At 68.2% G+C, this 57,671-nt stretch carries 47 protein-coding genes (2 of these 47 cut by a window edge); 20 read left to right on the plus strand and 27 right to left on the minus strand.

The genetic code is table 11. The features are described 5' to 3' along the window. The 3 genes in view from ACV22W_RS01685 to ACV22W_RS01695 are tightly spaced (at most 58 nt apart) and all read right to left on the minus strand, a layout consistent with a single transcriptional unit that may run on beyond the window. Window positions 1–798 carry the 5' portion of an oligosaccharide repeat unit polymerase gene (locus ACV22W_RS01685; RefSeq protein WP_448017445.1) on the minus strand. Its footprint begins 579 nt before the window's first position, so 798 of the gene's 1,377 nt are visible here — the first part of the coding sequence; it begins with the start codon at window positions 796–798; its stop codon lies beyond the left edge, outside the window. Continuing rightward, entirely contained in the window at window positions 795–3,068 is a 2,274-nt protein-coding gene (locus tag ACV22W_RS01690; RefSeq protein ID WP_448017446.1) for a polysaccharide biosynthesis tyrosine autokinase, read from the minus strand. The genes ACV22W_RS01685 and ACV22W_RS01690 overlap by 4 nt, the downstream gene beginning before the upstream one ends. A gap of 58 nt (window positions 3,069–3,126) precedes the next feature. Next, the gene (locus ACV22W_RS01695; protein ID WP_448017447.1) at window positions 3,127–4,353 is read right to left on the minus strand and encodes a polysaccharide biosynthesis/export family protein; all 1,227 of its coding nucleotides are present in this window, start codon (window positions 4,351–4,353) and stop codon (window positions 3,127–3,129) included. A 127-nt stretch (window positions 4,354–4,480) separates the two neighbouring features. Between ACV22W_RS01695 and ACV22W_RS01700 the strand changes: the two genes are divergently transcribed. Further along, on the plus strand, window positions 4,481–4,900 hold the full coding sequence (locus ACV22W_RS01700; protein WP_448017448.1) for a hypothetical protein: 420 nt from the start codon (window positions 4,481–4,483) through the stop codon (window positions 4,898–4,900). 162 nt (window positions 4,901–5,062) lie between these two features. Here ACV22W_RS01700 and ACV22W_RS01705 read toward each other — a convergent pair whose 3' ends face one another. Further along, window positions 5,063–6,919 (minus strand): serine aminopeptidase domain-containing protein, encoded by a 1,857-nt coding sequence (locus tag ACV22W_RS01705; RefSeq protein WP_448017449.1) that lies wholly within the window; start codon window positions 6,917–6,919, stop codon window positions 5,063–5,065. Window positions 6,920–7,491: 572 nt separating this feature from the next. On the opposite strand from ACV22W_RS01705, the gene ACV22W_RS01710 reads away from it, so the two are divergent. From ACV22W_RS01710 to ACV22W_RS01725, 4 genes are all read left to right on the plus strand, one after another. After that, complete coding sequence (locus ACV22W_RS01710) at window positions 7,492–8,751, plus strand: oligosaccharide flippase family protein (protein ID WP_448017450.1); 1,260 nt, start codon at window positions 7,492–7,494, stop codon at window positions 8,749–8,751. 499 nt (window positions 8,752–9,250) lie between these two features. Further along, window positions 9,251–11,452 carry a glycoside hydrolase family 3 C-terminal domain-containing protein gene (locus ACV22W_RS01715; RefSeq protein WP_448017451.1) on the plus strand — a complete coding sequence of 734 codons (2,202 nt, stop codon included), beginning with the start codon at window positions 9,251–9,253 and terminating at the stop codon, window positions 11,450–11,452. Between the two features lie 453 nt (window positions 11,453–11,905). Continuing rightward, the gene (locus ACV22W_RS01720) at window positions 11,906–12,493 is read left to right on the plus strand and encodes an IMPACT family protein (RefSeq protein ID WP_448017452.1); all 588 of its coding nucleotides are present in this window, start codon (window positions 11,906–11,908) and stop codon (window positions 12,491–12,493) included. A gap of 192 nt (window positions 12,494–12,685) precedes the next feature. Beyond that, entirely contained in the window at window positions 12,686–12,973 is a 288-nt protein-coding gene (locus ACV22W_RS01725; protein ID WP_448017453.1) for an H-NS histone family protein, read from the plus strand. 55 nt (window positions 12,974–13,028) lie between these two features. Here ACV22W_RS01725 and ppk2 read toward each other — a convergent pair whose 3' ends face one another. Together ppk2 and ggt are read right to left on the minus strand one after the other, a co-directional pair. Further along, complete coding sequence (gene ppk2 / locus ACV22W_RS01730) at window positions 13,029–13,979, minus strand: polyphosphate kinase 2 (RefSeq protein WP_448017454.1); 951 nt, start codon at window positions 13,977–13,979, stop codon at window positions 13,029–13,031. A 244-nt stretch (window positions 13,980–14,223) separates the two neighbouring features. Then, entirely contained in the window at window positions 14,224–15,945 is a 1,722-nt protein-coding gene (ggt, locus tag ACV22W_RS01735) for a gamma-glutamyltransferase (protein ID WP_448017455.1), read from the minus strand. A gap of 400 nt (window positions 15,946–16,345) precedes the next feature. Here ggt and ACV22W_RS01740 point away from each other — a divergent pair, with 400 nt between their 5' ends. The 3 genes from ACV22W_RS01740 (at window position 16,346) to ACV22W_RS01750 (ending at window position 23,050) form a co-directional block, all read left to right on the plus strand. Next, the gene (locus tag ACV22W_RS01740) at window positions 16,346–16,870 is read left to right on the plus strand and encodes a metal-dependent hydrolase (RefSeq protein ID WP_448017456.1); all 525 of its coding nucleotides are present in this window, start codon (window positions 16,346–16,348) and stop codon (window positions 16,868–16,870) included. A 277-nt stretch (window positions 16,871–17,147) separates the two neighbouring features. Beyond that, window positions 17,148–21,644 carry a DEAD/DEAH box helicase gene (locus ACV22W_RS01745; RefSeq protein ID WP_448017457.1) on the plus strand — a complete coding sequence of 1,499 codons (4,497 nt, stop codon included), beginning with the start codon at window positions 17,148–17,150 and terminating at the stop codon, window positions 21,642–21,644. Window positions 21,645–21,775: 131 nt separating this feature from the next. Beyond that, window positions 21,776–23,050: an APC family permease gene (locus ACV22W_RS01750; RefSeq protein WP_448017458.1), complete on the plus strand. Its 1,275-nt coding sequence runs from the start codon at window positions 21,776–21,778 to the stop codon at window positions 23,048–23,050. 81 nt (window positions 23,051–23,131) lie between these two features. On the opposite strand, the gene ACV22W_RS01755 is transcribed toward ACV22W_RS01750, so the two are convergent. The 4 genes from ACV22W_RS01755 to ACV22W_RS01770 form a co-directional block, all read right to left on the minus strand. Beyond that, a complete protein-coding gene (locus tag ACV22W_RS01755) occupies window positions 23,132–23,428 on the minus strand; it encodes an XRE family transcriptional regulator (RefSeq protein ID WP_059466239.1) in 297 nt (98 codons plus the stop codon). Window positions 23,429–23,498: 70 nt separating this feature from the next. Continuing rightward, a complete protein-coding gene (locus ACV22W_RS01760) occupies window positions 23,499–23,858 on the minus strand; it encodes a type II toxin-antitoxin system RelE/ParE family toxin (protein WP_448017459.1) in 360 nt (119 codons plus the stop codon). A 134-nt stretch (window positions 23,859–23,992) separates the two neighbouring features. After that, complete coding sequence (gene pcaQ, locus ACV22W_RS01765) at window positions 23,993–24,979, minus strand: pca operon transcription factor PcaQ (protein ID WP_448017460.1); 987 nt, start codon at window positions 24,977–24,979, stop codon at window positions 23,993–23,995. Between the two features lie 77 nt (window positions 24,980–25,056). Then, on the minus strand, window positions 25,057–25,794 hold the full coding sequence (locus ACV22W_RS01770) for a helix-turn-helix domain-containing protein (RefSeq protein ID WP_448017461.1): 738 nt from the start codon (window positions 25,792–25,794) through the stop codon (window positions 25,057–25,059). Between the two features lie 120 nt (window positions 25,795–25,914). Between ACV22W_RS01770 and ACV22W_RS01775 the strand changes: the two genes are divergently transcribed. The 3 genes from ACV22W_RS01775 (at window position 25,915) to pcaG (ending at window position 28,074) form a co-directional block, all read left to right on the plus strand. Then, window positions 25,915–26,478 (plus strand): YiiX/YebB-like N1pC/P60 family cysteine hydrolase, encoded by a 564-nt coding sequence (locus ACV22W_RS01775; protein ID WP_448017462.1) that lies wholly within the window; start codon window positions 25,915–25,917, stop codon window positions 26,476–26,478. Between the two features lie 291 nt (window positions 26,479–26,769). Continuing rightward, window positions 26,770–27,477: a protocatechuate 3,4-dioxygenase subunit beta gene (gene pcaH, locus ACV22W_RS01780; protein WP_059525082.1), complete on the plus strand. Its 708-nt coding sequence runs from the start codon at window positions 26,770–26,772 to the stop codon at window positions 27,475–27,477. 3 nt (window positions 27,478–27,480) lie between these two features. After that, window positions 27,481–28,074 (plus strand): protocatechuate 3,4-dioxygenase subunit alpha, encoded by a 594-nt coding sequence (gene pcaG / locus ACV22W_RS01785; RefSeq protein WP_448017463.1) that lies wholly within the window; start codon window positions 27,481–27,483, stop codon window positions 28,072–28,074. Window positions 28,075–28,535: 461 nt separating this feature from the next. Here pcaG and ACV22W_RS01790 read toward each other — a convergent pair whose 3' ends face one another. From ACV22W_RS01790 to ACV22W_RS01830, 9 genes are all read right to left on the minus strand, one after another. Beyond that, window positions 28,536–29,315 (minus strand): AraC family transcriptional regulator, encoded by a 780-nt coding sequence (locus ACV22W_RS01790; RefSeq protein ID WP_448017464.1) that lies wholly within the window; start codon window positions 29,313–29,315, stop codon window positions 28,536–28,538. Between the two features lie 227 nt (window positions 29,316–29,542). Beyond that, complete coding sequence (locus ACV22W_RS01795) at window positions 29,543–30,370, minus strand: M55 family metallopeptidase (RefSeq protein WP_448017465.1); 828 nt, start codon at window positions 30,368–30,370, stop codon at window positions 29,543–29,545. Next, entirely contained in the window at window positions 30,367–31,443 is a 1,077-nt protein-coding gene (locus tag ACV22W_RS01800) for a DmpA family aminopeptidase (protein ID WP_448017466.1), read from the minus strand. The genes ACV22W_RS01795 and ACV22W_RS01800 overlap by 4 nt, the downstream gene beginning before the upstream one ends. Continuing rightward, the gene (gsiD, locus tag ACV22W_RS01805) at window positions 31,443–32,336 is read right to left on the minus strand and encodes a glutathione ABC transporter permease GsiD (protein WP_448017467.1); all 894 of its coding nucleotides are present in this window, start codon (window positions 32,334–32,336) and stop codon (window positions 31,443–31,445) included. Before gsiD ends, ACV22W_RS01800 begins: the two co-directional genes overlap by 1 nt. Before the next feature lie 13 nt (window positions 32,337–32,349). After that, a complete protein-coding gene (gene gsiC / locus ACV22W_RS01810; protein WP_448017468.1) occupies window positions 32,350–33,270 on the minus strand; it encodes a glutathione ABC transporter permease GsiC in 921 nt (306 codons plus the stop codon). A 67-nt stretch (window positions 33,271–33,337) separates the two neighbouring features. Continuing rightward, window positions 33,338–34,900 carry a glutathione ABC transporter substrate-binding protein GsiB gene (gene gsiB / locus ACV22W_RS01815; RefSeq protein ID WP_175907242.1) on the minus strand — a complete coding sequence of 521 codons (1,563 nt, stop codon included), beginning with the start codon at window positions 34,898–34,900 and terminating at the stop codon, window positions 33,338–33,340. Between the two features lie 129 nt (window positions 34,901–35,029). Further along, a complete protein-coding gene (locus ACV22W_RS01820) occupies window positions 35,030–36,952 on the minus strand; it encodes a dipeptide ABC transporter ATP-binding protein (protein WP_448017469.1) in 1,923 nt (640 codons plus the stop codon). 27 nt (window positions 36,953–36,979) lie between these two features. After that, window positions 36,980–37,966, minus strand: a complete 987-nt coding sequence (locus ACV22W_RS01825; protein ID WP_448017470.1) for an isoaspartyl peptidase/L-asparaginase family protein — start codon at window positions 37,964–37,966, stop codon at window positions 36,980–36,982. Then, entirely contained in the window at window positions 37,963–38,919 is a 957-nt protein-coding gene (locus ACV22W_RS01830; protein ID WP_448017471.1) for a MurR/RpiR family transcriptional regulator, read from the minus strand. The genes ACV22W_RS01825 and ACV22W_RS01830 overlap by 4 nt, the downstream gene beginning before the upstream one ends. A 445-nt stretch (window positions 38,920–39,364) precedes the next feature. On the opposite strand from ACV22W_RS01830, the gene ACV22W_RS01835 reads away from it, so the two are divergent. From ACV22W_RS01835 to ACV22W_RS01855, 5 genes are all read left to right on the plus strand, one after another. Further along, complete coding sequence (locus ACV22W_RS01835) at window positions 39,365–40,636, plus strand: MFS transporter (protein WP_448017472.1); 1,272 nt, start codon at window positions 39,365–39,367, stop codon at window positions 40,634–40,636. A gap of 27 nt (window positions 40,637–40,663) precedes the next feature. Beyond that, window positions 40,664–43,084 (plus strand): TIM-barrel domain-containing protein, encoded by a 2,421-nt coding sequence (locus tag ACV22W_RS01840; protein ID WP_448017473.1) that lies wholly within the window; start codon window positions 40,664–40,666, stop codon window positions 43,082–43,084. A 119-nt stretch (window positions 43,085–43,203) separates the two neighbouring features. After that, window positions 43,204–44,391, plus strand: a complete 1,188-nt coding sequence (locus ACV22W_RS01845; protein ID WP_448017474.1) for a porin — start codon at window positions 43,204–43,206, stop codon at window positions 44,389–44,391. A 283-nt stretch (window positions 44,392–44,674) separates the two neighbouring features. Next, window positions 44,675–46,696 carry a BCCT family transporter gene (locus ACV22W_RS01850; RefSeq protein WP_448017475.1) on the plus strand — a complete coding sequence of 674 codons (2,022 nt, stop codon included), beginning with the start codon at window positions 44,675–44,677 and terminating at the stop codon, window positions 46,694–46,696. 58 nt (window positions 46,697–46,754) lie between these two features. Then, window positions 46,755–47,066: a hypothetical protein gene (locus ACV22W_RS01855; protein ID WP_448017476.1), complete on the plus strand. Its 312-nt coding sequence runs from the start codon at window positions 46,755–46,757 to the stop codon at window positions 47,064–47,066. A gap of 90 nt (window positions 47,067–47,156) precedes the next feature. On the opposite strand, the gene ACV22W_RS01860 is transcribed toward ACV22W_RS01855, so the two are convergent. Continuing rightward, a complete protein-coding gene (locus ACV22W_RS01860) occupies window positions 47,157–48,005 on the minus strand; it encodes a class I SAM-dependent methyltransferase (RefSeq protein ID WP_448017477.1) in 849 nt (282 codons plus the stop codon). A gap of 179 nt (window positions 48,006–48,184) precedes the next feature. On the opposite strand from ACV22W_RS01860, the gene ACV22W_RS01865 reads away from it, so the two are divergent. The 3 genes from ACV22W_RS01865 to ACV22W_RS01875 all read left to right on the plus strand — a co-directional run bounded on the left by ACV22W_RS01865 (window position 48,185) and on the right by ACV22W_RS01875 (window position 51,521). After that, window positions 48,185–49,648, plus strand: a complete 1,464-nt coding sequence (locus tag ACV22W_RS01865; protein WP_448017478.1) for a metallophosphoesterase family protein — start codon at window positions 48,185–48,187, stop codon at window positions 49,646–49,648. Window positions 49,649–49,704: 56 nt separating this feature from the next. Then, window positions 49,705–51,147: a cytochrome-c peroxidase gene (locus ACV22W_RS01870; RefSeq protein ID WP_448018103.1), complete on the plus strand. Its 1,443-nt coding sequence runs from the start codon at window positions 49,705–49,707 to the stop codon at window positions 51,145–51,147. Between the two features lie 98 nt (window positions 51,148–51,245). Then, window positions 51,246–51,521, plus strand: coding sequence for a hypothetical protein (locus ACV22W_RS01875; RefSeq protein WP_448017479.1), 276 nt, complete (start codon window positions 51,246–51,248; stop codon window positions 51,519–51,521). 195 nt (window positions 51,522–51,716) lie between these two features. Here ACV22W_RS01875 and ACV22W_RS01880 read toward each other — a convergent pair whose 3' ends face one another. The 7 genes from ACV22W_RS01880 to ACV22W_RS01910 all read right to left on the minus strand — a co-directional run bounded on the left by ACV22W_RS01880 (window position 51,717) and on the right by ACV22W_RS01910 (window position 56,731). Beyond that, window positions 51,717–52,139 carry a DUF6691 family protein gene (locus ACV22W_RS01880; RefSeq protein WP_448017480.1) on the minus strand — a complete coding sequence of 141 codons (423 nt, stop codon included), beginning with the start codon at window positions 52,137–52,139 and terminating at the stop codon, window positions 51,717–51,719. A gap of 1 nt (window position 52,140) precedes the next feature. Next, complete coding sequence (locus ACV22W_RS01885) at window positions 52,141–52,575, minus strand: YeeE/YedE family protein (protein ID WP_448017481.1); 435 nt, start codon at window positions 52,573–52,575, stop codon at window positions 52,141–52,143. Then, entirely contained in the window at window positions 52,565–52,915 is a 351-nt protein-coding gene (locus tag ACV22W_RS01890; protein ID WP_448017482.1) for an ArsR/SmtB family transcription factor, read from the minus strand. The genes ACV22W_RS01885 and ACV22W_RS01890 overlap by 11 nt, the downstream gene beginning before the upstream one ends. Before the next feature lie 264 nt (window positions 52,916–53,179). Next, window positions 53,180–54,448, minus strand: coding sequence for an FAD-dependent oxidoreductase (locus tag ACV22W_RS01895; protein ID WP_448017483.1), 1,269 nt, complete (start codon window positions 54,446–54,448; stop codon window positions 53,180–53,182). Continuing rightward, window positions 54,445–54,678, minus strand: a complete 234-nt coding sequence (locus tag ACV22W_RS01900) for a 2Fe-2S iron-sulfur cluster-binding protein (protein WP_448017484.1) — start codon at window positions 54,676–54,678, stop codon at window positions 54,445–54,447. The genes ACV22W_RS01895 and ACV22W_RS01900 overlap by 4 nt, the downstream gene beginning before the upstream one ends. Beyond that, complete coding sequence (locus ACV22W_RS01905; protein WP_448017485.1) at window positions 54,675–55,802, minus strand: NAD(P)/FAD-dependent oxidoreductase; 1,128 nt, start codon at window positions 55,800–55,802, stop codon at window positions 54,675–54,677. Before ACV22W_RS01905 ends, ACV22W_RS01900 begins: the two co-directional genes overlap by 4 nt. Next, entirely contained in the window at window positions 55,799–56,731 is a 933-nt protein-coding gene (locus ACV22W_RS01910; protein ID WP_448018104.1) for a 4-hydroxyproline epimerase, read from the minus strand. Before ACV22W_RS01910 ends, ACV22W_RS01905 begins: the two co-directional genes overlap by 4 nt. A 605-nt stretch (window positions 56,732–57,336) precedes the next feature. Here ACV22W_RS01910 and ACV22W_RS01915 point away from each other — a divergent pair. Then, on the plus strand, window positions 57,337–57,671 hold the start of the coding sequence (locus ACV22W_RS01915; RefSeq protein ID WP_059525015.1) for an APC family permease. The gene runs 1,291 nt beyond the window's last position; only the first 335 of its 1,626 coding nucleotides appear in the window; its start codon is at window positions 57,337–57,339; the stop codon falls past the right edge of the window.

Consider the following 57,671-nt stretch of genomic DNA (forward strand, 5'->3'; position numbering starts at 1 on the left):
GATGTTGACGTAATAGGCCTCCCACGACCGGTTGTACTCGTTCGCGATGAACAGGCCGAACAGCAGCGGGATCGCCGCATACGGGCCGAACGTCAACAACCGCGAATACCTGCCGCCGAGGCGGAATCGCACGACCATGAGCGCAAGCGGCATCACCATTTCGATCAGCGCGAGCCGCTCCGCGAAGATGAAGCTGCGCAGCAGCGTCAGTACCGCGAGCACCGCGAAGTAGATCTTGTAGCGATTCAGTCCCGTTACCGGTTTCCTGAACACATAGAAATACAGAACAACGTACGGTGCGGTCGCCTGCGTAAACGTGCTGAGGCCCGTGATGCGCCCTTTCAGATCGAGCATGTCGTATGCATTCGCTTCACCGCGGACGAACGCGACCAGCAGTGCAGGATGCGTGACGATGCCGCTCAGCAACAAGGCATAGCCGAACAGCGCAAGCGCGAACACGAAATCGAGCACGTGGGGCGACAGCTCGACCTCGGCGGGCGGCGGGCCGCGTCGCGTCCGCACTTCGGTCGTCGCGAGCCATGACGCCGCCATCACCACCATCAGGAACAGCGCGCCGACGAACGCGTAGTAGCCGTCGAAGTAGATCCGCGCAATCGACTTCTGGTCACCCAGCAGGCTGAGCGACAGCAATCCGTACAACGGCAGGATGAACAACAGCACGAGGCGCGTCGGATCTTCCCACCAATAGCCCGTATAACCGCCCACGCCACCGCGCACGCGCGCCATCCTGCGCATCGTCGCCGGGCGCTGTCGCGGCCCGCCCCCTTCCCGGTTCATGACGCCCGTTCCACCCGTTGCCGAGGCGCGATCACCCCGGCATATCCGGAGGCGGCCTGATGCGTGTTCGTATCCGTATAGCCGTAGTCATACCGTCCCGGCGCGCCCTTGTAATCGTTCAGGACCACACCGCGCACGTCGATATGCGCGTGTTCGAGCCGTCGCGCGCTTTCGTCGAGTTCGGCGAGCGTCGTCACGCCGCTGCGCGCGACGAGGAACACGGTTCCCGCGAGGCGGCCGAGCACCAGCGCATCGGCCACCGGCAGCAACGGCGGCCCGTCGATCACGACCATGTCGTAGTGCGATGCGACCTGCTCGATCAGTTCGGCGAGTGCCGGCTGCAGCAGCAGTTCGCCCGGATCGGGCACGACGCTGCCCATCGCGATGAAATCGAGCCCCGGCACGACGCCGCGCTTGATCGCCTCGTCGAGCCGGTGGGTGCCTGCCACCACGTCCGACAGGCCCGGTGCGCGGCTATAGCGGAACCGCTCGTGCAGCGATCCCTTGCGCAGGTCGGCATCGATCAGCAGGACTCGTCGCTTCGCCGCGCCGACGAGCGATGCGATATTCGCGGCGACGAACGACTTGCCGACGCCCGTCGTCGGCCCGGAGATCAGCACGACAGGATTCGACGCGCCCGGCATCGACAGTTGCAGCGCCGCGCGGAAATTGCGCAGGCTTTCGAGCGCCGCGTCCTGCACGGCACCCGGCGGAACCGGCGCGCGCGCGCCGCGCCGTCCGGCCTTCGGACGCAATTCCGCTTGCGCCGCGGCCGGGCTGTGCGGCACGGTCGCGAACACGGGCAGCCCCGTCGTCCATTCGATTTCCTCGGCATCGCCGATCGTGCCGAATATGCGCTGCCGGACAACCACGATCGCCGCGCCTGTCAGCAGGCCCACCATCAGCAGGGCGATCACGGCGACCCCGCGATGCGGACCGATCGGCTGCTCGGCGACCTTCGCCGTATCGACGATCCGCACGGTGCCGGTCTTGCTGGCCCGCGCAAGGATCATCTGCTGGCGCGTATTCAGGAGGTTCGTGTATAGCGCGGTGTCGACGGCCACATCGCGCTGCAGCTGCAGCACGCCCTGTTCGACGGTTGGCAACTGCCGGATCTGCTTGCGCGTCGTGTCGAGCGAACGCCGTGCGTCGGAGAGCTGGGCATCGACGGCCACCACGGCCGGATGCTTCGGCATGAAGCGCGTCAGCAATTCCTCGCGCCGCTGCTGCAGCGTCTGCACGCGCGTCTCGATGTCGACCGACTGCTGGCGCAACGCCAGCGCTTCGTCGCTCGTATTGACCGTCCCGTGCGAGGCCCGGAATGCGTTGAAGCGGCTTTCCGCCTTTTCGAGCTGCGCCTTGAGCTGCGGCAACTGGGCGTCCATGAAGCGAATCAGCTTGTCGGCCGCCTCGGACTTGCGCTGCGTGTTCTGCGCCAGGTACGCGTCGCCGATTGCGTTCAGCACACGGCTGTCGTGTACGGGATCGGTCCCGTCGAGCGTCACGCCGACCATGTTCGACTGCTTGCCGCGCTCCGAGATCAGCGCGTTCTTCTGCAGCCAGGCCGTCGCTTCCTCGTCGCTGTAGCGCGTCAGGTCGAAGCGTGCGCCGGGCTTGCCGGCCACGCCGCGCACGAAGATGTCGAGCGGCCCCTGCGACGTCTCGACATGCAGCGGCTGCCCGATGCGCCCCTGCCATGCCGGGCCGCTTCGGCCGAACCAGCCGGTACGCTGCAGCGTGTAGGCGCCGTCGTCCCCGAGGGTCAGTGCGAACCGCTTGCCGAGCAGGCGCTTGGGCACGTCGAAGGTCGGCACGTCGATGCGCTCGGTGCCGTACACATAGCCGCCCGGCAACGGCGACGACACCCCGTCGGCAGCGTTCACGAGCCGCCAGCCGATCAGCGGCAGGTAATGCGGCCGTGCATCGACGGCCAGATTGGTGCTGTCGATCGCGCGATCGAGCACCGCGCGGGATTTCAGCACTTCGATCTCGGTCGACGCGTCCGTCTTCAGGTCGAACACCGACGACGGATCGCCTGTGGGCGACGTCGATTTCGAGTCGGTCGGACTTTGCTCCACCTGGAACAGGATGTCGGTCCGGTAGACGGGGGCCGCACACAGCGCATACACGGCGCCGATGAGCGCGCCCGCGAGCGCCGTGCAAAGGATCAGGCGCCGGCCGCCGTACAGCATGCTCCAGTAGCGGCGCACCGGATAGGACGGCCGCAGGGCGGGCCCGCCGTGCGGGTCGGGCAGGGTCGAAGAAGTCATACGGCATCAGTCCCGTAGGCGCGACGCGCGGTCGCGATGACGAAATGGGTCACGAGGGTCACGGCGAAATCGCCTTGGCCGTCAGCGCGCCCTGCGCGGACGACGGAATCAACAGGTTGACGACGCGGCTCCAGCGCACCAGCGACGACGCATCGACGAACACGACGTCGCGACGCTCGAGCGGAAACTGGTCGGCCAGCGCGAACGACGCGGGCGAACTGCCGTCGAGGTGGTACACCCGCGGACGGTTGTCCGGGCCGCGCCGCACGACGAACACCTGGCGCGCGTCCGACGTGTACTGGCTCGCGCCGCCCGTGTCGCCGAGCGCTTCGCCGAGGCTCATCCGGCCGTCGGTCAGCGTCAGCGTCGCAGGCCGCGACACCTCGCCCAGCACGAACACCTTCGCGTCGCTCGCCGCGCGCACACGCACGAGATCGCCGTCGCGCAGCAGGATGTTCGACGGGTTCACGCCTGCGGCGATCAGCGCGGGCAGGCTCACGTTTACGGTCCTGTCGCCGCGCGTGACCGAGACCTGCGAGCGGTCGGCCGTCGGGGTGAAGCCGCCCGCGCGGTCGATCGCCTCGGGCAGCGTCATCGGCATGTCGTTGACGATCTGCAGACCCGGCGTGCGCACCTCGCCATCGAGATAGACACGCTTGCTGCGATAGGTCTGCACGCGCAGCGCGATCTGCGGCCTGCGCACGTATTCGCCGAGCCGCTTCGTCAGCAGCGCGCGCGCCTGCGCCTCGGTCAACCCCGCCACGTGCACGAGGCCGGCGTACGCGAACTGCACGTTGCCGTTGGCGTCGACCGTGTAGCCGGTTGCAACCGAACTGGCGCCGACACCGTCGCCGCCCCCCGTCGTCTGCGTCGTCGGCAGATTCAACTCGGGGTGATCCCACACGACGATGCCGAGCACGTCGCCGGGGCCGATCGCGTACGGCTTCGGCTTGCCGAACAGTTGACGGATTTCCGCGTCGACATCGGCCGGCCGGCCCGCGTGCTGCTGCGCGACGAATGCCGGCGTGATTTCGATCAACTCCTCGCTCGACACGTTCTGCACGCCGTCGAGGCCGCCCGAGCCCGACGCATCGGCGCTCACGCGCGCGTTCGCGTCACGGTCGGCAGGCGCGCGGTACGTCATGCCCGGCGACAGCACGCATGCGCTCAGCGCGCACGCGGCCGCCACGATCGCCATGCGCGACAGCCACGGTGCGCGACGGGTGCCGCCCGGGCATGGCCGTGGCGTGCCTGGCGTCGATTCGGGTTGCGTGGTGATTGACATCGTGCCCTTCCAAAACTGTGTGGTAACCCGCCGAACGCGGCGAATTCCGGCATTACGCTTGCCGGCGCGGCTCGCATCGCGGTGCCGCACCTCCCTCTACACCGCACGTCATTCCGTACGAATCGTCATGAACTGCTCTTCGTCGCTTTCGTCACTCGTCTGCATCGTCTCGGTCGGCTTTGCCTGCGCCGTCAATGCGCAGACGTTGCCCGCCGTCCCGGCCGACGCGCCGGCGCTCGCATCGTCGGCGGTACTTCCGCCGGCACCGCTGCAACGTTCGGCGCAAGCCGCCGCGACAAACGATGCCGCCGATCCCGCGGCAACCGCTTCCGGGGTCGCGACGCCCGCCTTCGCGCGTCCCGCCGCCAGCGCCGCCGTCCAGCCCGACACGCGCGCCCGTCGCATGCTCCGCCGGCCGCTCGTGCCCGGGCGGCCGCATCGCTCGCACGTGGCCGTTGCACCCGCCGACGACGTATTGCACAGCGACAGGTTGTACGAGTCGCCCTACGCGAAGTCGCCCTATGAGCAACCGGGTGTTCCTGACTGACGCATCCCGGCCGGTCATGTCGCGACGTGACCGGCGATGCGCCGATACGGGATTGGACACCACGGCGAACGGCGCGTCTGTGAGGGACCCCACCGAACGCCGATCTTCATATGTAACGGGGATCGCACCCCGAAGCGCCCGATGCGCACGACGCGGCGCGCATCAAGACCGGCCGACCGACACGCTCGCGTACGATCGCGCGGCCGCTTCGGGTGTGGCCGGATCGGCGACGCGCGCGACCGGCCGGGCCGAGTCGCGGCCCAACGCCTGCATGCACAGGTCGATCACGATGTCCGTCCCCACCGCGCCATACACCGCATGGTCGACCTGCGACTCGAGGTGCAGACGCACGTGACGCGAGCGCCGGAACGCACGCTCGATTGCACCGAAGTGACGCCGGACATCGTCGATGCCGGGATCGAGCGCGCCGTACACCAGCGTCGTCCACACGTCGCGCCGCGCAAGCTCGTGCATTACGCCGCGTGGCGTGCCGATGCCCGGCTTCCAGCCGACGCGCGCGGCGAGTTCCTTTGCCGGCACGCTGACCCGCGCGATCGCATTCGCGGCCACGGCCCGCACGATCGGCCGCAGGTCGCGCCGTTCCCGCACGAGACGCTTCCACTTCTGCCAGTCGCGCACCGACAGCCAGTAGCCGCGCACCGAATTGTTCCGCTGCTTCTGCACCACCTCGAGCGAGAGCCCGGCCGGCCATACGAAGCGAGCGAGATTGATCGCGATCACGCCGCCGAGCGACGGCGTCTTCACGGCCGCATGCAACGCGGCATAGGCGCCGGAACAAATGCCGGCTGCGGCGACCTCCGGGTGACCGAGCGCGCGCAGCCAGTCCGCGGCAGCGGCCACGTCGTCGCTCGACTGCGCCGAATACACGACGCACGACTGATCGTCCAGCGCAGCGGGCCCGCTATCGCCGACGCCCTGCACGTCGATCCGCAACGTCGTCACGCCGGCGCGTGCCAGCGTGCGCGCGAGGCGCACGCTGAAGCGCCCTTCGCCACTGCGCGGATTCGTCGACGTGTTCGCGATCACGACCGCCGGACCCACCGGATTCGTCGGCCGCGTGTCGGCGGGACGGCACAGCACGCCGACCAGCCGGTCCGGACCGACCGCGACGACCTGCTCGGTCATGTCGTGCAAGTCGAGCGCGACGGCCGATTCGCCATTCCACGCCGGATCCGCTCGCGACGGTGCCTCGACGCCAGTCGCCATACCCGGCGCGCGTTCGGCGATCCAGTTCGCGAGTGTGTCGATCGCCACGAGCGGCAAGCGCGAGCGCGTGCCGTCCAGCATCGTCGTCGGCCATTCGCAGAATGGATCGCTCACCACGTCCACACCGCGCTCGAGCAACGCTTCACGCAATGCGGGCCCGTCGCCCTGATCGGGCTGGATCAGCAACATCGCGCCGGGCAACGTCGGCGCGTCGCGCACGACGTCGCACAGATCGACCGCCTTCAGCGCATCGACGAAATCGGCGGGAAAGCGGTGCCCCAGCACGTTCATGCACGGTTCGTCGCGATGCGCGACGCGGATGGCGGGCGACGTGGTATCGAGCCACTGGCGATGCACGAACGACAGCTCGCGCAGGTAGGCGCGGCCGCGCACCACGGGCGCCAGCGCCACCAGTGCGTCGACACGCGGCGCCGGGCGCGGGCCGAAACCCGCGGCGGCCAGCATCGCGAACAGCGCGCCCGCGCGAATCCCGACGAGCGTCAGCGTGGTGACGCCGGCCTGATCGCGCAACAGGTCGATCGCATCGTGAATGCTGGCGATGCTCGCGGCATGTCGACCGGCATCGCGATCGTCGCCCGCCGAGTCGCCGGTGCACGGATAGCTGAATCGCAATACCGTGACGCCCTCGCGGGCCAGCCGCTCGGCGATCGCCCGCATGAGCTTGTGCGTCCACGAAGCCTCGTGACCCAGCGATTCGCACAGGATCACGCCTTGTGTCGTCTGTCCTTCGTGCAGCCACCCCACGCAGCTGCCGAACGTTATCGGCTTCAATCGGTACTCCTCGGATCGGTATTTGTTATCGGATGCGGACACGCGTTCCGGCGGCTCCACCGGAATCGGCCACTCCACGACCATGTGACTGCGCGACAAAGCACGGTCTTCAGGCAACGGCCCTTCGCCGCGCCCCTGCGCGACTCGTTCGACCTTCGCCATGCGTTGTCCCGGTCCCGCTGCGGCAGGTTGCCGGCCTGAGTCGTCGTCAAGCCTTTCCGCCGCGAACCCAAACAGTCGTTCGATTAGAGCACTCGGCCCGAACGTTCTTCGGTGCGCCAGCTTACAAATGCATTCATCACTGCAGCGATACAACGAGGCGCGCGCTGTCGCGATTCGCGCCGCACATGCGCACCGAATCCCCGAAAGGTAGGCTCGCGAACACTGCCGTCCCGCTCGGCCCGTATCATGACCGCCATACGATGTGGCCGTGTCCGGCATCGCCGGATGAAACCGGCGCCAGCCGGAACAGGCCGCGAACCCACGCAGCCGGGTCAGCGCCGACCGGCCGCGCGAGCGCACGGCGGCACGCGCGCCGCCGCCCAGCGACACCCACGGCGCCGACCAAGCGAATGTCAAACATCAAGAAGAATTTCGTGCTGCTGCTGACGCTGCAGATTTCGATGTATGCGGTGCCGCTGCTGATCGCACCGTTGCTCACGCATGCGCTGGGTCCGGAAGGCTACGGGCAGCTCGCGTTTTCGCTCGCGGTCATCGCGTATCTCACTAACTGCACGAGCTACAGCTTCGACCTGACCGCCACGCCGCGCATCGCGCTCGCCCGCGACGACCGCGCCGAACGCTCCCGCATCTTCTGGGCGACGCTGTATGCACAGATCGGAATCGCGGTGATCTGTTTCGTCGTGCTGATCGGGCTGATCGTCCTCGTCGGCCGCTTCGGCGAGGACCGCGACCTGCTGCTGATCGGCTTCGGAATGGTGGCCGGCGTGGCGTTCACGCCAGGCTGGTATTTCCAGGGCATGGAGAAGTTGCGCGCGCTGAGCGTGATCCTGTTCGTCGGCCGCATCCTGAGCCTGCCCGCGATGTTCGCGCTCGTGCACAGCCCGGCGGACATCGATCGCGCGATGATCGTCAACGCCGCCGTCCCGACGCTGTCCGCGCTCGTGCTGGCCGTCTATCTGTATGCCCAGCGCGAAATCGACTTCGTTCGCGTCGGTTTCGCCGACATCGCCGAATCGCTGAAAGGCGGCTGGCAGGTGTTCCTCGCATCGACGTCGATCGCGTTCTATGCGTCGACCAACACCGTGCTGCTCGGCTTCGTGTCGGGCAACGTCGCGGCCGGCTATTTCGCCGCCGGCGACAAGCTGATCCGCGCGGCGCTCAGCATGCTCCAGCCGCTGAAGGCCGCCACCTATCCACGTATCAGTTATCTGATGCGGCATGCGCGAAACGACGCGTTTTCTTTCCTGCGCAAGCTGTTCGTCGTGCAGGTCGCGATGGTGCTCGGCATCTCGCTCGCGATCTTCTTCGGCGCGCCGCTCGCCGTGCGCATCCTGTACGGGCCTTCGTACGAACCCACGGTCCAGGTTCTGCGGTGGATGGCCTTCATTCCCTTCATGGCCGGGATGACCGACCTATTCGGTGTGCAGACGATGCTGCCGCTCGGGATGAAGTCCGAATTCACGCGCGTACTCATGTCATCGGGCATTCTGAACATCGTGCTCGTGCCTGTGCTCGCGAAGTACTTCGCCGAACTGGGCGCCGCCGCCGCCGTGCTGACGGCCGAGGCTGCCGTCGCCGCAGCGCTTGCAACCGTCGTCTATCGCGCCGGGATACCGCTGCCCGGCAGTCCCGTCGCGCGACGCGGCTAGCGAGTTCGGACGGCCGCACCGATTTCGCCGACGCGGCCGGAGCCCCACGGTGTCGCGTTCGATGCGCACGCAACGAGCGGCGTCGCACGGGCACACGCCTCTCCGCTTCCCCCCTTCGAAACGCTCGCGCGCAGGTACTTCTTACCCTGCTGCATACGCACAATCAGGAACGCTTACTGCCTTTTCCCCACACCGCGCGACCATCTCGAAAAAAGATCATACGTATCGGTAGAAATACCGATGCTGTAGTCAAACTACATTCGTACGATTGGTCGCTGCAGAGAATCGCTACATCCGATTCAGCAGCGTCGGACGGTCCGCGTCGCCGTCCGCGTTATTCGATCGGGCCCAACCGGCCGTAACGATTCCCCGCCAGGCCTGGCATGCCGACGCGCAATCACCCTGCATCGCCAGCCGAATGCGTCCGGTGCGAATCCACCGGGCGTGCGCAGCTCCAGACATCATTCGAACAACCGGCAATACGATCATGGAGAGCAACATGCGGGACACACTCTGGCCGGCCGCCGTGCTGGCAGCGACCCTCTGCACCACCGCTTACGCGGGCAACGCCGATTTCAATGCACCGGGCGACGCCGCCGACGCGTTCGCGTCTTCCGCCGTGCAACGACGCGCCGACCTCCTCGTGCGCAAGATGACGCTCGACGAGAAACTTCAGTTCATCCATTCGCAATACGAAATGTCGAAGGTGCCGGGCGGCGGAGCCGGCTACATCCAGGGTGTGCCGCGGCTCGGCATTCCCGATCTCAACATGGTCGACTCGGCGACCGGTTCCGGCAGCACATCGCAGGCCAGTACGACGTTTCCCGCGACGATCGCCGTCGCCGCGAGCTGGGATCGCCGCCTGTCGTACGACTTCGGCAAGCAGGTCGCGATCCAGTTGCGCGCGCAAGGGTTCGGCATGGGCCTCGCCGGCGGCACCAATCTCGCTCGCGAACCGCGCGGCGGCCGCCTGTTCGAGTATCTCGGCGAGGATCCGTTGCTCGCCGGCGACCTGCTCGCGGAGCGCACACTCGCGACGCAGCGGCAGAAGGTCATCGCGACCATCAAGCACTATGCCGGCAACGAACAGGAGCATGGCCGGATGGGCGGCAACACGCAGATCGACGAGCGCACGCTGCGCGAGCTCTACCTGCTGCCGTTCGAGATCGCCGCGAAACGCGGGCAACCCGGCAGCGTGATGTGCAGCTACAACCGCCTGAACGGGACGTATGCGTGCGAGAACAATCACCTGCTCAACGACGTGCTGAAGAACGAATGGGGCTTCCAGGGTCAGGTGCAATCCGACTGGGGCGCGACGCACAGCACGGCCGCCGCGATCAACGCCGGGCTCGACGAGGAAGAGGACGTCGGGCCGTCGGTCTACCTGACGCCGGCCGCCGTCAAGCAGGCGATCGCGAACGGCTCGGTGTCGACCGCGCGCCTCGACGACATGGTGCGCCGCAAGCTGGCCGTGATGATTCGCGTCGGCGTGATGGACGATCCGGCCAAGGGCGGCGGCACGATCGATTTCGCGGCGGCGAATCGGTTCGCACAGGGGGTCGCCGAGCAGTCGATCGTACTGCTGAAGAACGATGGAAACCAGTTGCCGCTGGCGGCCGCGGCGTTGTCGCGTATCGCCGTGATCGGCGGCCACGCCGACGCGGCCGTGCTGTCGGGCGGCGGCTCGGGCAACACGCGCGATCCGGTCACGGGTTCGTTCGCGGGCTGCGGTGGGCTGACGTTCGGATCGTCGACGGGCTGCAGCTGGTGGCGCAATCCGTGGCTCAAGGTCGACGTGCCGATCGTCGCGGCGATCCGCGCGCTCGCGCCGGCGGCACAGGTCACGTTCGCGGGCAACAGCGATCAGCAGTCGCCGTTCCGCGCGTACACGCAACAGGAAATCGACCAGGCCGCGGCACTCGCGGGCCGCTCGGATGTCGCGATCGTCGTGGTCGCGCAGCCGGCCGGCGAGGATTTCGGTGATCTGCAAAGCCTGAGCCTCGCGAATCCGTCGAACCAGGATGCACTCGTCGAAGCGGTCGCGCGTGCGAATCCGCATACGATCGTCGTCGTCCAGAGCGGCAATCCGGTGCTGATGCCGTGGAAGGACAACGTGTCGGCGATCGTCGAAGCGTGGTATCCCGGCGAAGGCGGCGGCAAGGCCATCGCGAACGTGCTGTTCGGCGCGGTCAATCCATCCGGCAAGCTGCCCGTCACGTTCCCGGCGCGCGACCAGGATTCGCCGGCGTGGGGGCAAAACGGAGCGTTCGAGAACGATCCGGTCTATGCGGAGAAGCTGAACATGGGCTACCGCTGGTACGACGCGCGCAACATCAAGCCGATGTTCGAATTCGGCTACGGGCTGTCGTACACGCACTTCGCGTATTCGGGCCTGTCGGTGTCGCGGCAACGGGACGGTTCGCTGAACGTCGCGTTTACCGTGCGCAATGACGGCCGCGTCGCCGGCGCGGAAACGCCGCAGGTCTATCTCGGCGTGCCGTACAAGGACGAACCGCCGAAGCGGCTGGTCGGCTGGGAAAAGATCCGGCTGAACCCGGGTGAGGCACGGCATGTCCGCGTGACCGTGTCGCCGCGGATGCAGAGCGTGTGGGACACGTCGCGCAACGGATGGAAGGTCGTGCCGGGCGGGACGGTGTATGTGGGCGCGTCGTCGCGCGATATCCGGCTGCAGGGGAGCTGAGCCCCGAAAGTGGCCGAAGCGCCGCGCGTGAAGTGCGGCGCTTCCGCTTTCCGTACGCCGGGCGCTCGGCCGCCCGACTGCAGCTTCCGCTATCGAAGTACCGGCGCCAGGCGCGTCGCGAGTGCGACGATCCCCGCCACCACGCCCGCCGGATGCGCGGCAACCACGCAGCGCACGGACAGCCGCTTCGTCACTCGCTTCCTTCGAGCGCATCCAGCAATGCCAACTCACAGTGCCGAATCCCGATCCCGTTTCGGTGCGCGTCGCGAGAGGTTTCACCGCCGTCGCGCCCGCTCGCGGTATCCTTCGTCTCACGCCGCCGCACGGCCAACCTGTTCATCGGCCAGCCACGGGCATGCCGAACCATACAGCGCGTTTGCCCCGGCCGCGACAGAAAGCTCCCGCATTGCGGGCAAGCCATTGCATGCCCCCGGCAAGCCGACAACGATCAACGTGACTTACACCTTATCCGCTTCCCGCACGACCGAACTCGAAATCCGCAAGAGCCGCTTCATCGCGTTCGCGATCCCCGTCGAGGACCGCGATGCCGCCATGCAGGCGTTGCAGCGCCTGCGCGACGAGCACCCGACGGCCACCCACGTGTGCTGGGCGCTGCTTGCGGGCGGCCAGTCCGGCATGTCCGACGACGGCGAACCGTCGGGCACCGCCGGCCGGCCGATCCTCGAAGTGCTGCGTCATCACGATCTCGACGGCGTGCTCGGCGCGGTCGTCCGCTACTACGGCGGCGTGAAGCTCGGCGCCGGCGGCCTGGTGCGCGCCTATACGGATGCGATCGCCTCGGCGCTGCTCGATGCGGAGCGCGTCGAACGCATTCGCCACACGCGGTTCGCGATCGAAATCGGCTACCCGGACGAGGCGCGCGTGCGCCGCTGGATCGAGCAGGCGGGTTACGAACTGGTGGACAGTGCGTACGGGATGACGGTGAGGCTCGTGATCAAGCTGCCGGCAACGGCCGAGGCGGCGGCCAAGACCGAGCTGTTCGATTTGACGCAGGGGCGCTCAGGCTTCCCAGACCTCTAAGACGGCCAGACTGTCACGGCGTCACACAGATCTTCGTAAAAATTCAGATTCGTCTGATGGAAAACCCGCGTACCGAAACTTAATCTCCCCAAGTTCGTCGCGACGCGTCCTGCAAACGTCTGGCCGGACGTGCAGACACACGGCAGATCGCGTCACCAACAATCAAAATTCAGCTATGGGGATATCGGACGCATGCAAGTGAAAGAACTGCAAGCTCAACTCGCGGAACTGGATCGACGCATCCGGGCTGCGCGCAACCACGAACGCCACACGGTACTGGTGCAAGTCCGTGAACTCGTGAAAAGCTATGCGCTGACCGCCAGGGAAATCTTCGGGCAGGGTTACAGCGATCGCGCGAAGCTGTTCACCATCGGCGCGAAATATCGCGATCCGACTACGGGCGCCACCTGGAGCGGACGCGGCCGCGCGCCCGCCTGGATCGTCGGCCGCAACCGCGCCGCGTTCCTCATCCGGGAATGACGCGCGCCGCGTTGCACGACGCGCCGCCGTGGTCGATCGAGCCGCCCTGGACCGCTCAATAAACGTCGGGGACGATCATGCTGTCCGGCGTCGGACGGCGAATGTAGTCCTCGTGATGCTCGCGCTGCGGCAGGTCGATCGTCGGGCGCGGCACCTCGTGATACGGCACTTGGTTCAGCAAGTGGTGGATGCAGTTCAGGCGCGCGCGCTTCTTGTCGACCGCCTGCACGACCCACCACGGCGCCTCGGGAATATGCGTGCGCTGCATCATCTCTTCCTTCGCGGCCGTGTACGCTTCCCAGCGGCGGCGGCTCTCGAGGTCCATCGGGCTCAGCTTCCACTGCTTCAGCGGATCCTCGATCCGGCTCTGGAAGCGCAGCTCCTGCTCGTGGTCGGTGATCGAGAACCAGTACTTGACGATCTGGATCCCGCTGCGCACGAGCATTTTCTCGAACTCGGGCACCGAGCGGAAAAACTCCTCGTATTCGTCTTCGGTGCAGAAATTCATCACGCGCTCGACACCCGCGCGGTTGTACCAGCTGCGATCGAACAGCACGATCTCGCCGCCGGCCGGCAGATGCGCGACATAGCGCTGGAAGTACCATTGCGTGCGTTCGCGGTTGCTCGGTGCCGGCAGCGCCGCCACGCGGCACACGCGCGGGTTCAGGCGCTGCGTGATGCGCTTGATCGCGCCGCCCTTGCCCGCTGCGTCACGCCCCTCGAAAATCACGACGAGCCGGTGCCCCGTGTTCACGACCCAGTCCTGCAGCTTCACGAGCTCGCCCTGCAGCCGGAACAGTTCGCGGAAATACTGCTTGCGCGCTTCACGGCGCTCCGGCGAGAACAGCAGATCCTCGTCGTTGTCGAAGCGGCGGTCGTCGAGCTCCATTTCGAGTTCTTCGTCGTACGCGTCGACGAGGTCTTCCTCGAAACGTCGCCGGCGCGACTCGAGCGACGCGGTATCGGTGAAGTTGTCGGTCTCGGTGCGGGAATCGTTATCGCCCATGGGGGCCTCCTTCCTTCAATTGACGCAGCCAAACTCTTCCATTATCCCAGCGTCTCGCGTCAAATTGATGAAAAAGGGGCCGATCCGCCCCTCACAAGCGGAATCCGAGCCGCACCGGGTTCGCGGGAAATATCGAAGGTATCGGACGCCAGCCTCCGGTTCGGCGGGCTGACGTCGAGCCTGATCCTCGTGCGCAACGGGAAAAGCCCGGCACGTGATCGAGCAGTACCCCAACCCGCCTCCGTCACTGAATGATCCGCGTGACCCCGCGTCCGCGCGGATCGGCCATCGCCTCCGGCGTCTTGCCGTCGATCTTGATCACCTGGATATCGCCGCTGAAGTCCTGCCCCCTCAGCGTATAGCCGCGCGCCTCGATCTGCTTCGCGAGTTCGCCTTCGATCGGGTGGTACGGCTCCCAGAAGATCGTGTTCGGCGGCAGCAACTGATGGTGGAAACGCATCGCGCCGACGGCCTCCTTCAACGGCATCCCGAAGTCGTAGATGTTGTTGATCACCTGGAAGATCGACGTGAAGATCCGCGAGCCGCCCGGCGTGCCGATCACGAGCGACACCTTGCCATCCTTCGTCATGATCGTCGGCGACATCGACGACAGCGGGCGCTTCTTCGGCTCGATTGCATTCGCATCGCTGCCGACCACGCCGAACATGTTCGCGACGCCCGGCTTCGCGGAGAAGTCGTCCATCTCGTCGTTCAGCACGATGCCGGTGCCGTCGGCGATCACACCCGAACCGAAATAGCCGTTGATCGTGTACGTGTTCGACACCGCGTTGCCCCACTTGTCGACGACCGAGAAGTGCGTCGTTTCCGCCTTCTCGGGCATCGACGTGCCGAGGCCCGGCTGCACGCTCTTCGTGTCCGACGGCTCCTTCGGATTGACCTCGGCGGCGCGCTTCGCGATATACGCATCGTCGGTCAGCTGCGCGACCGGCACCTTGTAGAAGTCGGGGTCGCCGAGATACTGCGCGCGATCGGCGAACACGCGCTTCTCGATTTCCGCGACCAGGTGGACATATTGCGGCGAGTTGAGCTTCACACCCTCGAAGTCCTGCTTGAGGTCCGCCTTCATCTTCAGCAGTTGCACGAGGCCGATGCCGCCCGAGCTCGGCGGCGGCGCGGTGATCACGTCATAGCCGTTCCACTTCGCCTGCACCGGCTGGCGCCACACCGCGCGGTACTGCGCGAGATCCTCGGTCGTGATCAACCCGTTGCCGTCGCCGGTCTTCATCGACGCGGCGATCAACCGGGCCGTCTTGCCCTTGTAGAAGCCGTTCGCGCCGTCGTTCGCGATCCGCGCGAGCACGTCGGCGAGATCGGGCTGCTTGAAGTTCACACCGGCTTTCAGCCCGGAGAAGTACTTGTCGAAATTGGTCTTGCCGCCGAACTCCTTCGATGCGTCGACGCCGCGCTGCGCAAGCTGTTCGTCGACGACGAAGCCGTCGCGCGCATAGTGGATCGCCGGCGCGAGCACCTGCTTCCACTTCAGCTTGCCGAAGCGCTTCTGCGCCTCCCACATGCCCGACACCGTGCCCGGCACGCCGGCCGCGCGCGGCCCGTACAGGCTCATGCCCTTGACGACATTGCCGTCCTTGTCGAGATACATGTCCTTCGTCGCGGCGAGCGGTGCGCGCTCGCGGTAGTCGATGAAGTACGGCTTGCCGTCCTTGTAGATCGTCATGAAGCCGCCGCCGCCGATGTTGCCGGCCTCCGGATACGTGACGGCGAGCGTGAACGCGATCGCGACGGCCGCGTCGATCGCGTTGCCGCCTTCCTTGAAGATCTGCTCCGCGGCATCCGCGCTGTACTTGTCGGCCACCGCGACCGCCGCGCTCGTCAGGACCGCAGGCTGCGGCCCCTTCGCATAGGCCGGCGCATTCGGCAGGAAGCCGATGCCGGCCATCGTCGCGAGCACGGCAGCGGATGATTTGAAGCGATTCAGCGTAGTCATTGCATGTCCCCCATGGTTCTCCGGCGGGCTGGAAATGAGCCCCTGATCCGCTTATAGCCGCTGGCACGTGATCGGCCATATGTCGTTTTCGTAGTAAGCAGGGGCACGCAGACGAAAATTCCGCCGCCGACTACGAACCATTGCGAATCGTGCGCCGTCGATCGCACGGCCAAGGAAAAAGCCGGCTGCGGGATCGGTCGAAATTGCATGCGGTCAATTCGCCGCGCGCCGCGTAATCGGAAAATCACGGCACGCGGCGCTTGCGCGGTGCCATGCATGCAAAAAAAACGCGATCGAACCGCCCGCTGCGCGGGCCGATCTGAGAAGATAGCGCCCCGCTTTCGCGGCCGATCGTTCCCGCTCGTCTGCCGTTGCTTCACGCTTTTTCGTCTCGTTTCCTATGGCATCACACAATGCGCATCACGCCTCCGGCTTCGCAGCCGGCGTCGCCGCCGTCGTCCTCGTCGCGCAAACCGGCGCGACCGGCCCTTGGCACGCAGGCCTGCTCGCCGCGTTCGCGGCCGGCGTCGCGGGCGGAACCGCGCCCGACTGGCTCGAAGTCGCGTGGTGGACCCGCAAGCGCCGCTTGTGGATCACGCACCGCACCGTCACGCACTGGGGCATCGGCTGGATCGCGCTGCTCGCGCTCGGATGGCACGGGCTCACGCATCATCCGCATCCGCTGTGGGCCGCGCCGCTGTTCGGCTTCGCGTGCGGCGGCGTGATGCACCTGCTCGCCGACTGGCCGAATCCGCTCGGCGTGCCGTGGATCTGGCGGCGCCATTCGCTGAATCTGTGGAACAGCGGACATTGCGACCTGATCGTCGTGGCTGCCGCATGGGGCGGCACACTGTGGCTCGCGCAGTCGCTGTGGACGCGCGCCCCGTTCCTCGAACACTGGCTCGGCTGGCTGCATCGCGTGTAGTTGCGCGTAATCGCGTGCAGTTTCGCGTGGCCGCGGATCGAGCCGCGCAACCGCCCGACGCACGTCTAACGCGACGTTCTCCTCTCGCCGATCCGGCGCCCGCGACCCAACGGGTGCCGTTCCGCGCGCCCAGCCGTTGAAATGCCGGCATCGCACCTCATCTGAATCTCCGACGCGCGCGTTCTCTCGCCCGCGGTGTCCGGCACGCGCACGCGACGTCTGGCACACTGACGATTCGCGCACCGCCCACGCGCTCGCACCCCAATTCAACGCTCCGATGGACGTCACAGCCACCCGCCCCGCCAACGCGCTCGACGTGTTCCACCCGGCCGTCGCCACGTGGTTCCGCCGTGCGTTTGCCGCGCCGACCGGCGCACAGGCGCTCGCGTGGCCGCACATCAAGGCCGGGCGGTCGACGCTCGTCGCCGCACCGACCGGCTCCGGCAAGACGCTCACCGGGTTTCTCTGCGCGCTCGACGACCTCGTGCGCGACGCGCTCGCGCACGACGGCGCGCTGCCCGACGCGACGCTCGTCGTCTATGTGTCGCCGCTGAAGGCGCTGTCGAACGACATCCACGTGAATCTCGACGCGCCGCTCGCCGGCATCGCCGAATCGCTCGCGCAACTGGGCCTGCCAGTGCCGGCGATTCGCACCGCCGTGCGCACCGGCGACACCACGCAGGCCGAACGCGCCGCGCTGCGCAAGCGCGCGCCGCACATTCTCGTGACGACGCCGGAGTCGCTGTACGTGCTGCTGTCGTCCACGTCGGGCCGACAGATGCTGTCCAGCGTGCGCTCGGTGATCGTCGACGAGATCCACGCACTGGCATCGTCCAAGCGCGGCAGCCACCTCGCGCTGTCGCTCGAACGCCTCGACGCGTTGACGGGTCGTGCGCTGCCGCGCATCGGCTTGTCGGCCACGCAGAAACCGATCGACGCGGTCGCGCGCTTCCTGGTCGGCGGCCCGGCCGATGCGCCGCGCGACTGCACGATCGTCGACACGGGTCACACGCGCGAGCGCGACCTCGCGCTCGAGCTGCCGAACGTGCCGCTCGAACCGGTGATGGCGACCGATGTGTGGGAACAGGTGTACGACCGGATCGCCGCGCTCGCGGCCGCGCATCGCACGACGCTCGTCTTCGTGAACACGCGGCGCACCGCGGAGCGCATGGCGCGCCATCTTGCCGACCGTCTCGGCAAGGACGCGATCGCCGCGCATCACGGCAGTCTCGCGAAGGAGCATCGCTTCGAAGCCGAGCAGCGGCTCAAGCGCGGCGAATTGAAACTGCTCGTCGCGACCGCGTCGCTCGAACTCGGCATCGACATCGGCGACGTCGATCTCGTGTGCCAGGTCGGTTCGCCGCGCGGGATCGCGCCGTTCCTGCAGCGCGTCGGCCGCTCGGGGCACCATGTCGGCGGCGTGCCGAAGGGCCGCCTGTTCCCGCTGTCGCGCGACGAGCTGGTCGAATGCGCGGCGCTGCTCGACTGCGTGCAACGCGGCGAGCTCGACGCGTTGCGGATTCCCGAAGCGCCGCTCGACGTGCTCGCACAGCAGATCGTCGCCGAAGTCGCCTGCACGGAATGGCAGGAGGACGCGCTGTACGCGAGCTTCACACGCGCGGCGCCATACGCGAGCCTGTCGCGCGAACGCTTCGACGACGTGATGAAGATGCTCGCCGAAGGCTTCACCAGCCGTCGCGGCGTGCGCGGCGCGTATCTGCATCGCGACGTGGTCGGCGGCACGGTGCGCGGGCGCCGCAACGCGATGATGACCGCGACGACATCGGGCGGCACCATTCCCGACATGGCCGACTACGCGGTGCTGCTGGAGCCCCAGGGCATCCAGGTCGGCACCGTCAACGAGGATTTCGCGATCGAGAGCCTCGCGGGCGACGTGTTCCAGCTCGGCAACCAGTCGTACCGGATCATTCGCGTGGAAACGGGCCGCGTGCGTGTCGAGGACGCGCAAGGCCAGTCGCCGAGCATTCCGTTTTGGCTCGGCGAGGCGCCCGGGCGCAGCGACGAGCTGTCGGCGGCGGTCGGCCGGCTGCGGGCGCGGCTCGACGGGTTGTTCGTCGAAGGCGATCGGCACGCGGAGGCCGGCGGACGCAAGCACGCGAACGGCGCCCCGGCCGGCAAGACGGGCACGCGCGGCAACGCCAGGCAGGCGGCGGAATCCCGTGCCGCCACCGATTCGCGCGACGACGCCGTCGGCACCGCGATCGGCCCGGCCGAAAGCCGCCTCGCGCCGGCGCTGCGCTGGCTCGTCGACGAACTTCATCTGTCGCCCGATGCCGCCCGCCAGATCGCCGACTATCTCGCGCGCACGCGCGCCGCGCTCGGCGCACTGCCGACGCAGGACACGCTCGTGATGGAGCGCTTCTTCGATGAATCGGGCGGCACGCAACTGGTGATCCATTCGCCGTTCGGCAGCCGCATCAACCGTGCGTGGGGGCTCGCGCTGCGCAAGCGTTTCTGCCGCAGTTTCAACTTCGAGCTGCAGGCCGCCGCGACCGACGACGCGATCATTCTGTCGCTGTCGCTCGCGCACAGCTTCGCGCTCGACGAAGTGTGGCGCTACCTGCGCTCGGCCAGCGCGGAGCACGTGCTGGTCCAGGCACTGCTCGACGCGCCGATGTTCGGCGTGCGCTGGCGCTGGAACGCGACGACCGCGCTAGCGCTGCCGCGCTTCACCGGCGGCCGGCGCACCGCGCCGCAGCTGCAGCGGATGAAGAGCGAGGACCTGCTCGCGACCGTGTTTCCCGATCAGGTCGCGTGCCTCGAGAACATCGTCGGCGAACGCGAGATCCCCCATCATCCGCTCGTCGACCAGACGCTCGACGATTGCCTGCACGACGCGATGGATACCGACGGCTGGCTCGCGCTGCTGCGCCGGATCGAAAGCGGCGCGATCGAGCTGATCGCGCGCGACCTGCCCGCGCCGTCGCCGCTGGCGGCCGAGATCCTGAACGCGAAGCCCTATGCGTTCCTCGACGACGCACCGCTCGAGGAGCGCCGCACGCAGGCCGTGCAGTCGCGCCGCTGGAGCGATCCCGAATCGGCCGACGATCTCGGCGCGCTCGACGCCGACGCGATCGACGCGGTGCGCGACGAGGCATGGCCGCTCGTGCGCGATGCCGACGAAATGCACGATGCACTGCTCACGCTCGCCTGCGTCGCCGACAGCGAAGCGCATGCGCACGACGGCTGGCCCGAGCGGCTCGCGGAACTGGCCGAACGCCGCCGCGCGACGAAGCTCGTCACGTCGGACGGCGCCGCGCTGTGGGTGCCGGTCGAACGGCTGGTCTGCATGCGCGCGCTGCACCCCGACGCACGCGTCGCGCCGGCGCTGAAGGTGCCCGCCGCCTGCGCACAACCATGGGAAGTCGATGCCGCGCTCGTCGATGTGATCCGCGCGCGGCTCACCGGCTTCGGGCCGCTGACGCTCGACGCGATCGCGCAGCCGCTCGGCCTGCCATCCGCGAGGATCGCGACCGCGCTCGCGGCACTGGAGCGCGAAGGCTACGTGATGCGCGGCCGCTTCACGCCGGGCGCGACGGCCGACGAATGGTGCGAACGTCACCTGCTTGCGCGCATTCATCGCTACACGGTCAAGCGGCTGCGCCGCGAGATCGAACCGGTCGAGCGCGCCGATTTCATGCGCTTCCTGTTTCACTGGCAGCACCTGACGCCCGACACGCGCGGCTCGGGCCGCGACGCGCTCGCGGCCGTCGTCGAGCAGCTCGAAGGCTACGAAGCCGCGGCGAGCGCATGGGAAGACGCGCTGCTGCCCGCGCGCCTGACCGACTACACGGCGGGCGGCCTCGACGAGCTGTGCCGCTCGGGCAAGCTCGTGTGGACGCGCATCGGCGCGCCGGCCCGCGCGGCCGGCACCCCCGTGAAAACGACGCCGGTCGTGCTGCTGCCACGCCGCCACCTCGGCGCATGGCAGGCGCTGCGCGACCCGGACGCGCAACCGGCGCTGTCCGCACGCGCGACGCAGGTGCGTGACGCACTCGCCGCCCATGGTGCGATGTTCTTCGACGCGCTGCTCGACGAACTGCATATGTTGCCCGTCGAACTCGAACAGGCGCTCGGCGAACTCGTGTCGGCCGGCCTCGTGAATGCGGACAGCTTCGCCGGACTGCGTGCGTTGCTGAAGCCCGCAGTCAAGCGCAGCGCGACGTATGCCCCGCGCACGCGGCGCGGCGGCGCGCTGATCGGCGGAATGGACGACGCCGGTCGCTGGGCGCTCGTGCAACGCGCTTCGGCACCGGACGATGCGCTCGCACTGAAGCGCGGGCCGGCCGCGACCGATCCCGACGCACTCGAACATATCGCCTGGACGCTGCTGCGCCGCTATGGCGTGGTGTTCTGGCGGCTGCTCGAACGCGAGGCCGACTGGCTGCCGAGCTGGCGCGAACTCGTGCGCGTGCTGCAACGTCTCGAAGCGCGCGGCGAGATTCGCGGCGGGCGCTTCGTCGCGGGGCTCGCGGGCGAGCAGTTCGCGCTGCCGGAAGCGATCCCGATCCTGCGCGAACTGCGTCGCCAACCGGGCGACGGCCAATACGTGTGCGTGACGGGCGCCGATCCGCTGAACCTTGCCGGCACGTTGTTGCCCGGTGACAAGGTACCCGCGCTGGCCGGCAATCGCGTGCTGTTCCGCGACGGCGTGCCGGTCGCGTCGCTCGTGTCGGGCACGTTCCACTACGTGCCCGAGCTGCCGCCCGCTGCACGCGAGGATGCGCGGCTGCGACTCGCACGCCGCTACTGACATCGGCTGACACGCGGCACGTCGCGGACTACTGAACGCCGCGCCGCATCGCCGCGCCCGTTCGGGTAGCATCGAGCGATTCACCGCGCGGCCGTCCGCGCGCAGAACAAGCCTTCCGGAGACTGCCCTTCATGTCCTCGCATGCCGATTCGCACGCCGCGCATCACGCGGGCTCGCTGACGATTTTCCAGGGCGCCGCGCTGTACATCGGCGCGGTGCTCGGCACCGGCGTCATCGCGTTGCCCGCGCTCGCCGCCGAGGTCGCGGGCCCGGCGTCGCTGCTTGCGTGGGCCGCGCTCGTCGTGCTGTCGGGGCCGCTTGCGACCACCTTCGCCGCCCTCGGCGCGCGCTATCCGGACGCGGGCGGCGTATCGACCTACGCCCGACGCGCGTTCGGGCCGAAGGCCGCGGCGATCGTCGGCTGGTGTTTCTATTTCGCGGTGCCGGCCGGTGCGCCGGCCGCCGCGATGTTCGGCGGCGCGTACGTCGCGGCCGTCACGGGCGGCGGGCATACGACGGTCATCGTCACGGCTGCCGCGCTGATCGCGACGGTGTCGGCCGCGAATGCGTTCGGCGTCACGGTGTCGGGCCGCATGCAACTCGTGCTGTCGGCGCTGCTCGTCGCACTGCTGCTGGCCGCCGTGCTCGCATCCGCGCCACATGCGCGCACGGCGAACCTCCATCCGTTCGCGCCGCACGGGTGGCTCGCGGTCGGCCAGGCTGCCGCACTGCTCGTGTGGAGCTTCGCGGGCTGGGAAGCGATCACGCACCTCGCGGCCGAATTTCGCCGACCCGCGCACGACATGCCGCGCTCGGCCGGCATCGCCGTCGTGGTGGTCGGCTTCCTGTATCTGTCGGTCGCGGCCGCGAGCGTGACGGTGCTCGGGCCATCGGCCGGCGCGTCCGGTGCGCCGCTTGCGGAACTGATCGCGGGCGGCATCGGCGGTCATGCACAGGTGCTGGCGGCCGCGGCCGCGCTGCTGCTCACGCTCGGCACGATGAATGCGTATTTCGCGGGCGCGGCCAAGCTCGGCGCGGCGCTCGGGCGCGACGGCGCACTGCCGGCGTGGCTCGCGCAAGGCAGCCAGGTCGGCGGCGTGCCGCGCCGCAGTCTCGGCGTGATCGCGATGCTGGCAGCCGTCGCGCTCGCCGCGACGACGCTCTCGGACGTCGGACCGAAGCCGCTCGTGCTCGTCACGTCCGGATGCTTCGTGATGGTGTATGGCCTCGGCGCGGCCGCCGCGCTGAAACTGCTGCCGCGCAGCGGCGTCGCATATCGCTGCGCATGGATTTCGCTGGTCGCGGTCGCCGGGCTGTTCCTGACGACCGGATGGTATTTCCTGTGCCCGCTGCTGCTCGCGGGCGGTGCGCTGCTGTATCTGCGGATAGCCGGGCAGCGCACGTGATCGCTTGCCGGTGCACGCATGCGGACAAGCGTGCACCCGTTCGCCGCGATGCACCGGCCGCACACCGCTTCGCCCGGTGCGTCAGGCCGGCACCAGCTCGAAGCTGAGCCGCTTGCCGAGCGCGGTGGCGGCGCTCGCGAGCGTCGCGAGCGTGAGGCTCGTATCGGTTTCGTCGAGCAGCCGGTTGAGTGCGGCGCGGCTGGTCTTCATCCGCGCTGCCATCGCGGTTTTCGTGATGTGCTGCGCCTTCATTTCCTGCCCGATCTGCCACGCGATCACGCGCTTGATCGCGGTCGCGGTGGCCGCTTCGAGGTGCCCTTCCTCCTCGAGGAATGTGTCGAAGTCGCTGCCGATATGCGGATTGTTCGTGGTCGTCATGGGTACTCCAGTGCATGGCGTTGCCGGCCGGCACATCGCCGATCGCATGTGGCGGCGCAGCCGGGGGAATTCAGATGGCGCGCGTCAGCGCTTTCAGCCGCGCGACGGTCACGTCGAGATCGTCGGATGGCGTGGCCTGCGACTGCTTGAAGAACGCATGCAGCAGCACCATCGTGTCGCCGACGATCGTGAACAGCACGCGCGCGCTTCGCCGCGGCAGCATCACGCGGATTTCCCAAAGATCCGCCGACATCTTCCGGACCAGCGGCATGCCGAGCGGCCAGCCGAGCTGAACGGTCTTGATCTCTTCGCCGATCACCCTGCGCTCGATCTGCCCGAGCGCCTGCAGCCATTCGCGCACCGGCTCGTTACCACGCCCGGTGCGGAAGAACCGCACGCCGAGCGTGATCTGAATCTGCTGTCTCGCCATCGTCGTGTCATCGAGCGTATCAAAAACGGTACGATATGCCAAGCATGACGAGGCCCGCTACTGACCGAACGGCTAACGAATGGAGGCGAAAGAACGACGGCCGGACACCACCCGCCCACGCCCTGCCAAGTGTCTCAACGCGCGCGACGAGCCGGCTTGCGCGCGCCGCGGGGGGTGCGACCGATGGGCGCATCGCCGAACCGCGCTTGTGCGATCTCGCGCACGGCGTCGATGAGCGTCCGGGCGACGGGCGACGGTTGCGCATCGGTGCGCAGCACGAGCCCGACCGGCTCGTCGGTACCCGCGGACGGCAGCGGCAGCCGCGCGAGTGCACCGGCCGACAGGTCGGATTCGGCCGCATAGAGCGGCACGAACCACACGGCGTCGTTCTCGAGCGCAAGCGCACGCGCGACCGACACCGACAGCACCTCGATGAACGAATCCAGCGGCGGCGCGCCGCACGCGCCGAGCAGTTGCTCGGCCGACTGGCGGATCAGCGTGCCGAACGGCGGCAGCACGACCGGGTAGCGCGCGAGTTCGACAGCCGGCGTGGCGCTCGTCAGCAGCGGATGGCCCGCGCGCACGACTGCGACGAGCGGTTCGTTGTACAGCTGCTCGAACGCGAGGCCGATCATCCGCTCCGGCTCCGACAGGCGCCCGATCGCGCATTCGATCGTCCCGGCCTTCAGGCGCTCCAGCAGTTCGGCGTTCGCGGCCGTCGCGATCCGCACCACGATGCGCGGCCAGCGTGCGGTCAGCGCCTTCATCAGCGCGGGCGCGAGCGATGCCGCAACCGTCGGCAGCATGCCGATTTCGAGCGTCGCCGCCGCCGCGCCGCCCTCGCGCGCGAGCAGCCCGACGCCCTGCCGCAGCGCCAGCACGCACGCGTTCGCATGCGGGATGAACAGTTGCGCTTCGCGGGTCGGCTGCGCACCGTGTCGCCCCCGTTCGAACAACTTCACGCCGAGGATCGACTCCAGTTCGGCGATCGTCTTCGACACGGCCGGCTGCGTGATCGACAGGCTTTCGGCCGCCTTCTGCACGCCGCCCAGTTGCGCGACCGCGAGAAAACACTGCAGGTGCCGGAATTTGACGCGGCCGTCGGCGATACGGTTATTCATAACGAGCAGTTATGCGAGTGACGATGAAATGCCATTTTGCATAACTTTCCGGTAAGGCCCAAGCATTCGGCGCGGTATCACGCATGACGCCGCAGCGCGTGGAATCCGGTCGGCTCCCAGATCCGTTTCGCGATCAGCAGGGCCGTGCCGCGCTTCTGCCCGAGCGGCGCCGACGACGACTCCGCATGCAGCGCCGCCGCCTTGCTGCCGAGCCGCCGCAGTTCCTGCTCGAGTTCCGCGGCGGCCGCGTCCGTCAGCATCCCTTGCGAGAACGTCATCGTCTCCCCCGGGCCGTCGAAGCGGCTGCCGAGAAAGTCGTCGAGCACGTGCGCATGGAAATAGCGGTGGATCGGCCCGCCCGGCAGCCAGTCGAAATCGCGCGCGACGCGCACGCGAATCCGGTCGCCCGGAAGCAGCGCGATCACGTTCATCCGGTCGAGCATCAGCAGGTATTTCACGCACTCGGCCTGCGTCACGCGATAGGCGGACACGATGTCCTGCACGGTCCAGTAGTTGATCGCGCAGACAGCGACGAGCAGCAGCTTCTCGTCCGACACGAGCAGCGCCTCCTGCTGCTCGGTCAGCACGCGCAATCGCGGCGCGGATGCCGACGCCTCCTGCACGAGCTCGGCGAGCGTATAGCCGAGCAACTGCGCGATTTCCGCGACACGCTCCAGCGTGAAGCGGCCGCTCGCGAACAGCCGCTTCACGCTCGTCTCGGACACGTCGAGCGCACGCGCGACGTCGCGGTAGGTCATTCCCTGCGCCTTCAGCTGCCGCTTCAGCGTTTCGATGAGTTGGGCGATCTCGGTCATGTTGGTATCGAAAAATGATGCTAATGGTCGGATATTAGGCTACTCGCGCATCCAAACAAGCACTTTTGGATACTCGTCTGCATAATCCGCTCCGTCCTGTCACGCACCGACGGAGCCGCGATGAACACCCGAACCGACACCCATTCCTTCGATCCGCAGCACGCTGCCCGGCGCGATGCCCGCGACACCGATCCCACGCTACCGCTCGCCACGATGCGCACTTTGGCTGCCGGCGCGCACATCGGGGATCTCGTGTTCATCCGCGTACCGGACGGCGCGTCCCGCGCCACCGCAGGCACCTCAGACGCGTGGGCCGGTCGCTTCGGCATCGTCGTCGATACGTCGGGCGACGAGCCGCTGATCGCCGAGCCCGCGTTTGCGCGGACGAAGCTCACGCCGCTGTCGCGCTTCGTCGCCCGCGCCGTCGGCGGGCGCATCGCGCTGGCCCGCCGCGTCGCGGCACCGAACGCCGACGCGCAGCGCAACGTGCATGCGCTGGCCGAACAGCGGATCGACGCGCTGCTCGGCAGCCGCGTCAAGCTGCTGGCGCAGCGCGGGTTCTGCGCGAACTACGTGACCGACGTGATCGGCGCCGATCGCGCCGTGACACCAGCCGCGCTGCTGCGCAGCGGCACGCTGTCGCTCGAATTCGACGGGATCGTCTTCGATCCCGCCCGACCGTAACGACGAAGGACGAACGACGGGCACGCTCGGGGAGGCCGGATAACAACAACAACGAAACACAACAAGGCAGCGACGGGCTGGCTGGAGGGCCGTGCACGGAGTCGTCACCGACGACGCGAAGCCCGATCGCTTTTTTCGCCGGACAGGCTGCCTGTCCGGCGGATTTTCATTGGCGCCGCAAAACATAACGAGCAGTTATGTAATTCGCGAAAAAAGGTCATTTTTCATAACTTTCCGGATTGGCTAAAGTCTTGCCGTCCACTTCGCGAAATACCTATCAGGAGACGCCCGATGGATTCCCCCACGATCCTCACACCGCGCGACTGGCCGTCGCATCCCGCATATGTCCACCCCGAATACCGTTCGTCGGTGAAGCGCGGCCCGACGCGCCCGATGATCCCGTTGAAGGAGAAGCTGCGCGACCAGTTCGCACCCGTCTACGGCGCCGAGGATCTCGGCGCGCTCGACCACGACCTGACGAAGAACGCCGTGAAGAACGGCGAGCCGCTCGGCGAGCGCATCGTCGTCACCGGTCGCGTGCTCGACGAAGGCGGCAAGCCCGTGCGCAACACGCTCGTCGAGGTATGGCAGGCGAACGCGGCCGGCCGCTACGTGCACAAGGTCGACCAGCACGACGCGCCGCTCGATCCGAACTTCCTCGGCGCCGGCCGCTGCATGACCGACGCCGAAGGCCGCTACCGCTTCCTGACGATCAAGCCCGGCGCGTATCCGTGGGGCAACCATCCGAACGCGTGGCGCCCGAATCACATCCACTTCTCGCTGTTCGGCGACTACTTCGGCTCGCGTCTCGTCACGCAGATGTACTTTCCCGGCGACCCGCTGCTCGCGTACGACCCGATCTTCCAGGGCACGCCGGAAGCGGCGCGCGACCGCCTGATCTCGCGCTTCTCGATGGACATCACCGAAGAAGGCTATGCGCTCGGCTACGAATTCGACATCGTGCTGCGCGGCCGCGACGCTACCCCGATGGAGCGCTGAACCATGACGACGCTGAAACAAACCCCTTCGCAGACGGTCGGCCCGTACTTCGCGTACGGCCTGTGCCCGCAGCAATACGACTACGATCTGAAGAGCCTGTTTACGCCGGCGATCGCCACGCCGGACGCCGAAGGCGAGCACGTGCTGCTGGTTGGACAGGTGTTCGACGGTGACGGCAACGTCGTCAGCGACGCGGTGCTCGAATTCACGCAGGTGGACGCGGCGGGCCGCTATCCCGCATCGCGTGACGACATCGCGAAGTCCGGTTTCACGGGCTTCGCACGCGTCGGCACGGGCACCGATGCGCAGCACCGCTTCGTCGTACCGACGGTGAAGCCGGGCCGCCTCGCCGCCGACGAAGCACCGCACGTCAACGTGACCGTGATGATGCGCGGGATCCTGACCCACGCGTTCACCCGCGTGTATTTCGACGACGAAGCTGCCGCGAACGCGGCCGATCCGGTGCTGAACCTGGTGCCGGCCGAACGCCGCGCGACGCTCGTCGCGAAGCGCGACGCGCAACCGGGCCGGCCCGTCGTGTACCGCTTCGACATCCACATGCAGGGGCCGGACGAGACCGTGTTCTTCGACGTGTGACGCGGAGCCGGCGCCGGCCGGCTGCTCACACCGAACCGCCGCGTGGCGCGATACCAACAGGTATCGCGTCGCGCGGCGGTTTTCGTTTTCGCGCGCCGACATTCGATGCCGTGCCGCAGCATGTCCGGTCGGGATTGTCGATGCCCGTAGTTGCCAGCTTCAGACCCCGGAATCGAACGCGCGATTAAAACGCATGCTGCGACTGCACATGGATCGTCGCGGCCGCGCGATATCGTTTGCGCGTTATGCGGCGTATGCTTTGTTATCCGCAGCCCATCGACGGCATTGAATCGAAAAAAGCAATAATTCCACGGCTCGATGCGCGAACGCGCCCCCACCGGCTGCCACGCATTTTTTCTGACCGAGTGCCTTTAAGCGCGTCTGACCGAAACCTGGCAGGCGCGTTTTTTTCGTCCGTGACCGAAGCACGGCACCCGGGCCGGCCGCCGTATCCGTTCCGACTAGCGGCGCGCCTCCAGATACCGGCTCGGCGTTTCGCCGAGGATGCGGCGAAACGCCGACGTAAAGGCGCTCGCGCTCGCATATCCGAGATCGAGCGCGACACGCGTCACCGGCTGCCCGTCGCTCAGCCGTGTGATCGCCGCCAGCATGCAGACCTGCTGGCGCCACGCGGCGAAACTCACGCCGGTCTGCGCGCGGAACAGCCGTGTAAACGTGCGCCGGCTCACGCCCGCATCGGTCGCCACCTGGTCGAGATCGGCCGCGATCGACGGCGACGCGAACAGATGCCGGCAGATCTTCGCGAGGCGCGCATCGCTCGGCAGCGGCGCGTGCAGCGACAGCCGCGGCATCGTCGCGATTTCCGCGATCAGCAGCGCCATCAGCTTGCCTGCCCGGCCGTCGACGTCATACATCGCCGGCAGATCGATCGCATCGTCGATCAGTTGCCGCAACAGCGGCGACACGCCGTATACGCCACACTGGTCCGACAGCCCCGCGGCCCGGGCCGCGTCTTCGGACACGAACGCGTTGAGCATCGTGACCGGCCCGGTCATCGTCATTTCGTGCCGCACGCCGGCCGGCACCCAGCACGCGCGCTGCGGCGGCACCAGCCAGCGGCCGTGCGGCGTCGACACGCTGATCGTGCCGCGCGACGCAAACGCGAACTTGCCTCGCCCGTGCGCGTGCGCCGGAAACGTCGTGCCCGCCGCGTAGTCGTTGGCGGTCGCCACGACGCTACGCGGAATATGTTCGTAGGGATCCAGCAGCGTATTTCTCAAGGCCCGAATTCCATCATGAAGGAACCGATAGCGAAGGCGGGTCACCTTCGATCGGTCTACGATCCGCTCCACGCTTGCGCGACCGGACGGCCGCAAGACCCGACGGCCGAAACGGCCGGATAGCGACTTCATCGGAGCGGAGATGTCCAATACGTTTCATCTCGCGGGGCGCGGGCCGACACGGATTTCAGCGACGAGATCGCGGTCCGGCATCCGGTCGGCACGCATCACCGCAGCATGAACGACATGGCCGACAGGCTGTTCAGCGTGCGCACCACGTGCTCCACCGACGGCCCGCCGAAGCGCAGCGTCACCGCATCGACCCGCTCGAGCGACGGCAGCACGCAAAACAGATCGGCGAGCGCGGCCGTCTGCACGCGCAGCGTGCAAGCCACCGGCGCGGGCCGATGCGCACCCGCGCGCCAGCCGGACGACAGCGCGTGCGCGACCGTTTCGCGTGCGGCGGTCGCGATGCGCGCGCAGGACGCTGCCGGCGTGAGCGTGTCGCCGCTCGATGCGCCGCCGGCCGTCTTGACCGTCTCGAAACGCGCGTCCGGAAACAGCGGCCGGGTTTCCTCGGCGAACACGTCGTCGCCCGACGCCAGCGCAACGTGCGCACCGTATTCGCGCGCCAGCGCGCCGTACAGCCCGGCTTCGCCGAGCTCGACGCCATTCAGCCACACCTGCGTGAACGCGAAGCCGTTGATGGTGTGCGCAAGCACGCCGCGTGTCTGCGATTTCGCGTGAAAGCCGATCATGAACACGAGGTCGGGCTGCTGTTCGAGGCCCGCCATCATCCCCAGCGTACGCGGCTTGCCGAGCACGACGCGGGCACGGGCATCGAGCCCGTCGGGCAGCAGATTGCGAAAGCCGCCATGCGAATCGTTGACCCAGACGGCCTGCGCGCCGCCGGCGAACGCGCCTTCGATCGCCGCGTTCGCCTCGGCGGTCATCCAGCGGCGCGCGCGTTCGTATTCCGGATTGCCGGCACGCGTCTGCTCGACGGCGAACACACCGGCCACACCCTCGATGTCGGTCGAGATCAGAATCTTCATGAATGGATCGGACGTCCTTCGTTGCCTTCGTTGAATAATCGATCGAGATCGGGCACCGCGTCGCGCAGCGATTGCCGCACATGGCCGTCGCGCCCGGTCACGGTCACGGCCTGCAGCAGCGCGTCGGCGATCGCGTGTTCGACGCTCTCGGCCGCGGCCGTGAACAGCGGATCGAGCGCCGCATCGGCCACGAGGGCCGGTAGCGTGATGGTCGACGCATCATGCGCGACCGTGTACGCGGTCGAAAATGCGAGCGCGATGTCGCCGCTGCCGTGCCCGTAGACCGAACCGGTGCGAGCAAGCCCGACGCCCGCGCGACGAGCGAGCCGCGACAGTTGCCGCGCGTCGAGCGGCGCATCGGTCGCCAGCAGCAGGATGATCGACCCTTGCTCCGGCGCCGGCGCGCCCGCGGCGGCACGCCGCTGCGCGACGACGCGCCCGAGCGGCACGCCGCCGAGCGTCAGCATCGGCAGACGGCCGAAATTCGCGAGCACCAGCGCGCCGACCGTATACGGCCTGCCGGCCGCGACGGCCACGCGCGACGCGGAGCCGATCCCGCCCTTCAGGTCGAAACACGACATTCCGCGCCCGGCGCCCACCGCGCCACGCGCGAAGTCTCGCGCCGCCGTATTGCAGGCTTCGTCGTAATGCGCGGCCGTCACCGCGAACGCCTGGATGTCGTTCAGATAGCCGTCGTTGCACTCGAACACGAGCGGGTTGACGGTCGACCAGTCGCGGCCGATATGCGGATTCTTCGCGATCGCCGCGCGGATCTGCGCCTGCGCGACCGCGCCGACGCCGAACGTGTTGGTCAGCGCGATCGGCGTGTCCAGCGTGCCGAGCTCGTCGACCTGCACGAGCCCGACGCTCTTGCCGAAGCCGTTGATCACGGCCGCGCCGGCCGGCACCTTGCTGCGGTAAAGATCGCCCGGATGCGGCTTGACGACGGTGACGCCCGTCTGCACGTCACCGGCATCGAGCGTCGCGTGGCCGACCGTCACGCCCGGCACGTCGGCGATCGTGCCGCGTGGCCCGGCCGGCAGCGTCGCGGCCCACATGGGTGCAGCTCGCATCAGCGCCGCTCCAGCTTCGGGTCGAGCGCGTCGCGCAGCCCGTCGCCGAGCAGGTTGAACGCGAGCACCGTCAGGAAGATCGCGAGGCTCGGGAAGATCGCGACGTGCGGCGCGGTCACCATGTCCGCGCGCGCCTCGTTGAGCATCGCGCCCCACTCCGGCGTCGGCGGCTGCGCGCCGAGCCCGAGGAACGACAGGCTCGCGGCCGTGATGATCGACGTGCCGATCCGCATCGTGAAGTACACGACGACCGACGACACGGTGCCCGGCAGGATGTGCCGCATGATGATCGTCCAGTCGGATGCGCCGATGCTGCGCGCGGCTTCCACGTAGGTCATGTGCTTGAGCATCAGCGTGTTGCCGCGCACGAGCCGCGCGAACGCCGGAATGCTGAAGATCGCGACCGCGCAGATCACGTTGACCATCCCGTTGCCGAGGATCGCGACCACGCCGATCGCGAGCAGGATCCCCGGGAACGCGAACAGCACGTCGGCCACGCGCATCGTGATGCGGTCCCACCAGCCTTCGTAGTAGCCCGCGAGCAGCCCGAAGAACGTGCCGACGAGCGCGCCGAGCGCGACCGAGAAGAAGCCGGCGGCGAGCGAGATGCGCGTGCCGGTGACGATCCGGCTGAAGATGTCGCGGCCGAGCGAGTCGACGCCGAACCAGTGCACGGCCGACGGCCCCGCGTTCAACGCGTCGTAGTCGAAATAGTTCTCCGGATCGAACGGCACGATGTGCGGGCCGACGAATGCGAGCACGACGAGCGCCAGCACGAAACCGCCGGCGGCCAGCGCGACGGTCTGCTTGCGGAACTTGCGCCAGAATTCGCGCCACGGCGTGCGGATCGCGCTCGATGCGGCCGGCGCCGCGGGCTGGACAGTCGCGTTCATGCGCGCCTCACTCTCACTTGAACCGGATGGTCGGGTTGATGACCGCGTACAGCACGTCGACGGTCAGGTTGATCAGGATGAATTCGAGCGAGAACAGCAGCACGATCGCCTGGATCACCGGGTAGTCGCGCATCGTCACCGCGTCGACCAGCAGGCGCCCGAGCCCCGGCCAGTTGAACACGGCCTCGACGACGATCGAGCCGCCGAGCAGGAAGCCGAACTGCAGCCCCATCATCGTGACGACCGGGATCATCGCGTTGCGCAGGCAATGCTTGAGCACGACCATCGGCTCGTGCACGCCCTTGGCGCGCGCGGTGCGCACGTAGTCCTCGTTGAGCACCTCGACGAACGACGCGCGCGTGAAGCGCGCCATCACGGCCGCGACCGCGGCGCCGAGCGTCAGCGACGGCAGCACGTAGCTCTTCCACGTGCCGTCCGGCACGACGGGCAGCCAGCCGAGCTTCACCGAGAAGATCTCCATCAGCAGCATGCCGAGCGCGAATGCCGGAAACGAGATGCCCGACACCGCGATCGTCATCCCGACGCGGTCGGGCCAGCGGTTGCGCCATACCGCCGACGCGATCCCGATCGCCATTCCGAACGCCGTCGCCCAGACCATGCTGACGAGCGTCAGCAGCAGCGTCGGCATGAAGCGCTCGCCGATCTCGGTCGATACCGGACGCTTGCTGCGCGTCGACATGCCGAAATCGCCGTGCGCGATCTTCACGAAGAAGTTCGCGAACTGCGTCGGCAGCGGCCGGTCGAGCCCGAGATCGGCGCGCACGAGCGCGACCGTCGCGTCGTCGGCTTCCGGGCCCGCCGCGAGCCTCGCCGGATCGCCCGGCAGCAGGTGCACGAACAGGAACACCAGCACCGCGACGATCGCGAGCGTGGGCAGCAGGCCGAACAGGCGTTTGACGAGAAAATTCAGCATGGGGCACCGATCGAATCAGCGCGCCGGCAGCTTGCGTCGCCGGCGCCGCACAACGGGCGAATCGTCGTCATTTCACCGAGATTTCGTCGAAGTTGAACGAACCGTCCGGCATCACGTACATGCCGTGCAGGCGCTTGCTGCGCGCATAGACGATCTTCTCCTGCACCAGGAAGATCCACGGCGCGTCGGCCCACACCTGCTTCTGCGCGTCGGCGTACAGCGCGGCCTTCTTCGCGTTGTCGGTCGTCTCGAGCGCCTTGGCGAGATCGTCGTCGACGGCGCCGTTCTTGTAGTACGCGGTGTTGTAGAGCTTCGGCGGCGCCGATGCGGACGCGAGCAGCGGCGACAGCGCCCAGTTCGCCTCGCCCGTCGAGGCCGACCAGCCGCTGTAATACATCCGCACCGGCGCCGTCGCCGGGTCCTGCGCGCTCTCGACCTTCGCGACCCGCTCGCCGGCCTCGAGCGCCTGCACCTGCACCTTCACGCCGACCTGCGCGAGCTGCTGCTGGACGAACTGGATCAGCTTCTGCGCCGTCGAATGGTTGTACGCGGACCAGAGCGTGGACTCGAAGCCGTTCGGATAACCGGCCTCCTTCAGCAGCGCGCGCGCCTTCGCCGGATCGTACGGCCAGGGCCCGAGCTTGGTCGCGTATTCGACGCCCACCGGGGCGACACCCGTCTGCGGGGTTGCGTAACCGGCAAACACGACCTTCGCGAGCGCTTCCTTGTTGACCGCGTAGTTCAGCGCTTCACGCACCTTCGGATTGTCGAACGGCTTCTTCTGCGTATTCAGCGAGATGTAGCGCTGGATGATCGACGGCCGCTCGATCAGCTCGACCTTCGGATTGCTCTTCAGGTCGGCCGCCTGCTCGAACGGGATCGTAAACGCGAAATCGGCTTCGCCGGTCTTGAGCAGCGCGGCGCGCGTGTTGTTGTCGACCACCGGCTTCCAGTCGATCGAATCGACCTTCGGATAGCCCTTCTTCCAGTAGCCGGCGAACTTCTTCACCTTCATGTCGTCGGTCTGCTTCCATTCGACGAACTCGAACGGGCCCGTGCCGACCGGATGCAGCGACACGTCACGCCCCCACTTCTTCAGCGCGGCCGGCGAAATCATCACCGCCGACGGGTGCGCGAGCGTGTTGATGAACGCGGAGAACGGCTCGCGCAGCGTGAAGCGCACCGTCATCGGATCGACCACCTCGGTCTTCTCGATCACGCGGAACAGCCCGTAACGCTTCAGCTTGTTCGCCGGATCGGTCACACGGTCGAAGTTCGCCTTCACCGCGTCGGCGTTGAAGTCCGTGCCGTCGTGGAACTTCACACCCGGGCGCAGCTTGACCGTGTAGACCTTCGCATCGGGCGACGCCTGGTAGCTCGTCGCGAGCACGTTGACGAGCTTCATGTCCTTGTCGAAGCCGAACAGCCCTTCGTAGAACGACTTGACGACGGCTTGCGACACCGTGTCGTTCGCGTCGTACGGATCCATCGTCGTGAACGTCGAGTACACGGCGACCACGACGTTCTGCTGCGCGAACGCGGGCACGGCGACCGACAGCGCGAGCGCGCCTGCCCCCGCGGCGAACAACGCGCGCGGACGGAACATCGGGAACGAATGCGACTTGTTCATTTTGTCTGGCTCCTGTGGATGATTCGGTAACGCGTGGTGGAAATCGCGGCGTGACTGCATCCGCTCGGGAAAATGGCGCCGTTGCCTGGCGCGTGCGCAGCTGCGGTCCATATGCGCCTCGCCGTGCAATCAATACGCGCCGCCGACGCGATGCGTCGCGACGTAATGATCGGGGCCGACCGCGACGAGCGGCGCGACGAGCGGCTCGTCGCCGACCGCGCGGATCGGGCTCGGAATCTCGTCCGCCGCGAGCTGGCGCGGCGCATGCCGGCGCGCGGGGTCGGCCACCGGCACCGCGCTCATCAGCTTCTTCGTGTACGGATGCTGCGGCGCCTCGAACACCGCACGGCGCGGGCCGATCTCGACGATCTGGCCGAGATACATCACCGCGACGCGATGGCTGACGCGTTCGACGACGGCCATGTCGTGCGAGATGAACAGATACGCGACGCCCAGCTCGCGCTGCAGGTCGAGCATCAGGTTGACGATCTGCGCCTGCACGGACACGTCGAGCGCCGACACCGATTCGTCGGCGATCACGACCTTCGGATTCAGTGCGAGCGCGCGCGCGATGGCGATCCGCTGACGCTGGCCGCCCGAGAATTCGTGCGGATAGCGACGCGCGGCCTCCGGCGGCAGGCCGACCTTGTCGAGCAGCCAGTCGACGCGCGCCTGCGCATCGCGGCCGCTCGCGACGCCGTGCACGAGCAGCGGCTCCATGATCGAGAACCCGACCGTCAGGCGCGGGTTCAGCGACGCGAACGGATCCTGGAAGATGAACTGGATGTTTCGGCGCAGCGCCTGCAGGTCATGGCCCTTCATCGCGCTGATGTCGCGGCCGTCGAATTCGATCGAGCCGCTCTGCGATTCGACGAGGCGCAGCAGCGAGCGGCCGGTGGTCGACTTGCCACAGCCGGATTCGCCGACGAGCGCCAGCGTCTCGCCCGCGCGCAGCTCGAAGCTCACGCGCTCGACCGCGTGCACGTATTGCGACACGCGGCCGAACACGCCGCTCTTCACCGGAAACCGCGTGACGAGATCGCGCACCCGCAGGATCGGCGGCGCGGCCGGATCAACGTGCGGCTGCCCGGCGGCGGGGGCCGCGGCCGCGTTGCGCGCATCGTTCGCGGCAGGCGCCGGCGCGGCCGCGCTCGCGCCGTCCACCTTCAGCAGCGGGAATTTCTCGGGGTTATCGGTGCCCTGCATCGAGCCGAGCCGCGGCACGGCCGCGAGCAGCGCACGCGTGTAGCGATGCGCGGGCGTCGCGAAAATGCGTTCGGACTCGCCCTCCTCGACCTTCTCGCCGCGATACATCACGAGCACGCGATCGGCCACTTCCGCGACCACGCCCATGTCGTGCGTGATGAAGATCACGCCCATGTTCATTTCGTCCTGCAGGCCGCGGATCAGCTGCAGGATCTGCGCCTGGATCGTCACGTCGAGCGCGGTCGTCGGTTCGTCGGCGATCAGGAGCGCCGGCCGGCACGACAGCGCCATCGCGATCATCACGCGCTGCCGCATCCCGCCGGACAATTGATGCGGATAGCGCGCGAACACGCGGCGCGCCTCCGGAATGCGCACGAGATCGAGCAGCCGCAACGCTTCCGCGCGGGCTTCCGTCGCGCTCTTGGACTGGTGCAGCGCGATCGCCTCGCTGATCTGGTCGCCGACCGTAAACACCGGATTCAGCGACGTCATCGGCTCCTGGAAGATCATCGCGATGTCCGCGCCGCGGATTCCGCGCATCGTCGCCGCGCTCGCCTGCGCGAGGTCGACGAGCGCGCCGCCGCGACGCCGCAACACGATCCGGCCGCTCGTGATCTCGCCGCCGCCATGCTCGACGAGCCGCATCAGCGCGAGCGACGTGACCGACTTGCCGGAGCCCGACTCGCCGACGATCGCGAGCGTCTCGCCGCGATCGACGTGAAACGACACGTTGCGCACCGCATCGAACGTCGCGTTTTCGCGGCGGAACATGACCGACAGGTCGTCGACGGCGATGACGCGCTGCTCCGGCAGCACCAGCGCGGACGGGGTTCGGCTCGAAGTCATGCGGAGGTCTCCTCGTGCGGTCCGGAATCAGGCCGCATCGTCGCGATAGATGCCGACCACGGGCGCCTCGCCGACGCGTGCGTAGCCGCGATACATCCCTTCCGTGTTGAACGGCATCGCGACGTTGCCGTGCGCGTCGACCGCGATGATCCCGCCGCGCCCGGCCACGCGCGACAGCTTGTTCATCACTGCGTCGTGCGCGGCATCGGCGAGCGATGCACCGCGATAGGCCATCTGCGCGGCCACGTCATGCGCGGTCGCGAGCCGGATGAACATCTCGCCGGTGCCCGTCGCGGATACCGCGCAGGTCGCGTCGTCCGCGTAGCAGCCGGCGCCGATGATCGGCGAATCGCCGACACGTCCGGGCTGCTTGTTCGTGATGCCGCCAGTCGACGTCGCCGCCGCGATATGGCCGTGCACGTCGCACGCGACCGCGCCGACCGTGCCGTGCTTGCGGTCGGGATCGAGCGGCTCGGCCGGCTGCCCGGCGCCGAACGCGAAGGTCGCGGCATCGTGATCGAGCATCGTGCCGGCCGCCGCGCGCGCCTTGACCCACTGTGCATGACGCGCTTCCGTGTCGAAGTAGCCGGGCTCGGCGAGTTCGAGGCCCTGTGCGGCCGCGAACGCGTCGGCGCCCGCGCCTGCCAACAGCACGTGCTCGCTCGCCTCCATCACGCGCCGTGCGGCGAGCACCGGATTGCGCACGCGGGTCGCGCAGCAGATCGCGCCGGCCGCGAGCGTCGTGCCGTCCATCACCGCCGCGTCGAGTTCGTGCTTGCCTTCGGCCGTATAGACGGCGCCGCGCCCCGCGTTGAACAGCGGACAGTCCTCGAGAAGCCGCACCGCGACGGTGACGGCATCGAGTGCGCTGCCGCCATCGGCGAGCACCTGTTGCGCGGCCTGCAGGATCGCGGTGAGTTCGGCGCGGTACTGGCGTTCCGTGTCGGTGTCCATCGCATCGCGCAGGATCGTGCCTGCACCGCCATGAATCGCGACGATCGCGGGTGAAGTCATGATTTTTTCGGACCGGAGGAAGAGGGGTTGGCGGTCGGCTGCGCCGCTTGCGGGTGGATCAGCCACGGCAACAGGAATTCGGTCATTTCGGCGGCGGACTTCGCGGAGCGGTGCGTGCGCAGCGCGACCGCGTCGATCAGCGCCTCGATCATCGTCAGCACGGCCGCTTCCGACGTGGCCGCGAAACGCCGTTCGGCCTTCACGTACAGATTCAGCGACGCGATCGGTGCAAGCGGCGAACCGGGCCCGTCGGAGATGCCGAGCACGCGCGCGCCACGCGCGGCCGCGCGGCGAGCCAGCTCGATCGTGTCCTTGACGTAGCGCGGAAACGCGAGCGCGATCACGAGATCGCGCGAGTCGGCCGTGTACAGGCGCCGCGCCGCATGCGACGGGCCGCCGAGCAGCGCGAGCGACTGCACGTTGTCGTGACACACCGACAATCCGTGCTCCATCAGCCCGGTCAGAAAGGCGCTCGAACCGGCGCCGAGGATCAGCACGCGCCGCGCGCCGACGATCGCCTCGACGGCCGCCTCGACGTCGGCCGCATCCAGCTGCGCACGCGTGTTCTCGATGTTCGCGACGGCCTGGTCGAACACCGCGTCGATCCACGCGGCGCCGCGCACGCCCTGCTCGTGCTCCTGTTCCTGCTCCTGCGCGGAACGCAGCCGCTCGACCGGGCCGAGCGTCGCCTCGAAGCCGCGCACGAGCGCCGCGCGCATCGCGGGATAGCCGTCGAAACCGAGCGCCTTCGCGAACCGGTTCGCGGTCGCGATCGACGCATTCACGGCCTGCGCCAGCTCGTCGATCCGCATCGTCGCCGCGCGAAAGGGATTCGCGAGGACAAACTCGCCCATCCGGCGGTGGATCGGCGTCATCCGCGGCATGGCCGAGGCGATGCGCTCCGCGATCGCGGATTCGTCGTGACTGGCATCGTGCGGAACGAGAGGCGTCATGCGAATGGTTTTGCAAGGTAGATGAAAATCAATTTACACAATCTGCCGGCAGGAAAAAAATAAATTTTCATCAGGGTTGTCACGCCCCCTGCCGGGCCCGCCTGATGCGGTCGGTCGTGCGACGGCCGCTCGGCTCCGTCCAGCGCGCATTGGGCGCCACGCGTCGCGCACCGCACGGGGGCTCTGTCCGGACTTATCGGGAATATCCCGAGGATGTTCGTTCGAATGCAGAATCACGTTGACCGGATTCGAATTCGAACATAGGATGCTCGAAAATGATCAGTCGTCCGATAACATCGGCCCTCAACGGCAGCGAAATGTTCGATTGAATGCGGTGATGCCGGTCGAATTCGGGCGAATCTACCACCTACAAGATCGGACATCGTACAAACATGACCGCATCAGGCGCCCCAGCCGGGCGACTTGCATGGTTCAGGAGACAGCAGTGAAAACAGTCAAGGCGTTGCGCTGGTGGATCATCGTGCTGGTATGTCTCGGCACGATCCTCAACTACCTCGCACGAAATTCCCTCGCGGTGCTCGCACCGGAACTCAAGCAGGTGTTCGCGATCTCGACGCAGCAGTACTCATATATCGTCGGGGCGTTCCAGATCGGCTACACGATCATGCAGCCGGTATGCGGGTTCATCGTCGACCTGGTCGGCCTGCGGGTCGGATTCGCGCTGTTCGCGATGCTGTGGTCGGTGGTCGGCGTCGCGCACGGCTTCGCGTCCGGCTGGCTGTCGCTCGGCATCCTGCGCGGCTTGCTCGGGCTGTTCGAGGCCGCCGCGATCCCGTCGGGGATGAAGGCCGTCGCCGAATGGTTTCCCGATCGCGAGAAATCCGTCGCGGTCGGCTACTTCAACGCGGGCACGTCGCTCGGCGCCGCGATCGCGCCGCCGCTCGTCGTGTTCCTGTCGATGCGGTTCGGCTGGCAATCCGCGTTCATGGTCACCGGCGCGCTCGGCTTCGTGTGGGCCGCGCTCTGGTACACGCAGTACCGGTCGCCGTCCGATCATCCGCGCATCACGTCGCAGGAGCGCACGCTGATCCGCGACGGCCAGGCCACGATGCCGGCCGCGTCGAAGCGCCGGATTCGCGACGTCGTCACCGCGCGCCGCTTCTGGGCGATCGCGCTGCCGCGCTTCTTCGCGGAACCCGCGTGGCAGACTTTCAGTTTCTGGATTCCGCTGTACCTCGCGACCGAACGCCACATGCCGCTCACGCAGATCGCCGTATTCGCGTGGATGCCGTTTCTCGCGGCCGACCTCGGCGGCATCGCCGGCGGCTATCTGTCGCCCTACCTCGCGAACCGGTTCAGGCTGCCGCTCGTGTGGTCGCGTGTCGCCGGCGTCGCCCTCGGCGCGGTGCTGATGCTGGGGCCGGCGATGATCGGGCTCGTGTCGTCGCCGTACACGGCCATCGGCCTGTTCTGCGTCGGCGGCTTCGCGCACCAGATGATCTCCGCGCTCGTCAACACGCTGTCGGCCGACGTGTTCGATCCCGAGGAAGTCGGCACCGCCAGCGGCTTCGCGGGCATGGCCGCGTGGATCGGCGGACTCGGCTTCTCGCTGCTGGTCGGCGCGCTCGCCGACAAGATCGGCTACGCACCGCTGTTCGCGTGCCTCGGCCTGTTCGACATCATCGGCGTCACGCTGCTCGCGGTGCTGATCCGCGGGCAATCGAAGCAGGAACGCCTGCTCGCGCAGCACGCCTGACCTCCGTCTTCATCAGGAATCGCCTTCATGACTTCGCTTCTCCATCCGCCCGTGTTCCGCGTCGCCGACCGGCAGGCGAACCGTGTGCTGCTCGCGTCCGACGCGGGCGTGACCCTCGAGATCTTCGTGCTCGAGGACGACATCGTGCGCGTGCGCGTGCTGCCCGACGCGACGCCGCGCACCCCGCGCACCTGGACGATCGCACCGGGCCTCGACGACGTGCCGCTCGAAGGGCGCGACCGCCTCGACCTGAGCGGCTTCACGCTGCCTGCCTACGACTTCGTCGAAGACGACGGCGGCGTGCGCATCGAAACCGCGCAGATCCGCCTCGACGTGAAACTGCAGGGCGGCCATTGCACGTGGTCGATGCGCGGTGCGGACGACGCGTGGCGCGTCGTGCTCGCCGACCGCGCGACACAGGCGTACAACTTCGGCTGGTGGGACGATCGCGCCTATCACTACGTCGCACGCGAGCGCGGCGACAAGGTGTTCGGTCTCGGCGAGCGCGCGGGCGACCTCGACCGCACCGGCGCGCGCTTCGAGATGCGCAACATCGACGCGATGGGTTACAGCGCGAAGCACACCGACCCGCTCTACAAGCACATTCCGTTCTACGTCACGTGGTCGCCCGGCGCGTGCCAGGGCTTCGGGCTGTTCTACGACACGATGTCGGATTGCGCGTTCGACATGGGCCGCGAACTCGACAACTACCACGGGCTCTACCGCTACTTCGTCGCCGAGCATGGCGATCTCGACTACTACTTCATCGCGTCGCCCGACACGCCGCTCGCGGCCGCCCGGCGCTTCACGTGGCTCACCGGACGCCCGGCGCGCACGCCGAAATGGGGGCTCGGCTATTCGGGCTCGACGATGAGCTACACCGACGCGCCGGACGCGCAGCGGCAGATGAACCAGTTCGTCGAGCAGTGCGAATCGCACGACATCCTGTGCGATTCGTTCCACCTGTCGTCGGGCTATACGTCGATCGGCGCGAAGCGCTACGTGTTCAACTGGAACCGAGAGAAGTTTCCCGACGCGAAGGGTTTCGTGAAGCACTACCGCGACCACGGCATCCGCCTGTGCGCGAACATCAAGCCGTGCCTGCTGCGCGACCACCCGGCGTTCGACGACGCCGCGCGGCGCGGGCTGCTGATCCGCTCGGCATCCGGCGAACCGGCATGGGTGCAGTTCTGGGACGAGGTCGGCGCGTATCTCGACTTCACGCAACCGGACGCGTACCGCTGGTGGCGCGAGCAGGTCACGTCGGCGCTGCTCGACTACGGGATCGAGTCGACGTGGAACGACAACAACGAATACGAGATCTGGTCGCCCGACGCGATCGCGCACGGCTTCGGCCAGCCGTTTCCCGCGCGCGAGGCGAAGGTGCTGCAGACGATGCTGATGATGCGCGCGTCGCGTGAAGCACAGCGCGCGCATGCGCCGGCGCAGCGGCCATTCCTCGTGTCGCGCTCCGGGGGCGCAGGCATGCAGCGTTACGTACAGACCTGGTCCGGCGACAACTACACGTCGTGGGAAACGCTGCGCTACAACCTCAAGATGGGCCTCGGACTCGCGTTGTCGGGCGTATCGAACATCGGCCACGACATCGGCGGCTTCTCCGGCCCCGCGCCGTCGCCCGAGCTGCTGCTGCGCTGGGTGCAGTTCGGCATCTTCATGCCGCGCTTCAGCATCCATTCGTGGAATGACGACGGCACCGTCAACGAACCGTGGATGTATCCGGAGATCACCGCGCGGATCGCATCGCTGATCAAGCAGCGTTATCGGCTGCTGCCTTACCTCTATCACCTGCTTTGGTTGTCGACCACGCGCTACGAGCCCGTGCTGCGGCCGACCTTCGGCGACTTCCCCGGCGACCCGCGCTGCTACGACGAATGCGACGACATGATGCTCGGCGACGCGCTGCTGGTCGCGCCGGTCGTCGAGCCGGGCCGCACGGAGCGCACGGTCTACCTGCCGTCCGGCGCGCGCTGGCTGTGCTGCGCGAGCGCGCAGTCGTTCGACGGCGGCGCGAACGTGACGCTGCCCGCGCCGCTCGACACGCCGGTGATGTTGTTGCGCGAAGGCCGCGTGCTGCCGCTGAACGTCGCCGAGCAACGGTTCGGCGCACGCGCGGACACGCGCGGTTTCCTCGTCGCGCCGCGCATCGAGGACGGCGTTGCATACGGCGAATGCGTCGAGGACGACGGCGAAACGGAAGCGTGGCGCGACGGCGAATACGGGCTGTGGCGCATCGAGACCGGACGCACTGCGTCGGGCGAACTCGGCGTGTCGGTCCGCTGGGATGGCCGCATGAACCGCCCCGCCGAGCGCGTGGAGATCCTGCTGCCGGCATCGCTGCAAGGCGCGCTTGCCGTGCGCGGTGCGCGCGTCGAACACGATGCGCAGGACGGCGCGTGGCGTCGCGTCGTCGTGGCACTCGACGACTGACCGCGCAAGCGCGGAAAACGCCGAACCCTCGGATCGGGCGGGCCGCGCACAAGGCCCGCCCTCCGCCAAAGAGGAGGCCGATCAGCCTCCCGCCCCTTGAAGAGACATGGAGATCGTCAATGAAAGCATCGCATCACTACTCTGCATTCCTGATTTTATCGGCCGCGTCGCTCGGCGCTTCCGCCGCCCATGCGCAGAGCAGCGTGACGCTGTACGGCGTGGTCGACGATTCGCTCGCGTACGTGAACAACCAGCAAGGCCACTCGAACGTGTACATGCGCGACGGCAACCTGTATGCGTCGAAGTTCGGACTGCGCGGCGACGAGGATCTCGGCGGCGGCACGCACGCGATCTTCGACCTGCAATCCGGCTTCAACCTGAACACCGGTGCACAGGCCGCCGCCGGCACGATCTTCAATCGCCAGGCCTTCGTCGGGCTGCGCAACGATCATTACGGCACGGTGACGGCCGGCCGCCAGTACACGCCGTACTTCCTGCTGGTCGGCCCGTACGCGGCGAGCAGCTGGCTGACCGGCGCGACGGGCGCGCATCCGGGCGACATCGACGGGCTCGACACGACGATCCGCGTAAACAACTCCGTCACCTACACGTCGCCGACGTTCGCCGGGCTGACCGCGAGCGCGATGTATGCGTTCGGCGGCATCGCCGGCGCAGCCGGCAAGGGCAACACGTTCAGCGCCGCACTGCGCTATGCGAACGGGCCGGTCGGGATCGCGGCCGGCTACCTGCGCATCAACAGCTCGGGTTCGTCGGCGGGCTTCCTGAATCCGGCAACCGCCGCGTCGGGCAGCTTCGCGGTGTCCGTGCTGAACCAGGGCTACCTGACCGCGAAGGCCGTCGAGCATATCGCGGCGGCCGGCAACTACACGCTCGGCAACCTGACGATGGGCCTCAACTACTCGAACGTGAAGTACCTGCCCGGCAACGGCTCCGCGTTCACGGACACGGCCGTGTTCAACACCTACGGCGCGCTCGCCGCATATCGCTTTACGCCGACTTTCTCGGTGGCCGGCGCGTTCGCGTACACGCTCGCGTCGAAGGCGAACGGCGTCTCGGACGCGGCCCGTTACCAGCAGTATTCGCTGAAGGAGTCGTACAGCCTGTCGAAGCGCACGACGCTCTATGCGCTACAGGCGTACACGCATTCGAGCGGGCGGACGCTCGGCGCGCCGGGTGCCGGCCATATCGTCGACGCGGCGCCGATCGTCGGCGATTCGCAGCAGCTCACGCCGTCGACGACGCACGGCCAGTTCGTCGGCATGGCCGGGATCGCCGTGACGTTCTGAACCCGTACGGCCGCGCCTGCGTTGCTTGCGCCCCGGGCGATCCGCATCGTCCGGGGCGCCGGCTTGACGTTCGTCGTCCACCTCTTTCGCATGCAGCGCGCAGCGTGCGGGTTTTCGCGATCGCCCCGATACCTTACAATTCGTCAGGTTTATCCCTGCTGCATATCCCTTCTTGCAGTCCTGACACCGCGGTACACTCGACGCACGCCGTATCAGGGTCCGACGCGCGACACGCGCGCCGGGCGGCGTCGCGCCTCGTTGCGCCCACAACTGGATGCCAGCCATGCCAGATTCCCGTTCCTCGCCCCGCACGACATTCAAGCCGCAGGTCGTGCTGCCCGCGCTCGCGGTCATCGGTGCACTGCTCGTCGTGTGCGCGCTGCGCCCGACCGAAGCAGGCGCGCTCTTCTCCTCCGGCCAGCAATGGGTCGTCGCGCGCTTCGACTGGTTCTACGTGCTCGCCGTCACCACGTTCCTCGTGTTTCTCGTGCTGATCGCGGCGAGCGACTTCGGCAACATCCGGCTCGGCCCCGACGACGCCGAGCCCGAATTCAGCTTCCTGTCGTGGACGGCCATGCTGTTCGCGGCGGGCATGGGCATCGGCCTCATGTACTTCGGCGTCGGCGAGCCGATGCAGCACTTCCTGAAGCCGCCGACCGTGGACCCCGGCACGCCGGCCGCCGCGCGCGAGGCGATGCTGATGACCTTCTTCCACTGGGGTTTCCATGCGTGGGCGATCTACGGGCTGATGGGGCTCGTGCTCGCATACTTCGGATTCCGCTACAACCTGCCGCTGACGCTGCGCTCCGGGCTGTATCCGGTGCTGCGCGAGCGCGTGAACGGCTGGATCGGCCACACGGTCGACGCGTTCGCGCTGGTCGGCACGGTCGCGGGCATCGCGACGACGCTCGGCTACGGCGTGATGCAGTTGAGCGCGGGCCTGCATACGGTTGCCGGCTGGGATACGAGCGGCAACGCGTTCCGCATCGGGCTCGTCGTGATCGTCGTGATCCTGGCCGGCGCATCGGCCGCGAGCGGTCTCGACAAGGGCGTGCGGCGGCTGTCCGAGCTGAACCTGCTGCTGGCGTTCCTGTTGCTCGCGTTCGTGGTCGTCGCGGGCCCGACGTCGTTCCTGCTGCGCGCGCTCGGCGACAACATCGGCCAGTACCTGTCGAATCTCGTCGACCTGTCGTTCCGCACCTATGCATACGCGCCGCCGCGCGAGGAAGGCTGGTTCGGCGGCTGGACGATCCTCTACTGGGCATGGTGGGTGTCGTGGTCGCCGTTCGTCGGCATGTTCATCGCGCGCATCTCGCGCGGCCGTACGATCCGCCAGTTCGTGATCGGCGTGTTGCTCGTGCCGACCGCATTCAACCTCGTGTGGATGACCGTGTTCGGCAACAGCGCGATCTGGCTCGACACGCACGGCGCGGCCGGCGCGCTCGCGCAGACGGCCGGCAGTGTCGATGCGTTGCTGTTCCGTTTCTTCGATTTCCTGCCGCTGCCACAGTTGCTGTCGATCGTCGCGATCGTGCTGATCGCGGTGTTCTTCGTCACGTCCGCCGATTCCGGCGCATTCGTGATCGACCAGATCGCGACGCGCGGCACCGCGCATTCGCCGGTCTGGCAGCGGCTGTTCTGGGCTGCGCTGCTGGGCGTGACGGCGGCCGTGCTGCTGGTCGCGGGCGGGCTCGGCGCGCTGCAGGCGATGACGTTGATCGCCGCATTGCCGGTCGCCTTGATCATGCTCGCGCTGTGCTACGGGCTGTGGCGCGGACTCGCGGCAGATCGTGCGCACTATTCGCAGGACGTCGCGCCCGCGACTAGCTTCTGGACCGGCCAGCACTGGCGCCATCGCCTGACGCACATCCTGCGGCAGACGACCGAGTCCGACGCGCGCCAGTTCGTCGCGGAAACCGTCGAGCCCGCGCTGCGCAAAGTCGCCGACGAGCTGCGTTCGGGCGGCGTCGACGCACACGTGCAACGCGACAGCGACGATGCGGTGCGGCTAACCGTGCCGACCGCGGAACACCGCGATTTCGTCTACGGCGCGCGCGTGACGGCGAAATCCGCGGCGGCCTTCCTGGTACGCGAAGCGGCCGAGCCGGAAGCCGAGCGTCCGCACGTGTACGGCATCGTCACGTTCTTCGAGGACGGCCGGCTCGGCTACGACGTCGAATATCTGCGCGGCGACGAACTGATCGCCGATGTCCTGCGTCAATACGAACGCTACGTCTCGCTCGCGGCCGACCAGCGTACGCATCTGCTGAGCCGCGCGCCGGGACACGCAACGGAGGCCGAATGAACCCGACCGCTGCGTTCCTCTCGTCGAGCCGGCGCGCGGCGCCAGACGGAGCCGTGCCATGAGCAGCCTCCTGAACGATCGCACCGGCGACTTCATCGCGCTCGCGACGCTCGCGGTGCTTTACCTCGGCGGCGTCGGCCTCGCGCTTTGGCGGATCCGCACCGCCGCCGCGCGCGGCAAGGTTTACTGGATCGTCTGCATCGCGCTGCTGGCCGGCGGCGCGATCGCGATCACCGCCAACCTGTCGCCCATGCCGAACAGCGGCGAGATGCCGCCCGGTTTCGCACTCGGCGTCGAGGCGGTGCTGCTCGGCCTCGCGCTCGTGGCGGCAGGCTGCGCGTGGCTGATGTTGCGGGCGAGGCGCGACTGATGCCCGCCATTCGCACGGCGGCGCGGCCCTGTCACGCGTGAACGACGACCCACGCGCCGAACGTCGGGCCGCCGCCCTATTCCCGATACGTCATGCTGACGGCGCCCGTGCCGTGACGAGCCAGCACGCCGCGTCGAAGCGCACCTCCGCGCCCTCCACGTAGCGCCCGAACGCCGCGCGAACCGTATCGATCACTCGCCGGCGCGTCGCGTCGTCCACCTGACGAAGCGCGAGCCCGACCGGCCCCATTCGCGCGATGTAGTCGTCCAGCGCGGACACCGGCAACGTGCACGCGATATCGATCGGATCGATCGCGATGTCGGCCCAGCCGCTGTCCGACAATACCGACGCGATCCGTTGCCGGTCGCCGAATGCGAATTGTCCCGGCGCCCCCGGCTGCCGCGCCGGCAAGGCCGGCAGCAATGGCGCCGCGACACGCTCGGCCGTCGTCATGAACGGATTGTCGGCGGCGCCGCGCCATGCGACGAATCGCAGTCGCGCGTTCGGGCGCGCCGCGTGCCGCAGGTTCGCGAAGGCCTGCGCCGGATCGTCGAAGAACATCACGCCGAAGCGCGACACGATCAGGTCGAACTTCCCCGGCGCGAACGCATGCGTCTGCGCATCGGCATGCACGAAGTTGGCGTCAACGCCCTCGCGTTCGGCGCGAGCCCGTGCGGCGCCAATCATCTGCGCCGAAATATCCAGGCCCGTACAGTGCGCGTGCGCGCCAAGGCGCCGTGCGATCGCGAGCGCCACTGCGCCGGTGCCGCAGCCGACGTCGAGCACGCTGCCCGCGGACGCCGCCACCGCCCCATCCGCGAGCAATGCCTCGAACGGCTCGAACATCCGGTCGAGCGAGCGCTGCGCGTCGACCCATGCCAGCCCCGACGGGCCGTTCCACAGCGCAGACTGCGCTTCGTTTGTCCGGTTTCCTTCCATCGTCGATTCTCCTTTTGTCCGCATCGTTGACCGTGATCCGGACTATGCTGCTTCAAGCCGGCTTGAGGTCAAGACCGCGAACGCGACACGCCTCGCGCGCCGCGGCGGCCGTCGCCCTGACCTTCACATTTCTTACATTCGCGTTCCGTATCGTTGACGGCTTTCCTACGGTGCCTCCCATGCGACGACTCCTCTCCCGCGCGCTGTTCGTGCGCTGCGCTCCGCTTGTTGCCCTCGCGGCGCTGTCCGCGTGTTCGAATCACATCGATACACCCGCCGATCCGGCGAGTGCGGCGATCAACGTTCAGGCCGCGTGGGTCGAAATCGGCGATGCGAACCGGGCGATCGCGCGCGTGGTCACGAACTACAGCCCTGCGTCCGCGAGCGATCCGCTGTGTCCTCAGTTGTCCGTCGACGGCAAGCTGTCGCGCATGACGCTGCGCGCCGGCGCCGCGACCGTCGCGCAACGGCCGACGGCGAGCGCCCCGGCCGACTCGAAACCGTCGAGCTTCCCGGTGTCGGTCTGCGAAGCGACGCTGCCGGGCGATGCCCAGACGGCGAGCGTCGCGGGCCGCGCGCTGCCGTTGCCAAAAGCGCAGCCGCAGCGCATCGCGATCATCGCCGACACCGGCTGCCGGATGAAGAAGGCCGACAACGCATGGCAGGCGTGCAACGACGCGACGGTCTGGCCGTTCGACACGATCGCGGCGAGCGTCGCGAAGCTGTCGCCGGACCTCGTGCTGCACGTCGGCGACTATCACTACCGCGAAAACGCGTGCCCGCCCGACATCGCCGGCTGCAAGGACAGCCCGTGGGGCTACGGCTGGGATGCGTGGCAGGCCGACTTGTTCCGCCCGGCCGCGCCGCTGTTCGCGAAGGCGCCGTGGGTCGTCGTGCGCGGCAACCACGAGGAATGCGCGCGGGCCGGCCAGGGCTGGTACCGCTTCCTCGATCCGCACCCGTATTCGGCGGCCCGTTCGTGCGACGATCCGGCCTACGACGACGACGCGAACTACTCGGATCCCTACGCGGTGTCGCTCGGCGGCGGCACGCAAGTGATCGTGTTCGACACCGCCAAGGTCGGCCGCAATCCGCTGAAGACGACCGACGCGCAGTTCCGCATCTACCAGAAGCAGTTCCAGACGGTCGCGTCGCTCGCGTCGAAGGCGGGCATGTCGACGACGATCTTCACGAACCATCATCCGATCCTCGCGTTCGCGCCGATCGCCGGCAGCACGCCCGCGCCTGGCAATCTCGCGCTGCAGTCGGTGATGGCGAGCCTGAACGCGCAGGCGTACTACCCGCCCGGCATCCACGTCGCGCTGCACGGGCACGTGCACGACTTCCAGGCGATCAACTTCTCGTCCGGGCATCCGGCGACGATCGTGTCCGGCAACGGCGGCGACAACCTCGACGTTGCACTGCCGGATCCATTCCCGGCCGGCCTGACGCCCGCCCCGGGTGCCGTGATCGAGCGGCTGTCGCACAACAACAGCTTCGGCTTCCTGATCATGGAGCGACGCGCGGCGCCGGCGACGGGCTGGGTGTTCCATGCATATTCGGCGGCAGGCAAGCTGCTCGCGTCGTGCGACCAGTCGGGCAACACGCTCGCATGCGACAAGACGGGGTTCATCGCGCCGTGAGTGACGCAGTTCGATTGAGTGACGATCTGACGGATTCGACCGGCCGCCGGCGACGGATGGTCCGCTCGCGGAGGCGGGCGGTTTCGTCGGTGACCGCTGCCGAGCATCGGGTTTCCGGTTCGGTTCCGGTCCCCGGCAGCGGATGGACGGTACGCGTACTTGCCGCCGCCCTGCTCGCCGGCACGGCGTTCGCGGCCCATGCCGCGCCGTCCGAGACGATGCTTCTCCCCGGCACGCCGCCGTCGCGCGTCGTCGGCACGATCGGCAACGGCACGCCGCAGGTGACCGACAAGGTCGACGCGGCGGCCGCCCGTTTCGCGCCCGACCCGACGCTCGTCGCGCTGGGCCGCCGGATCTTCTTCGATCCGCGGCTGTCCGAGCCGCGCGGCATGTCGTGCGCGGGCTGCCACGATCCGGGGCGTGCGTTCGCCCCGACATTGTCCGCCGCTTCGCTCGCGGGGCCGGGCGTGCCGGAAGGCAGCCGCCACGGACGCTTCAGCCTGCGCAACGCGCCGTCGCTGCTCTACGTGCGCTACGTGCCACGCCGCCACTTCTACCAGGATGACGACGCCCCCGCGCCGTCGCCGTTCGGCGGCCTCTTCAGCGACGGCCGCGCGGACACGCTCGCCGAACAGATCCGCGGGCCGCTGTTCGATCCGAACGAGATGAACAACCGATCGCCGGCCGCGCTGCTGCGCAAGGTCGACCGCACCGAACTGGCGGACGATCTCGCCGCGCGCTTCGGCGCATCGGTGCGGCGCGACCCCGAGCAACTGGTGCGCGCGCTGGGCTCGGCCGTCGAGGCCTATCTGCAGAGCGACGACATGGCGCCGTTCACGTCGCGCTTCGACGCGTACCTGCGCACGCGCAAGCCGCTCGCGCCGGCCGAGATGCGCGGCCTGACGCTGTTCCGCAATCCCGACAAGGGCAACTGCATGAGTTGCCATACGCTGTCGGAGACGTCGAGCCGGCCGGAGCGCTCGCTCTTCACGGATTTCGGCTACGACGCGATCGCGGTGCCGCGCAACCGCGCGCTGCCCGCGAACCGCGATCCGCGCCATTTCGACAACGGCCTGTGCGACACGGCCACACGGCTGCGCTGGCCCGAGCCGACGCAATGGTGCGGCTACCTGCGCACGCCGGGGCTGCGCAACGTCGCGGTCAAGCAGACGTTCATGCACAACGGCGTGTTCACGACGCTGCGCGACGCGGTCGCGTTCTACAACACGCGCTCGACCGACCCGGGCCACTGGTATCACGGCGCCAGGACCTTCGACGACGTGCCGGCCGCCTATCGCGGCAACATCAACGTCAATTCGACGCCGATGAACCGTCGACCGGGCACGCCGCCCGCACTCACCGACGCGGAAATCGACGACATCGTCGCGTTCCTCGGCACGCTGACCGACGCGCGCTACGCGAACCTCGTCCCGACCGCCGCGCCTGCCGCCCGGATGACCGGATCGCCGGCCGCCCGCCCACCTGCGCCGGTGCGCTGAACCCTGGCCGAACGGCCAGGCATATGCGCGCCCGCTTGCGGCCGCCTCACATACTGGTTATATTTACAGTACTGTATTTATGAACAGTGAGGTGCGCGATGGAACATCTGGTCCGTATCGTCAACGACACCGATCGCCAAGTGCTGGCATGGCTGCGTGCGCAGGTCGGCGACGCCCGCGTCGAGCGCGCGGCGCGCCAGCTCGGGCATACACGCAAGCCCTTCCCGTCGGCGGTATGCCGGTATCTGGGCATGAGCGCGCCGGCCACGCTGCGCCATGCCGAGCGGCCGCGTGCCGCACGCGACTTCTCAGTCGGCGATCGCTACCTGTCGCTGATCCGTCAGCATCTCGCCGCGCATGCGGTCAGCCGATGAAATCGCCGAAATCGTATCGTCGGCGCATCGCCGCGCGGCGGCCGTCCGGGGTGAATGTGGCGTGCCGGCAGGAAAATGGCGCGCGATCGCATCGATCGTCACATCGCGCTGCACGCGCAGTTGCTCGCGAAACCGGTGCAGGTGGCGATCGAAGGCGCCCGAGCCGACGAATTCGGCCGCAACAACGTCACCCAGCTACCGCCCCTTCCGCGCGCGCTCGATCCACTCGAACAACGCCATCCCGATCAACATCGCGACGACGAACACGATGCCCTTGACCGACCCGAGCCCGATCGACACGATCGCCGGCCCCGGGCAGAATCCGGCAAGCCCCCAGCCGATGCCGAACACGGCGCTCCCTGCGACGAGGCGCACGGTAATCGTCCGCACGGCCGGCAACTGGATCGGCAGGCCGAGCAACGACCGTGTCCGACGCTTCGCCCAGGCGAACGCGAACACGGCAACGCCGATCGCGCCGGCCATCACGAACGCGAGCGACGGATCCCAGCGGCCTGCCAGGTCGAGAAAACCGAGTACCTTCTGCGGGTTGGCCATCCCCGACACGATGAGGCCAGCGCCGAACAGCAGCCCCGCCAGAAACGCGAATCCTGCCTGCATGTCAGCCTCCGATCACGTGCCGTCGCACGAATACGGTCGCAAAACCCGCGACCATGAACACCGTCGTCGCGACGATCGATCGCGCTGCACCGCGTGACAGCCCGCAGACGCCGTGACCGCTCGTGCATCCGCCCGCATAGCGCGTCCCGATTCCAACCAGGAGGCCGGCCGCCAGCAACTCGCCCCATCCCGCATCGACCTGCGGCGCCGCGGCGACACCGGCGATGCGCATCATCAGCGGCGCGGCAATCAGCCCGGCGAGGAATGCGGCACGCCAGTCGCGCTCGGCGGAACCGGCCGTGAACAAGCCGCCGACGATGCCGCTGATCCCGGCGATCCGTCCGTTGAACGCAACGAGCCACGCGGCAGCAAGCCCGATCAGCACACCGCCTGCAAGCGACAGCCACGGCGTGAAATGAATCAAATCAAGCTGCATGGCGAATCCCCTTCGCGGCCGTGCCGCAGAACTGTTCGTACAGCACGCCCATCACCGCGATCACGGCCGGGCTGTCGAGCGAATAGTGGATGTTCTTGCCTTCACGGCGCGTTCGGACCAATGCGTTGTCCCGCAACACGCCGAGTTGCTGCGACAGCGTCGGCTGGCGGATGTCCAGCCGCGCCTCGAGATCGCTCACGCAGCGTTCGCCCAGCGACAGCTCGCAGAGCAGCAGCAACCGGTCGGGATTGGACAGCACCTTGAGCAGCGCGCATGCCGATTCGGCGGCGGCGCGCATCTGGTCGGGCTCGGGCAGCCCGGTGGAAGGGTCGGCGTTCATGAGGGGACCGCAAACGATTAAGGAATCTACATTATATACATTTATATAATGTAGATTCCTGCTTTCGTTCGGTGCCGTCGGAAGACGGCGCCATCGGCAACGGTCGGCCCCCTGCCTCCGCTGCGCGTGCTCGCCGGCTATCGCCTCGGCCGCCGCCGCATGGCTGCACGCGAGCACGCGGTGCGGATCGAAGCGGTCCATCAGTCAGCCGAGCATGAACGGCGCAGCGGCCCGCTGCGAACCGGGCCGCTTCGCCCTGGCGCGTCAGGCGCCGTCGCAGGACGTCGTGTCGTCCAGCATCAGCGTGCCGACCCGCGCGGGCACGAGCGGCATGCGCGGCACCGGCGGCGTCCAGCCGAACAGCGCCTGCGCGGCCGCACCGCACACGCGGCCCTGGCATGCCCCCATCCCGCAGCGCGTCTGCAGCTTCGCCGCCGTCCAACCGGACGCCGGCGCGACCGCGTCGAAGCGCACGTCCTCACAACGGCACATCAGCGTATCGGGCCGCGCGAGCCGGCGGATCGCCTCGCGGATCGCGAAGCATTCGCGCACTGCGTCCGCGAATGCCTGCCAGCGCGCGCGCTGCGCAATCAGCGCGGCCAGCGGCGCCGTCTGCCCGGTGGCCGCGCAGCCGGCAATCTCGCCTTCGACCATCGCCAGTTCGCTGCCGCCGACACCCGTGCACTCGCCCGCCGCGAAACAGCCCTCGCGGCTCGTGCGCTGGTGCGCGTCGACCACGACCGCGCCGTTCTCGATCCGGCAGCCGAGATGGCTCGGCAGCACGGTGTTCGGCACGAGGCCGAAGCCGCATGCGAGCCGGTCGCAGTCGACCTCGAATTCACGCTCGCCGTGCCGGATCCGCACGCGTTCGAGCCGCTTGTCGCCGAACGCTTCGACGACGTGTGCGCCGGGCCGATAAGCCGCCGTGACGAGTTTCGCGGCCTGCGCGAATTTCGACGGCCAGCGCCACAGCCCCGCGCCGAAACCGGCGACATCGCTCCACGCTGCCTGTTCGAGCACGTGCAACACTTGCGCGCCGGCCTGCCGGGCCGTCGCCGCGCTCGCGAGCAGCAGCGGGCCGCTGCCGGCGATCACGGTGCGCTGCCCGCGCACGTCGAGACCGTACTTGATCAGCGCCTGCAGACCGCCCGCGCCGGTGACGCCCGGCAGCGTCCAGCCGGGAAACGGCAGCAGCAGCTCGCGCGCGCCGCAGCACACGATCAGCGTGCGGAATTCCAGCAGGAACCCGCGCTCGTCGTCCTCCAGCAGCAACGTGCCCGGCTGCGTCTCGGCGACGATGCGCGTGGCCGCCAAATGCGTGACGTTCGGCCGACGCAGCACGGCAAGGCGTTCCGCCGCGGCCGGCACCGGCGTCGCGGCCGCTGCCTGGCGCCAGATCTGCCCGCCCGCGCGCGGGTTGTCGTCGACGATCGCGATCGTCGCGCCGCTTCGTGCGGCGGCCCGCGCGGCCGACAATCCGGCCGGGCCCGCGCCGACGATGGCGACGTCGACGCTCAGTCGTTCCTGTTTCATCGCGTGCGCTCCACCCGCATCCCGTCACGGCACAGCGTCTGGCAAGCCAGACGACGGCGGCCGTCGATCGTCATCCTGCACTCCTGGCAGATGCCCATACCGCAAAACGGCGCGCGCGCCGCACCCGTGCACGACACGCGCGTCGAGTCGTCGCCGCTCGCCGCGACGGCGGCCGCGACGGTCGCGCCGTCGGCCACCGTCAGCGCGCGGCCGTCCAGATGAATGATCATGTCAGCGCTCCGGCTACGGGGGACGTCGTCAGAAAACGTCCCGGCAAATACGGTTCGATGTCGATGGGCGGCCGTTCGCCGGTCATCAGCGCGGCGACGAGCCGCGCACTGCCCGGCGCGGTCGTCACGCCGAGCCCTTCGTGCCCGACCGCGAGCCATACGCCCGGCCGCGCCGGATGCTCGCCGAGCAGCGGCAGACCGTCGGGGCTCGCGGAACGGAAGCCCGTCCATGCGCGAATTCCGTTCAGGTCGGCCAGATCCGGCAGGTAGCCGGCCGCGCGGCGCAGCATGCGCGCGAGGACCGGCGGCTCGACGCGCGCGTCCTCGGTGTCGAACTGGCGCGACGAGCCGATCAGCAGCTGGCCGGTGGGCCGCGGCTGCACGTTGAACGCGACCGACGTGCCGTCGCTTGCGTGCGCGCTCGCCGCATAGCCAAGCTCGACGAGCTGGTGCGACACCTGGCCCGGGTAACGATCGGTGATCAGCAGGTGGCCCTTCTTCGGGCGCAATGGCAATTCAGGCAACAGCGTGCGCGCGGCGACGCCGTTCGCGACGACCACGCGCTCCGCACGCAGCGTGTCGCCGCTCGCGAGCGTCACGCTCGGACCGTCGACCGCCACCGCGCGATCGCGCCGCAACGTGATGCCCGGCGCGCGCTGCAACAGCCAGTTCGCGGCGACGGGCGCATAGAGAATCGCGTCGCCGGGGATCTTCAGCGCGCCGCCGAGGCCCGCGCGCAGCATCGGCTCCAGCCGCGCGAGCGTCGCCGCGTCGATCAGCTCGCCCGCCACGCCGTGCGCGGCGAGCGTCGCCTGCTTGGTGCGCGCGAGATCCATTTCGTGCGCGTCGGCCGCGAGCCACAGCGTGCCGCAGTTGCGGTACGCGCAGCCGTCCGGCATCTCGCCGGCGAGCGCGCGCCACAATTCGATCGAATAATGGCTCAGCGCGAGCTCCGCCGCGTTGTCGTCCATCGCGACGAGGTGCCCCATGCCGGCGCCGGTCGCGCCGCCGCTCGCGTCGTCGACGACGAGCACGCGCAGCCCGCGCTGCGCGAGTTCATGCGCGCACGCCGCGCCGACGATGCCGGCGCCGATCACGACGACGTCGGTCCGGGTCTCGCTCACGACACGATGCCCCAGCCGAACGGATCGTCTTCCTCGATCAGCAGCGTCGCTTCCGCGCTCAGGTGCGCGCTGCCGCGAATCGTCGGCACGATGCCGCCGTCGGCCTGCGCGTAGCTCGCCTGGAACACGCTGCCGATCACGCTCGCCTGGCGCCATACGACGCCCGGTTCGAGCTTGCCGTCGGCCGCGAGGCACGCGAGCTTCGCGCTCGTGCCGGTGCCGCACGGGGAACGGTCGTACGCATGGCCGGGGCACAGCACGAAGCTGCGGCTGTCGCATTCGGGATCGTCCGCGAATAGTTCGATATGGTCGATCTCGCCGCCGTTCGCGCCGGTGATGCCCGCGCGTTCGAGCCCCGCACGCACTGCGGACGAATAGGCGGTCAGCGCCGCCACGTTGTCGCCGGCCACGCGCTGGCCGTGATCGCTGATCAGGAAGAACCAGTTGCCGCCCCACGCGATGTCGCCCTTCACGGGACCGTAACCGGGCACATCGACGTCGACGGCCTTCGCATGGCGGTACGCGAGCACGTTGCGCACGCTGACCGACAGGTCGTCGTGCAGCGTCGCCTCGACGGTGCCGACCGGCGTTTCGATCTGGTGCACGCCCGGCTCGATGCGGCCCATGTGATGCAGCGTGCGCACCACGCCGATCGTGCCGTGCCCGCACATCCCGAGATAGCCGCTGTTGTTGAAGAAGATCACGCCGGCCGCAGCTTCCGGCGACACGGGTTCGCACAGCAGCGCGCCGACCAGCACGTCGCTGCCGCGAGGCTCGAGAATGCACGCGGTGCGATAGCGATCGTGCTCGCGCGCGAGCACGTCGCGGCGCTCGGCCATGGTGCCGTTGCCGAGCGAGGGGAAACCGGACACGACGAGCCGCGTAGGTTCGCCGCCCGTGTGCGAATCGATGATCTGGATGCGCTTCATCATGAGCCGTCCGAAGTGGGGAAAGGAGCATAGCTTCCTCCGTCGTGCGTCCGTCCGCTTGTGGCTTTTCGATGAGGACGGCGACGAAATCGGCACAGTGCGGAACGCGTTTCGCGGCCCTTGCGGCCACTGTGCCGATTTCGTCATTTTGCTCCGCGATACGGCTCAAGCGTGATGGGCGTTTGCACGGCGATACTGGTTGCACGTCGACGCGCCTGTCGTCGACCGATACGAAGCAGGAGATTGCAGTGAGCCGAAACGCCATCCAGCGGACCGGAGTTTTCCCCGCCCTCAGCCACCGGTCCGTACCGGACGCGTCCATCGCATTCGACGCCTCGCACCGCGCCGAACGGAACCACGCGAACCGCTGACCGATTTCCCCACGGCGGTGCGGCGGCTTCCCCTCGTCGCATCGCCACTTCCGTGTCCGGCATGGCCGGCACGGGCCCGTTCGCCGCAGCGCCTGCCCGCGCCGCACTCGAGCGAGCCACGGCCCTCGCGGTCGTTCGAACCGGTCGCACGCCGGCCGGCCGGCGTTGCGCCTGCTGCGCCCCGGAGCGCGGCGCAGGCCGCACCTGCCCCGATATTTCCCAGGAGACAAACCCATGCCAGGTCAAGGCAACACACACCCGTCCGTCCCGCTTTCCCGTTCCGTGCCCGCCGACGGCGGTCACGGCAAGTTCAAGAAGCAGCTGTCGCTGACCGACCTGACGTTCATCGGCCTCGGTGCGATCTTCGGTTCGGGGTGGCTGTTCGCCGCGAGTCACGTGTCGACGATCGCCGGCCCGGCCGGCATCTTCTCGTGGCTGCTCGGCGGCTTCGCGGTGCTGCTGCTCGGCATCGTCTACTGCGAGCTCGGCGCCGCGCTGCCGCGCGCGGGCGGCGTGGTCCGCTACCCGGTGTTCTCGCACGGCCCGTTGCTCGGCTACCTGATGGGCTT

Source organism: Burkholderia sp. AW49-1 (assembly GCF_053427845.1).

Excerpts from the sequence above, each read along its gene's own strand:
- ACV22W_RS01715 (WP_448017451.1), top strand. The coding sequence starts at position 9,251 with ATGCGGGACACACTCTGGCCGGCCGCCGTGCTGGCAGCGACCCTCTGC.
- ACV22W_RS01775 (WP_448017462.1), top strand. The coding sequence starts at position 25,915 with ATGAACACCCGAACCGACACCCATTCCTTCGATCCGCAGCACGCTGCC.
- ACV22W_RS01710 (WP_448017450.1), top strand. The coding sequence starts at position 7,492 with ATGTCAAACATCAAGAAGAATTTCGTGCTGCTGCTGACGCTGCAGATT.
- ACV22W_RS01690 (WP_448017446.1), bottom strand. The coding sequence starts at position 3,068 with ATGACTTCTTCGACCCTGCCCGACCCGCACGGCGGGCCCGCCCTGCGG.
- ACV22W_RS01795 (WP_448017465.1), bottom strand. The coding sequence starts at position 30,370 with ATGAAGATTCTGATCTCGACCGACATCGAGGGTGTGGCCGGTGTGTTC.
- pcaH (WP_059525082.1), top strand. The coding sequence starts at position 26,770 with ATGGATTCCCCCACGATCCTCACACCGCGCGACTGGCCGTCGCATCCC.
- ACV22W_RS01860 (WP_448017477.1), bottom strand. The coding sequence starts at position 48,005 with ATGGAAGGAAACCGGACAAACGAAGCGCAGTCTGCGCTGTGGAACGGC.
- ACV22W_RS01850 (WP_448017475.1), top strand. The coding sequence starts at position 44,675 with ATGCCAGATTCCCGTTCCTCGCCCCGCACGACATTCAAGCCGCAGGTC.
- ACV22W_RS01865 (WP_448017478.1), top strand. The coding sequence starts at position 48,185 with ATGCGACGACTCCTCTCCCGCGCGCTGTTCGTGCGCTGCGCTCCGCTT.
- gsiD (WP_448017467.1), bottom strand. The coding sequence starts at position 32,336 with ATGAACGCGACTGTCCAGCCCGCGGCGCCGGCCGCATCGAGCGCGATC.
- ACV22W_RS01770 (WP_448017461.1), bottom strand. The coding sequence starts at position 25,794 with ATGACCGAGATCGCCCAACTCATCGAAACGCTGAAGCGGCAGCTGAAG.
- ppk2 (WP_448017454.1), bottom strand. The coding sequence starts at position 13,979 with ATGGGCGATAACGATTCCCGCACCGAGACCGACAACTTCACCGATACC.
- ACV22W_RS01760 (WP_448017459.1), bottom strand. The coding sequence starts at position 23,858 with ATGGCGAGACAGCAGATTCAGATCACGCTCGGCGTGCGGTTCTTCCGC.
- ACV22W_RS01885 (WP_448017481.1), bottom strand. The coding sequence starts at position 52,575 with ATGCAGCTTGATTTGATTCATTTCACGCCGTGGCTGTCGCTTGCAGGC.
- ACV22W_RS01875 (WP_448017479.1), top strand. The coding sequence starts at position 51,246 with ATGGAACATCTGGTCCGTATCGTCAACGACACCGATCGCCAAGTGCTG.
- ACV22W_RS01745 (WP_448017457.1), top strand. The coding sequence starts at position 17,148 with ATGGACGTCACAGCCACCCGCCCCGCCAACGCGCTCGACGTGTTCCAC.
- ggt (WP_448017455.1), bottom strand. The coding sequence starts at position 15,945 with ATGACTACGCTGAATCGCTTCAAATCATCCGCTGCCGTGCTCGCGACG.
- ACV22W_RS01825 (WP_448017470.1), bottom strand. The coding sequence starts at position 37,966 with ATGACTTCACCCGCGATCGTCGCGATTCATGGCGGTGCAGGCACGATC.
- gsiB (WP_175907242.1), bottom strand. The coding sequence starts at position 34,900 with ATGAACAAGTCGCATTCGTTCCCGATGTTCCGTCCGCGCGCGTTGTTC.
- ACV22W_RS01890 (WP_448017482.1), bottom strand. The coding sequence starts at position 52,915 with ATGAACGCCGACCCTTCCACCGGGCTGCCCGAGCCCGACCAGATGCGC.
- ACV22W_RS01700 (WP_448017448.1), top strand. The coding sequence starts at position 4,481 with ATGAACTGCTCTTCGTCGCTTTCGTCACTCGTCTGCATCGTCTCGGTC.
- ACV22W_RS01755 (WP_059466239.1), bottom strand. The coding sequence starts at position 23,428 with ATGACGACCACGAACAATCCGCATATCGGCAGCGACTTCGACACATTC.
- ACV22W_RS01750 (WP_448017458.1), top strand. The coding sequence starts at position 21,776 with ATGTCCTCGCATGCCGATTCGCACGCCGCGCATCACGCGGGCTCGCTG.
- ACV22W_RS01840 (WP_448017473.1), top strand. The coding sequence starts at position 40,664 with ATGACTTCGCTTCTCCATCCGCCCGTGTTCCGCGTCGCCGACCGGCAG.
- ACV22W_RS01900 (WP_448017484.1), bottom strand. The coding sequence starts at position 54,678 with ATGATCATTCATCTGGACGGCCGCGCGCTGACGGTGGCCGACGGCGCG.
- ACV22W_RS01820 (WP_448017469.1), bottom strand. The coding sequence starts at position 36,952 with ATGACTTCGAGCCGAACCCCGTCCGCGCTGGTGCTGCCGGAGCAGCGC.
- ACV22W_RS01725 (WP_448017453.1), top strand. The coding sequence starts at position 12,686 with ATGCAAGTGAAAGAACTGCAAGCTCAACTCGCGGAACTGGATCGACGC.
- ACV22W_RS01830 (WP_448017471.1), bottom strand. The coding sequence starts at position 38,919 with ATGACGCCTCTCGTTCCGCACGATGCCAGTCACGACGAATCCGCGATC.
- gsiC (WP_448017468.1), bottom strand. The coding sequence starts at position 33,270 with ATGCTGAATTTTCTCGTCAAACGCCTGTTCGGCCTGCTGCCCACGCTC.
- ACV22W_RS01800 (WP_448017466.1), bottom strand. The coding sequence starts at position 31,443 with ATGCGAGCTGCACCCATGTGGGCCGCGACGCTGCCGGCCGGGCCACGC.
- ACV22W_RS01740 (WP_448017456.1), top strand. The coding sequence starts at position 16,346 with ATGGCATCACACAATGCGCATCACGCCTCCGGCTTCGCAGCCGGCGTC.
- ACV22W_RS01880 (WP_448017480.1), bottom strand. The coding sequence starts at position 52,139 with ATGCAGGCAGGATTCGCGTTTCTGGCGGGGCTGCTGTTCGGCGCTGGC.
- ACV22W_RS01695 (WP_448017447.1), bottom strand. The coding sequence starts at position 4,353 with ATGTCAATCACCACGCAACCCGAATCGACGCCAGGCACGCCACGGCCA.
- ACV22W_RS01855 (WP_448017476.1), top strand. The coding sequence starts at position 46,755 with ATGAGCAGCCTCCTGAACGATCGCACCGGCGACTTCATCGCGCTCGCG.
- ACV22W_RS01845 (WP_448017474.1), top strand. The coding sequence starts at position 43,204 with ATGAAAGCATCGCATCACTACTCTGCATTCCTGATTTTATCGGCCGCG.
- ACV22W_RS01910 (WP_448018104.1), bottom strand. The coding sequence starts at position 56,731 with ATGAAGCGCATCCAGATCATCGATTCGCACACGGGCGGCGAACCTACG.
- ACV22W_RS01870 (WP_448018103.1), top strand. The coding sequence starts at position 49,705 with ATGGTCCGCTCGCGGAGGCGGGCGGTTTCGTCGGTGACCGCTGCCGAG.
- pcaQ (WP_448017460.1), bottom strand. The coding sequence starts at position 24,979 with ATGAATAACCGTATCGCCGACGGCCGCGTCAAATTCCGGCACCTGCAG.
- pcaG (WP_448017463.1), top strand. The coding sequence starts at position 27,481 with ATGACGACGCTGAAACAAACCCCTTCGCAGACGGTCGGCCCGTACTTC.
- ACV22W_RS01895 (WP_448017483.1), bottom strand. The coding sequence starts at position 54,448 with ATGAAACAGGAACGACTGAGCGTCGACGTCGCCATCGTCGGCGCGGGC.